This is a genomic window from Herpetosiphon sp. NSE202 (assembly GCF_042688385.1).
GTDB lineage: Bacteria > Chloroflexota > Chloroflexia > Chloroflexales > Herpetosiphonaceae > Herpetosiphon.
In genome coordinates, this window is the sequence record NZ_JBHUPY010000001.1 from 979,764 (window position 1) to 1,032,136 (window position 52,373).

Consider the following 52,373-nt stretch of genomic DNA (forward strand, 5'->3'; position numbering starts at 1 on the left):
GGCGCGCCCAATTTGGCTTCGATGGCTTTTTTGATAAAGGGCAATTTGGCATCGAAGGCGCTGTTGATGCGGGTATACATGGCACGGCTAATAATTTCGCGCAGTGCAGTATCTGCTGCCGAGGCATTTTGGGCCGCCACGATGGCACTCAGTTGCTTCACCACCGACCAATTGGTTGCGCCGCTGGTGGCAATTGGCGTATATAGCGTGTCGAGCGAGAAAATTTGGGCAGCGTAGGCCGCTCCATCACTTGCTTGCAAGCGATTGCTATTGCTCAAAGGCACGCCAACCGCTTTGCGCGGAATCTGGCTAATAAATTGATAAAAGGCTTGATCAGGCCGATAATCCACGCCCAACGCACCATAAGTATATTGCATCAACGAATTGTAGACATCTTGGTCGGTCAATTCGTTGGCACGGAGCACAATATCCCATTGATTGTAAGGGCTGATAATCACATCACGGCCATAAACCTCGCCTGTATAGCGAATGCCTTTGACGCTAAAATCCATGCCAACTCGAATTGGCGAACCAAGTTTGTGTTTGACGGCATATTGGTGAAAGACCCAATCTGGTCGATATTCGCCCTTGGCCAATGTATAAACTTCGTTGCGCAGTTGCGCGCCCAAGGTATTGGGCCGTGGTCCAGTGCTGGGGCTACTTTCATCCAATAATTTCAAGGTATATTCAACGCTATACCCGCGTGGATCATCTTTGTAGCCAGGTGCAACCGCGCTATGGGCGAAAAAATAATCACGGCTAATTGGAATCGCATAGGTATCACGAAAATAGCGAATTAATTCAACTAAGGATTTGGTTTGAGCAGTGGTAATTGGCGTGCCATCGTTTGGCCCCTCGACTTCGACCCCAATTGCATGCACATTGATTTCGCCGCCGCTATAGCCGCGTGCCCAACTGCGCACGCCTGCATGCCAAGCAACATAGGCTTTTTCGTTGACATAGTGGTAGGTTTTGCCATCGCGGGCAATCAAATAGTTATAACTTGAGCGAACTTCTGGGCGCAAATTCCATTCCAGCGAGCCATAGCCAGCAGTTTCGTGCAAAACGACAAATTCGGGCTTGAAACTCGTGGTGTTACGCGCGGTTTTGTTGGGGGTTTTGTTGAGATACGAGGTATCAAATTGCATACAAGCTCCTTGCATGATGCTAAACATGGCATCATTACTACCGCCTCTAATAGTCTCGTTGTTAATGTACTACAGAAAAGGGTTCAGGGGCGAGGGATTAGGGGCCAGATTTACCGCAGAGAACGAAAGGATGAAGGATGAAGGATGAGGGATGAGGGATGAAATGCCAAGGCAAAAGTCAGAAGGCAAAAATCAAAAGTCAGAAATCAAAAGTCAAAAGTCAAAACATAGAACAAAGAGCGTAGAACAGAGATAGAATCGATGGCAAAAGGCAAAAGCCAATAGCCCATCGCCTATAGCCTTCGTGCAATTCGTGCAATTCGTGGCTAAAAAACGTTCTTCGTGCTCTTCGTGTTCTTCGTGATTAACAACGCTACACAAATCTTAAGGCCAACATCGTAATATCATCGTGTTGCTCGGTGTGGTCGGCAAAGCGCTGTACATCGTTGAGCACAGCATCAAGCAATGTTTGGGCATGAATATCTGCTGGCAACGAACGCACCAAATCTTCCAAGCGCTCAAAGCCATACATTTCAGCCTCGCCGTTCATGGCCTCGACAATCCCATCGGTAAAGAACAACAGCATATCGCCTTGGTTGCACTGAATCGGGCTATCTTCGTATTGAATCAAGGGTGTAATGCCCAACGGCAGCGATTGCCCACGCCCAGTCAAATATTCGGGAAATTCTGGCTGGTTGCGCTGGCTGTGAATCAAAAATGGATACACTTGGCCTGCATTGGCCCAAACCAACGTCCGATCAAGCGCATCGATGCGGGCATAGCTGACCGCCGCAAACATGCTGCGTGGAATATTTTGCACCAAACTGGTATTGGTTTGATCAAGAATGGTTGCTGGAGTGGCTTGGGTGCCAGCCAAGGCGCGTAGGGTGCTGTAGGTTGCCACCATCACCAATGCAGCAGGCACACTTTTGCCCGAAACGTCGCCAATCATCAAATCGAGCGTGCTATTGCCTTGAGCGATAACCCCATAGAAATCACCAGATGTTTCGCGTTGCGGCAGACAAATTGCGGCAACTTCGAGGCCTGCAACGCTTGGCAAGCGCTTGGGCAATAAGGCTTGTTGCACATTGCGGGCAATTTCTAGCTCGCGTTGCAAGCGTTCATGTTCGCTTTGCTCGGTGTAGAGTTCGGCAATTCGTTGCGACATCAAGTTAAACGTGTGGGTCAGATCGGTTAATTCATCAGCAACCCGCTGCTCGTTGGGCAAGGTATGTCCGAGATGCCCATCGGCAAGTTGCAACGCGCCTTGTTTTAAGCGCTGAAGGGGCCGATTGACCACGACGACCGTTGCCAGCCAAGCACAGGCAATAGCCACCACGCTGCCGCCAATAATCAATGGCAACAATTGATTGATCAACGATTGCTGAGTTAGATCGCGCGCCTCGACCGAAAGCGAAGCCTCGACAATTGCAATCACATACGGCTGGCCTTGGGCATCGTTGACGACAATCGGCGCAACCAAGCCATAGTACGAACCAAATTCATCGGCGTAGCGTACTGCATGGCGTTGGCCATCTTCAAATGCGGCCCAATGTTCAGGCGTATCGTAAAAGAAGGGATAATTGATCCCAGTATTATCAACATCAACCCAATAATACAGGCGATGTTGTTTAATATCGCGCCGTAAAATGCCAATAAAGCCCACATTCGCCGCAGTTTGGGCTTGAGCCAATTGCTTTTGCAGGGTTGTATATTCTTCGGTATATAAATCGGCTGGCGTATTAATTTGGTTCAACAACGCCGGATCAAGCTCGCGAGCAATTAATTCAACTACCCGTGCCAAACGCGTATCCATTTCGCGCTGCCAGCGTTGATTGGTTTCGCGGTAAAAGCTCAGCCCAGCAAAGACCAACGTCGCAATAATAATTAATTGGAGCGGCAATAAAACCTTGATAATCAGCGGAATACGCAATTTCATTGCTCGCTCTCCAATAGGCGTTGTGGATTGCTGCCATCGGCGTTGAAGCGCCAGATCGTGTTGTTGTAGGCATCGGCGGCATAGACATGATTGTTGTGAAACGCCAAACCAAAGACTTGCCAACGCTCAATCTCGGGCGCAAAAGCAGCGATTGGCTGGCCATCGTGGGTCAGGCGTTGGATGCGCTGATTGCCCATATCGCCAACATAAATATCGCCAGTTGCTTGATCGAGCGCAATATTCAGCGGGTAGGCAAACTCGCCAAGGTTGTTGCCATAGCGGCCAATCACCCGCAAAAATTGCAACGAGATTGTATCGCCATCCTCGTGCAGCGAAAATTCTTGAATTCGGCCATTGAATGAATCGACCACATACACGTGTTTGCGTTCGCGATCAACGACTAAATCGCTGAGGCCACTAAATTCTTCGTTGCCATTGCCAAACTCGCCAAAAAACTCGGCCAGTTGGCGGCCATCGCGCTGATACACGACGACGCGATTCGCCTTGTAGTTGGCGACCCAAATTCGGTCAGCGCTATCAACCGTCACGCCATATGGCTCGTTGGTTGGCTCATCCAGCGCCGGATCATAATCGTTGCCGCCAAACTCGCGGCCAAAACTGCCATCAGGCTCGAAGCTGCGCACGCCGTCGTGCACCAAGGTTGCTTCATCGTTGTAGATAAAATTGCCAATATAGAGCGTGCCTTGGCTGTCGCGACCAAGATCCCAGCCGGAGTGAATGTTGCTTGGGCCAACCCCAAAAACCCCAATGCTGGCCGCGATTTGGCCATTGGATTCAAGCTGGGCAATGCGATAATTGCCACGATCAGTCACATACAAATGATGATCATCGACAACCGCAACCCCATTTGGTCGCAGCAAGTGTTGGGGTTGCTGACTACAGCCAGCCAACAACCCCACAAGCAAAAATGAAAGACAACGGCGCATGCGTGCTCCAGCAAGGGTTTTTAGAGCCCAAAACGGCCTAGTTTGAGTAACGCGCCGAGAATGCCGGTTAATCCGGTTAGGCCATAGAGGGCAATAATGGCAATTGTTTGAGGCTCAAGGCGCAAGCTACTGTTGCGGCTTTGGGTTGGCTTGATCTCAATCCGCTGGCCACGCCAGTATTGAACCTGTGAGCTATTGCTAAAGCGCGTTGAACCTTGGCGATTCTGCCAGATTTGCCAAGCAACCCAGAGCAAAAAGCCACAGCCCACAAAAACCAAGCCTACGCGCGCCAGATTGGGCATCGTCCAAACCTGATTGCGAATCACAAACAGGCCCACAACTGCCAAGATTGCTGGAATCCAAGAACGATCAAATCTCATAGTTCGCTGGTTTCTTGTAAGTCAAAGTAGGGTGGAGCGTTGGGATCAAGCTCTTTGCTAAGCGCAGGTTGTGCTAAACGCCCATAGATTTCAGCTAATCCATACAGCGAATGGGCTAAATCGTAGGATAACTGATCGGGCTTGATCCGCCATGCCCAGTTCCCGCCAGTTAACCCTGGCCGATTCATACGGGCTTCGGTGCCAAGATCAAGCGCATCTTGCATCGGGATAATCACCGTGTCAGCAACCGAAGCATACAGGGTGCGAATCATCGTCCACACAATTGCTTCTTCGCCACAATACAAATAGCTGCGGGCGCGATGCTGTTCTTCTGGGCCTGCACTATTGTACCAGCCGCGCGAGGTATCGTTATCGTGCGAGCCAGTGTAGGCAACCGTATTTTGCACGTAGGTATGCGGCAAGAAGTTCGATTGGAACGCGCCTGAGGTGAAGGCAAATTGCAAAATCCGCATGCCAGGCAGGGCAAATTGGTCGCGTAATTGATAGACATCGGGCGTGATCATGCCCAAATCTTCGGCAATTAACGGTAAGCTGCCAAATGCCTGGGCAATTGCTTGGAAGAAATCAGCGCCTGGGCCACGTCGCCATTCGCCATTGACCGCTGTTTCTTCAGTGCCCGGCACGGCCCAATAGCCTGCAAAGCCACGGAAGTGATCGATCCGCACAATATCGACAGTGCGCAAACTGGCGCTAATCCGTTGTTGCCACCATTGATAACCATCTTGGGCCATTACATCCCAACGATAGAGCGGGTTGCCCCAGCGTTGGCCAGTGGCTGAGAAATAATCTGGTGGAACGCCAGCAATATCAACCGGATTGCCATCGGGATGCAACAAGAACAGGCTGCGATTGCCCCAAACATCGGCGCTATCGTGGGCCACAAAAATTGGAATATCGCCAACAATCTTGATGTCGCGTTCGTTGGCATAGCGCTTCAGATCATCCCATTGGTTGAAGAAGGCCCATTGCAAAAACTTATGGAACTGCACATCATCGGCGAGTTTTTGGCTCCATTCGGCCACAGCCTCAGGCTCATGCAAGGCAATTGCGCTTTCCCAGGTTGTCCACGAAGCGCCATCGTGAGCGGCTTTGCATGCCATGAATAAGGCATAATCGTCGAGCCAAGCTTGTTCGGCAGCGCAAAATGCGTTAAAACCACGATCGTCAGCTTGGGCTTTGAAATTTTCAAAGGCTGTGCGCAGCAGCTGCAATTTGGCCGGAATCACCGCGCCAAAATCGACGCTTTCGCTGGGCAAATGAGTTAATTGCGCCAAATCCCATTCAGCTAGCAAATTGATGCGGGCCAAATAATCGGGGCTAATCAACATATGGTTGCCAGCAAAGGCCGAAAAACATTGATACGGCGAATCGCCATAGCCCGTTGGCCCAAGCGGCAAAATTTGCCAGAGCCGAGCGCCAGCGGCTTGTAGCCAATCAACAAATTGATAGGCTTCGCTGCCAAGGTCGCCAATTCCATAGCGACCAGGCAACGACGTGGGGTGCAGAAGAATCCCCGCAGCTCGTTCGAATGTCATCGAACTACCTCCAACTATCAGTGAGTATCAAGCAAGTTCTAAAGTATGTCCTTGGTATGATAGCATAGAGCTGGATTAGGAAAGGATGAAGGCTGAATTATAAAAGGCAGAAGTCAGAAGGCAAAAGGCAAAAAGGCTATGGGCTGATGGCTATAGGCGATAAGTGTGATTGTTCATTGCGTTAACCATGGCATGATCCCCTCACCCCAACCCCTCTCCCACGTGGCGGGCGAGGGGCTTTAATCCCGTGGTTCCGCATTGCGTGGTGAAAACGGGTGCTCCCCTCGCCCGCGTTCAGTGGAAGCGGGCTTTAACTCAGTGGTTCTGGCGCAATGGCTGATAAATAATGGTCGGCTCCCCTCGCCCGCGTTCAGTGGGAGAGGGGTTGGGGTGAGGGCATGCTCCCAAACCCAATAGCCCATAACCCAAAACCCTACAACAAACCGAACTCGTGGGCCAAGGCTTGGTCGAATTGAGCCTCGCCAAAGGCTGGCACATACAAGGTTGCATAGGCCGAAACCTGCTGCTCGGCCAACTTGTTAAGCCTCACATGGCGAATTGTTGGCTCTTCGATTGGCAAAATTGCTGCTTGATAGATCGTTACTTGGTGCTGTTCAGGATAAAAGCTTTGTAAATGAGCCACCAAGCGGGCTAGCCCAGCGCGTGGATCAAGCCCGGCATGCACAACCTTGAAATAGCCAATCACCCCAATTTGCCATAAAACCAACGGTGTCGTTGGGTCAAAACGCCGTGGCCGCACTAAAAAATCGCTAGCTTCGTAACTTTGATAGCCATGCAAGCCAGGATCGAGCGCCAAATCGGCAAATAGACATGCTTCTGCTGAAATGCCGGGCAGCAGATTCACCCGCACTCCTTCACGCTGCCCGCGCTGCACTAAATTGCTGGTTGGAGTCACAAACACGCTTGGATGGCCATAAAACGCAACACACACCCGCTTGCCTGCCTCAACCGCTGCCCAAATATGCGCAACCATTGCTTGATACACCTGTTCGCGCGGCAAATCTGCTTGGTAAAAATGGGCCAACGATTCAGCATGCGGGTTCAACTTGTGAATCCATTCATCGGCTAGCGGGTGCATGACCAAATAAAAGGTCTGATCGGCTTTGCTAATCCAGGCATGAGCTTCATTGGTTAGATGCGCAATCATCGTAATGCCAGTGCCGACCAGCGTCAACGAGCCTTGTTTACGTTGGTTTGGCATCTTATTGCGGCTGCTCGTCAAAGCCAATTTCAAATAATGGCGGCTGATCGTCTTTTTGGCGATGATAGACAAAATTGGTTAATTGGGTATGCACTGGTCGCGTTCGACCAACCAAAATATAATTATTGGCCGGAATCGTTAATTGAATTGGAATATTGGCGCAATTGTAAGTTGGATTTTCGATTTGCTCTTTGCTACGAATATACAACACTTGCGGCATGTCAGCGGGATCATTGGGGTCGACATAACACACATGTAAATCAAAATAGGGATTTCCGCTAGAATCTTCGATCATATAACTATGATTGAGCAACCAGCACGTAACTGTATAATCTTTGGATTTATCAAGCGCTTCAATAAAGACATTCATATACGATGAAACGATAACATCGATATTGGTATAGGTTCTGGTTTCTGGCGCGATTTGGCCAAGACTGCGCAAGGTCATCACGGTCGTAATTTCTTGCACCGGATCTTGTTTGGGTAATGTTTGGCCAAGGCCTGCTTGCTGTAAAAATGCTTGAGGATCGTGCTTGAATGAAGCAAGGCGGCTGGGATCATCGACGAGGGTTTGGACGAAATCGACCATATCCATGAATCTGTTCCTCCTACTAAACCGCAAGTTTTTGGCTTTGCTCAATTTGGCTTAAACAAAGCGCAACGTAGGCTTCAATTCCTGACAGTTCGCCTGTGATGTGGCTGTTGCGACTGACACTATGCTGCTGTGGTTGTAAACGATTAAGCAAGTTTTTGGTTTCGGCGCTACAGGCTGGATGCTGCAATACGCGCTGCCAAAGTTCGAGCCAATGGCTTGGCTGGTCGGTGCAAACCTCCTGCCAAAGCTGAAGCACGGTCGCATAGCATTCTAATAACAAAGGAATTTCTTGGCGTTGCTGGGCGATTGCAATGGCGCGGGCCAACCATGGTTGCACATGCTGCAACTGACGCTGGGCCAATTCGAGTTGGGCGATGTGCAAGGCTGCCCGCCCAATCATCGCCTCTACACCCAACTCTTGGAAGATGGCAAAGGCTTTGTGCAAATAGCCAGCGCTTTGTTGATATTGCTCACGGCGCAGCGCCAACATGCCCATTTGATCGCGAATTAATGCCTCACCAAGCGGTGTTTTGAGTTGATAGGCCAAATCGAGGCTGGTTTCAAAATAGTGTTCAGCCTGATCATACTTGGCTTGAGCCAAGGCCACAACCCCTAAAAAGCGCTGACTATGGCACAAGCCCCAGTCATGTTTTTGGGCTTGATACTGCGTGCTACAGGTCAAAAACGCCTCTTCGGCGGCGCGCCAATTGCCTTGCGCCAAGCGCACTGCCCCAATCGACAACCAAGTATCGCTGATTTTAATCTGGTCGTTGATTGATTCTGCTTGGGCCAAACAGCGCTGCAATAAATCCAAGGCACGGGTGTATTCGCCACGCCGCTGAGTAATTACGCCAAGCTGCTTGTAAATAAATAATAATTCATTAGCATTTTGTAATTGCAGCTGTTCAAGCAGACCAATACATTGTTGTAATAATTGCTCAGAGTGACTTAATTCGCCCAGAATATACTGAAATTCAGCATAGCACGCCACAATTCGCACAATAATTAATCCGCTTGCCTCGTTATGCAATGCTTGCTCAGGTATATTTTCTATTAATCCAGCGGCTGGCTCGAAAAGCTGTTTGCCTTCAATTTCGCGGTTGCGGATCGCAAAAAAGTCATGTAATGCAATACAATACGCGCCAAGAATTTGAATCTGCTCGGTTTGGACTGCCCACAGCCAGCCAGCGCGCAGATTATCAAGCTCTTTTTCCAACACAAACAAGGCTTGTTGACTGGAATTGCCATGAATCAACGACTCTTGTTGCTGGCTCAAGTGGCCAAAATAGCTGGCGTGATGCTGATAGAGGCTGTGTTGGTCGGCCATAGTTTGTTCGAGCTTGGATTGGGCAAATTGATGGAGTAACGGGTGCAAGCCATAGCGGGTTTGCTGTTGCTGCACTTCAAGCATTAACAGCGATTTGGCGTGTAAATTGGCCAAAACTGGCAGATCGACTGCGGCAATCGCTGCTGCTGCTTGGGCATCGAAGCTGCTGGGAAATACCGCCAAGCGCGCTAAACAAGCCTGTTCATGCTGGTCGAGTAATTGCCACGAATAATCGAAGGCTGCTTGAATACTGCGGTGGCGAGTTGGAATATCAACCACATCGCTGTGAAATAGCTGCATATCTTGGCGTAGTGCCTGCACAATTTCGTCGCCGCTGCGAATCGTCATCCACGGGGCGATTAATTCGATTGCTAGCGGCAAGCCATGAACCATTTGGCAAATTTGGCCAATTGCTTGGCGCTCGGCGGGCGCATAATCAGCTAAATTGGCCGATTTTCCTTGGCGTTGCAAGCAATTCATAAATAGATCAAGCGCTGCAAAATGCTGGAATTGTTCAGCCAGCAAGGGCGAATATTCTGCATCAAGCTCGATTTTGGGATAAGCCAAACCTGCTACTTCCAACACATATTCGTTTTGCAGCCGCATGCGTTCGCGCGAACCGATAATCAAGCGCAATTGGGGAAGTTGCTGGATCAAGTTGCTCAAGGCTCGGCGAGCGCTGGTGGCCAGCAATTCGCCATTATCGATAATGATCAGCAACTCTTGGGTTTGAATTTGGTGAATGATATGCTCGACAAAATCGCTGTTGCGGGGCGGTGCGAGGCTGAGGGTTTGGATTAACGTCAAGAGCACTGGCTCGGCCTCTAAAAGCTGGGGCTGTTGGTCGGGGCTGAACAACGAACAATAAAAAACGCCATTGCTGGCTGGCCCGAGATAATCATTGACGACCTTCCAGCCAAAGGTCAGGGCTAGCTGGGTTTTGCCACTGCCACCAGCGCCCATAATCGTCAGGAGTTGATGTTGTTCGGCTGCAAGCCACTGGGTTAGACGTTCTAGCTCGGTTTGGCGGCCATACAACAGCGGAGTTGCCCGAATCAGGCGCTGTGGGCGTTGGGCTGGCGTGGCCAAAATTTGGCGTTGCAAGGCTGCGCTGGCAGGTTCGGGTTGTAATCCATATTCACGCTCGAGCACCTGTTCGAGCAAGCGATATTGGCGCAACGCTGTATGGCGCTGGCCGGTGCGCATCAACAACACCATTAACTGGCGTTGGGCAACCTCATCGCACGCATCGAGCGTGACCAAGCGTTGGAGCCAACGAATGGCCTCATTGTAGTTGCTGACGAGGCTATAGCGTTCGATCAGGCGGCGCAGCGCGACGAATGTTTGTTGTCGCCAATATTCTGCCTGCTGAAGCTGCCATTTTCCAAAGCCTTCTGCATCACGCAAATAAAAGCCGTTTAAGAAATCGCCCTGATAGTGCTCAATTGCGCTGGCCAACTCCTCGGTTGAGCTGGCTGGATTTGCATAGATCTTGGCGCAATAGTGCAGATCAAGCCAATAGTTTGCTTGCGGATGCAGCCCAATTGTATGCCGCGTGACTTCAATAAACGGATTGAGCGCTTTGCGTAATTGATTGAGCGTTAGGCGCAGATTGCCCGCCGTGCGCTCCGCCGATAAATCATCCCACAACAATTGGGCCAACACCTCGCGTTCGTGAGGATAGGGATTGACCACAAGATAGGTTAGGAGGGCTTCGACTTTGCGGGTTGCCAGATCGCTGATCCGTTGATTGTCGATAAAGATCCGCAAACCACCAAAAACGTGAATCCGTAAACTTTGCACCGATTGAGCCGAATCATCAGGCTGAGGCGTGACATTCACGGAGCTACATCTCCCATAAAACGATTTTGAAACGCTGCGCTGCTATGCTTTGAATTGTAGCAGACCTGCTAACGGATATTCAATAGCTAGTGAAGGATGCGCTATGAACAGCGAAGTTCGCAATCAAAATCAACCCAGCGAAGCAGTGGCCATACAACTCGTCGAACAAATTTGTCGCGGCGAACAGGCTGCAATTTGGGAGTTGTATAGTTTGTATCAAGCTGAACTTTCGCATCAATGCTTGGTTTGGATGCATGGCAATGCTCACGATGCTGATGAAGCATTGAGCCGTTTGGTGCTCAAAGCGTGGGAATCGTTGCCACGCCATGCGCATAAAATTACCAATGCCAAGGCTTGGCTGATGCGCATGGCCTACAATCTGTGCATTGATCTTCATCGCCAACAGCAACGCGAACTCAAGCGTTTGCAACCGCTCGATAGCTTGTTGGCCAATGATGAACGTATGCCGCAGAGCGCCACGCCCTCGCCAGAAACTGCCTTGCTCAAGCGCGAAGTCTACGAAACGATCAATCAAGCGTTGCAAGGGTTATCGCCACGCCTCAACAGCACCTTTTCCTTGTGGTTCTACAACGATATGTCGTGCGATGCGATTGCCCAGCACCAAGGAATTTCGCTGGCCAATGTGTATAAGCGTTTGCAACAAGCCCGCGATATGCTTCAACCCCAATTACGCCCAACCACCGTCGAAGGATGAATTATGAGGGATGAGGGATGAAATTTAACCGCGAAGAACGCGAAGTTTTGTTGGGATCAAGCTTCGTGTTCTTCGTGCTCTTCGTGGTTTCGTCCATCGTGCTCTTCGTGGTTTCGTTAGCCTTACGCGCTGGCCTCAACCTCGACAACGATGCCGTTTAATGCAGCGTTGCCACTGATGGGATCGATCGCTTGATCATCGGTTAGGTCGTTGATGCTGCTGCCAGGGTGGGCTTGGGCGATCTGCAATTTCGTATCGGGGTAGCGATGGCCCCAACCATGCGGCAAGCTGACCACACCAGGCATCATGGCTTGATTAATTTCTAAGCCTGCTTCGATGCTGCCAACGTGCGAGCTGATTTTAACGGTTTGACCATGCTGCAAGTGGCGTTGCGCTGCATCGTCTGGATGCATTTGCAAGGTACAACGATCATCGCCCTTGACCAAGCGTTGGCTATTGTGCATCCATGAATTGTTGCTGCGCAGTTGCCGCCGACTAATCAAACGCAGTTGCTTGCTTGGCGCTTGCTGCAACAAATCAGCCAAGCGCTCCAAATCATTGGCAAGCACTGGCGGAATCAGCTGAATCTGTTTATCGTCGGTAAATAAGCGCTCTGGGAGCCGTGGTTGCAATGGCCCAAGGTCGATGCCATGCGGTTGCTGAGCCAACTCGCTGAGCTGAATTGCATATGGCCCTGAGCGCAATCCACGCTCAAGCATCGCTTTTGGTGGAAAGATGCGGCTCTCTTTTTCGCTCATGCGTTGGGTCAATTCGCCAAAAATTTGCCAATCGTGGCGCGCATGCTCATCGATTTCAAACAGGGCAGGACTGTATTTGGCGGTGTTGCGAATCGCCAAATTATGAAACAGCACATCATAATGATCGTGCTCCAAGGGCGAGCTGGGCGGCAAAATCAGGTGCGCATGGCGAGTGGTTTCGTTCAAATAAAAATCAATCGAGAGCATAAACTCAAGCCCAGCCAAGGCCCGATCCAGTTGCTGACCGTTAGGCGTTGATAGCACTGGGTTGCCCGCCGAGGTGATTAAGCCACGAATTTGGCCTTCGCCCGGGGTCAAAATTTCTTCGGCCATTGCTGCCGAGGGCAGTTCGCCAGCAAATTCTGGCAAGTTGCGCACGCGAGTATGCCAGCGGCCCACATTGCCTTTGCTGCCAAGCGGCAACGTATCGAAGGCAGGCGTGGTAAACATCGAGCCGCCTTCGCGATCCAGATTACCAGTGATGATGTTGAGCAGCTGAATCAGCCACTGGCTCAGGGTGCCAAACTTCTGCACCGAAACCCCAATTCGGCCATAGCAGACAGCGCTGCTGGCGTGGGCAAAATCGTGGGCCAGTTGCAGAATTGTGCTAGCGGCGACTCCTGAAATGGCAGCGACCGCATCCGGGCTAAACCGCTCGAACAAGCTTTCCAGTTCATCAAGGCCATGGGTAAAACCAGCTAAACGCGCAGGATTAGCCCAACCTTCTTTGAGAATCGTGTGAATCAGCGCCGCCAACACTAAGCCATCGCTGCCTGGCTGAATAAAATAATGTTGATCGGCTAATTGCGCAGTTTCAGTTTGGCGTGGATCGAAGACCACAATTTGGCCGCCGCGCTGCTGAATAGCCTTCAAACGGCGTTTGATGTCGGGAGCGCTCATAATGCTGCCATTTGAAACCGCCGGATTCGCCCCAAACATGAGCAAAAACTGGGTTCGATCAAGGTCGGGAATTGGTAGCATCAGTTGATGACCATACATATGATAAACCACCAATTGATGAGGCAATTGATCGACTGAGCTGGCCGAGAAGCGATTTTTGGTGCGTAGGCTGCGCACAAAGGCCCCAGCACCCAAGGCCGTGCCAAGATTGTGCACCGAAGGATTGCCTTGATAAATCGCGATGCTATCGGGGCCATAGCGTTCCTGAAGCTGCTTTAATTGGCTAGCAGCATAGTCAAACGCTTCGTCCCAACCAATTGTATGCCAGCCATCGGCGCGGCGTTGCAACGGCTGACGCAACCGATCAGGGTCGTGGTGAATATCGCCCAGCGCGCTACCTTTGGGGCAGATATGACCGCGACTGAGCGGATCAGCCTGATCGCCGCGAATCTGCTTAACTGCGCCATCGGCCACCGTAATCGCCAAGCCACACATCGCCTCGCAGAGTGGGCAGGTTCGATAATGGATCTGTTCAGTCATCGCTACGCCTCCTTGCGTCACACAATTAATGCCATTATCGCATAGCAAAATCAGTCGTGCGAGGGATGAGCCATGGCCAAAATTATGCTACAGTATCAGCAAAGAGCAACCACAGCACATCCTTGGTGAAAGGCGGAACCCAAATGATCAAGTTATGGTAAAAGAACAATGTTATCGTTTTTGCAGTTAATCACGCTGTGGGCAGAAAATGTTAAGGAGTTGTATGAGTAATACCGTTCGCGAAAAAATGCATGTCACCGCCAAACCCAAGGAACGCGCCCTATTAGTCGGGGGCGATGTTTATAATAACCGCGAAGCTTGGCACATCGACGATTCACTCGATGAATTGGCCTTGTTGGCCGATACTGCTGGCCTTGAAGTGGTTGGCACAGTTTCGCAAAAGCTTGATCATCCCAATCCCAAAACCTATATCGGGCCAGGCAAAGTGCGCGAAGTGGCCGATTTGCGTTCGGAAACGCCCTATGATGTGGTGATTTTCGACGAGGAGCTTTCGCCTTCGCAAGCTCGTAACCTCGAAGAAGCAATCAAGGTAAAGGTCATCGATCGTACCACTTTGATTTTGGATATTTTTGCCCAACATGCGCGTACCCGCGAAGGTAGTTTGCAGGTTGAGCTGGCTCAATACGATTATTTGCTGCCCCGTTTGCGCCGCGCTTGGACGCACCTTGAGCGCCAATCTGGCGGTGGTGGCGGCGGTTCGGGGGTCGGGGTTGGTTTGCGCGGGCCTGGTGAAACCCAGCTCGAAAGCGACCAACGGATTATTGGCAAACGAATTGCGCTGTTAAAAGAGCAATTGGCTGATGTCCATCGCCACCGCGAGCTGTATCGCCAAAATCGCCAAGAATCGGGCTTGCCGATCATTTCAGTCGTTGGCTATACCAACGCTGGCAAATCGACCTTGCTCAATCGCTTGGCCCAAGCAGATGTGCTGGCCGCCGATATGTTGTTTGCCACCCTTGACCCAACCACGCGCAAGGTTGCCTTGCCCGGTGGCCGCGCAGTGTTGATGACCGATACCGTCGGTTTTATTCAACGCTTGCCAACCGCCTTGGTTGCAGCATTTCGCGCCACCTTGGAAGAAATCGCTGAAGCCGATGTGTTGTTGCACGTTTTGGATCTGACCCATCCGAATGTCGAAGAACAATTCAAAACCGTCATGGATACGCTCAGCGAGCTAAAAGTCCAAGACAAGCCGATTCTGACGGTGTTCAACAAAATCGATAAAATCGATGTACCGAGCGACACAGAAATTGTGCGCATGATTACCGAGTTGGGCTTGCCAATCGACCGCTGGGTGGCGATTTCGGCCCAACAAAACATCGGAATTGATCGCTTGCAAGCAGCAATTGAGCAAATGCTGATGGAGCGTATGGTCAAATTCGAGGTCATGATTCCCTACAAAGCCAACGAGCTTGTGGCGCTTTGGCACGAACGTGGCATGATCGAAAGCGAAGAATTTGGCGAGGAAGGCACGACGCTTAAGGGTGCTGTGCCACGCCAATTTGCTCATCGCTACGAGCAATATCGCCTGAAATAACTTGATTTTGCTAAAGCTGCGTTTGATTGCTGGTCGATCGAACGCAGCTTTTTTGATCCACGAAGGAACACGAAGGGCACGAAGGGCTGTAACCGCGAAGGCCACGAAGAACACGAAGTAGATGTGGCTATTGGCCCTAAACTATTGGCTATAAGGACATATTGTTGCCATTGCAAGAAATCTCCGATAGCCCATAGCTGTACTGGTACATCAGGCTAACCACCGCCTGATCCCCTCACCCCAGCCCCTCGCCCGTCGGACGGGCGAGGGGCTGGGGTGGTTCTTGCACAATGCGTCGGTAAAAACCAGCGCTCCCCTCGCCCGCGTACAGTGGGAGAGGGGCTGGGGGTGAGGGAATGAACCATGGTTACCAACCTAATGAACCATTACAACTAGCCTATAGCCCTCATTGCTCAGCGCTATTTTTTTGACATCCTACTTAATCCTCGCTAGCCTATAGCGCATAGCCTTCGTGTAATCGCTAGCGAGGATTGGGCAATGCGAACAGTTAAAGTGCTCATTGGGCTTTTGGTTATGGCTGGGTTGGGTGTGGTTTGGTATGTGCTGCGGCCTCAACCTAATACAGATTGGCAAACATTCACCCCAACGATTATCCCAATTGAGCAGGCAGAGCTAGCCAATCCTGGGCGCGGGCTATATCAATGGCGTGGCCAAACCATGATCTGCCCAGCAAATTTAATTTCCAATCGCGAGCGCTATGATCGCTGGACATGGGCGGCGCTTGAGCCAAGCGAAAATCAATACAATTGGCAGCCGATCCACCAATTGTTGGATAACGCTGAAGTGCAAGGCCAGCGAGTTTGGCTTGGTTTGGGCGCAAGTGCTGGCCCCAGTAGCAATGGCCCGTTTATGCCTGAATATCTTCAACAGGCTGAATTTGGCGCAAGCTTTGAGGGCGATTGGTATCCAAATTACAATCATCACTATGTGCAGACGCGGCTCGAAGCCTTGCTCGATGAGTTTGTGGCCGAATTTGCTGGCGATCAGCGGATTTTGGGCGTGCAGATGCGCAGTTATGGCCGCTATGGCGAGGGCTATTTGCCGTGGAATGCTGATAAAAGCCATGGAATGTGGGCGAGTGACACTACAGCTCGTTGGTTGGTTGATGCCTGGCACACGCGGCTCAGCCAACATTTTCTCATTTCAATTCCGCTCAGCAATAATCCAGTTTTTTACTATGCGATGACCAAGCAGCCCTATTGGAGCATCACCCGCGATGCTTTGGGCATGCCTGAGCAAATGCGCAATATCGATCAATTGATCCAAAGTGACATCACAGTTGATGGCATGGCAATTGGCCCGTTGGTGGCTGAGCGCTGGAAAGTAGCGCCAATTTTTAGCGAGATGATCGGCGAATATGGCGAGCACGATTATAGCGGCCAGTTTTTGGCAGCCCAAACTCAGGTTATTTCCTATCACATTTCGTATGTGAGCAATGGCAATTTTGCCCAGCCCTACCGCGAAGGCCCATGGGATTTTTGGCGTGATCCAGTGAATTGCCCTGAACAAGCAAGTAATTGGACGCAGGCTGATATTCACAATTTTGGGCTGGCTGGCAAATTAGCTGGCTATCGCTATGCGCCAAGCAGCATCAAACTAGCAGTTCGCGATCAGCAACTGCATATCGAAAGCACGTGGCAAAACGCTGGCGTTGCCCCAATTTATGAGCGCTGGCCGTTGGTATGGCAAGTGCGCGATCACGCTCAGACGCTGGTGTGGCAAGCAGAAGCGAGCCTTGATTTGCGGCAGGTGTTGCCGAATCAAGCCTTTGTGCATACGCAACAATTTGCCCAATTTTCGTTGCCAGCAGGCGACTACGAATTGAGCATCGTTGCGCCTGCAATTAATCGTTACGTCCAGCCACTCCAGTTGGCGATTGACGGCAAGCAGGATGATGGCCGCTATCGGATTGGAATTCTGAGCATTCGTTAATATCTGATTTTGGGCCGAATCAGAAAAACGTGGCACAATACAAGCAAGGCTTTTTTGGCTACAAACTTGGCTCAATTGGCTTGAAATCTCGCTTGCGACGGTTGCGATGGCCTGATTCCTAGGCTATAATGCTGCGACTTTTGCTATTAACGACGTAAAGGCTATAGGGTTATGGAACGAAATCGCTATTTTGTATGGACAGTTGGCTGTCAAATGAACGTCTCTGATTCAGAGCGTCTCGAATCGGCGCTGCAAGGGGTAGGCTATACTCCTGCTGAGCAAGCCGAAGATGCCGATTTTATTGTATTAAATTCGTGCTCAGTGCGCGCCAATGCTGAAGAAAAGATTATCGGCAAAATTACCGATATTCAACGCATCAAGCGCGAGCGGCCTGATACCAAAATTGTGCTGTGGGGCTGTATGGTCGGCCCAAATAATCAATCGATCTTCAAGAAAAAATTACCAATGGTTGATCACTTTGTCTCGCCATCGGCAGTTGACGAAGTGTTGGCCTTAGCGCCAAACCCAATCTACCAGCTTGACGAACCTGCCTTGCCAGTCGCCGATTGGGAAGTGCCGCCAGTTAATGTGCATGTGCCAATTAATTATGGCTGCAATATGTCGTGTGCCTATTGTGTGATTCCGTTGCGCCGTGGCAAAGAGCGCTCGCGCCCAATGGCAGAAATTGCCGATGAAGTGCGCCGAATTTGTGCCCGTGGAGCCAAGGAAATTACCTTGCTGGGCCAAATTGTCGATTCATATGGCCACGATTTGCCCGGGCGGCCCGACCTTGCCGATTTGCTCGAATATATTCACGATACCCCGGGCTTGGTGCGTTTGCGCTTTTTGACCTCGCACCCAGCCTTTATGAGCGAAAAATTATTACACGCGATTGCTCGCTTGCCCAAAGTGATGCCCGACATCAACTTGCCAATTCAGGCTGGCGATGATCAACTGCTCAAGGTGATGAAGCGCGGCTATACCGTGGCCAAATATACCAAATTGATCGAACGCATTCGCGAGATTATCCCGAATGTCTCGTTGAGCACCGATATTATTGTTGGCCATCCTGGCGAAACCCGCGAGATGTTTGAGCGCACGCTGGAAATGGTCGAAAATTTGCGCTTTGATAAAGTGCATATTGCGGCCTATTCCTCGCGGCCTGGCACCAAAGCTGGCGAGATGGAGCTTGACCCAACCTTGGCAGTCGAACATGGCGAAAAGCAATATCGGCGGATTGCGCTTGAGCGTTTGCAAGAGCGGATTATTACCGAGCGCAACGAAGAGCTTTTGGGCCATGATGTTGAAGTGTTGGTCGAAGAATTTACCAAAGGCAAATGGCGCGGTCGCGATCGCAACAACAAATTGGTCTTTTTTGAGGCCGAAGGCAATTGGTACGGTAAAGTGGTCAACATTCATGTGACCGAAACCCGACCATGGTGGCTGGGCGGTGATCTGGTTGGCGAAGCGCTGGCAGTGGGTGCAGTATGAGCTACGGCAACGACGACCAACAGCGCGAACGCAACGACGCAGTATTAAAAGCCTTGGGCGGCGTAGCGCAACCACCAATTGCTCCACCGCAAACCTTGCCGCAACAGCAAATGCAGCAAGCTGGTTGGTATCCTGCCAATCCAGCCGATCAAGGCTATCAAGTGCCGCAGGTGCTCGTAACCGAAGAAGGCCAAAGCAGCACGCCAATGGCCTATTGGGTGCTGCCCGATTTGATTATTGGCTTTTTGATTGCGGTTATTTTGCAAGTGGTAATTATGGTTGGCTATATGCTGGCCAAAGGTTTGAGCAGCATTGATGAGATTCAAGGCTTGCTGACCGACCCAACTTTTATGTTGCTGAATGCGCCAACCTTGGGCTTAGGCTTTACCATGGCAAGCATCTTGCGGGTCAATTTGCTGCGCAAATTGCCTTTGGCATGGTTTGGGCTAAACAGCAAAAAACTGGGCCTTGCCTTGGGGCTTGGGTTTGTGGCTGGCATCAGCTTTTTAGTGACCAACTTTATCTCTGGCTTGATTGGCACGGCTTTGGGCAGCAATCCTGATCAGCAAGATCAAATGATTGGCCCATTTCGCGATGCAAGCAACTTGCAAATTGGCCTCTTTGGCCTGTTTGTGGTGATTATCGGGCCATTTTTAGAGGAAGTCTTTTTTCGCGGCTACGCCTTTCGGGCCTTACGCCAGAAGCTTGGTGTAACTTGGGGCGTGGTGTTGAGCGCAGTGATGTTCGCCCTACCGCACGTTTTTGGCGTGACGACGGGCTATATTGCCTTGTTGATTCCTATTTTCTTGGGCGGGGTCATCTTAGCCATTGTCTACCATTACACCAATAACTTGTGGAGCGCTGTTTTAGCCCACTCGATGAACAACTTCGTTGGCTTTCTTGGCCTGCTTGCGGCCTTGAAACTCGATATTTAAGCAAATAGCTGTTTTCGGATTAGTTTAAAGCGGATGCGGCGCGAGCTGCATCCGTTCTGTGTGATTAAAATCTGGAGGAAACCAGTGTCCAAGCAAGATGATAAGATGCGTATTCGCAATCGTTTAATTGATCAGGCGATTACTGAGGCTGCTAATAATCAGTGGGAATCGGCAATTGAACTTAACCGCAAAGCAATTGAAATGGCCGAAGATCCAGAAACCTATAATCGTTTAGGCAAAGCTTTGCAAGAAGTAAATCGCTATAGCGAAGCACTCGAAACCTATCAAAAAACTCTGAAGCTGGCTCCAAGCAATATCATTGCCCGCCGTAACATCGATAAGCTAACGCCGTTGTTGAGCAGCGAAGGCAAAACCAACCAACGCAGCCGCGAGTTGGTCGATTTGCGCTTGTTTGTAAGCGAAACTGGCAAAACTGGGATTACAACCCTGACCAATCTTGCTAACCCAGGGCTGGTGAGCCAATTGGGCAGCGGCGAAAGCGTCGAGTTACGCCACGAAGGCCGCTTGCTGAATGTATATACCAGCGATGGCATTTTGATTGGGCGGATCGAGCCAAAATTGGCCCAACGCTTGGCCGAATTGATCGATGGCGGCAATAAATATGCCGCAGCAATTGCCCACATCGAAAATGGCCAAGTGCGGATTGTGATTCGCGAAACCTTCCAACACCCATCGCAACGCACCAAAATTTCGTTCCCTGGCAAGCTCAGCGGCGATATGGGTTCGTTCCGGCCATACGTTCGTGATTACTCGTTGCGCTACGATTTCGATGGCGATGACGACGATGAAGTTGACGAAATGGGCGAGGAAGAAGAAGAAGATCTCGATGAAATGAGCCTCGATGACGTTGATAACGACGACGGCGACGACGACGACGAATTAGGCAGCTAGTTTGGCTCACTCCCGCCCCTCATCTGCTATTGATGAGGGGTTTTTTTGATTAACCGAGGTTGCAACGATGGACGAGGTTAACCAGCTTTCAACCCTTGTGCTTTCACCGCGCTATACGCCAGATTCACAGGCCTTGTGGCGGGCGGCAATTCAACGTGGCTGGCATGTTCAGCGGCTTACTCATTGGACAGAGCCGCCACCAGTGCCGATTAATGCTCCCGTTGTGCTCTACCTAGAGGGTGGATTTGCCCACACGATCGCAGAATCGTTGGGTCTGAAGCTCCCAGAACCGCCAGATAACTGGCTACCACAACTTCCTATGCAGTATCGCCAGCGCCAGATTCAATTAACGACCATGGAAGCTGCTCAGGCTCTGCTACCAGCCTTTGTAAAACCGCCAAACGATAAACGTTTTCCAGCCAAGGTGTATATGCCAAATGACGAACTGCCTACTGGCGCGGTTGATCTTCCAGTGTTGGTAGCGGAAGTGGTGGTTTGGGAGAAGGAATTTCGCTGCTTTGTGCTTGATCGTCAATTACGTACTGCTTCGCTCTATGCGCGCTATGCTGCGCCCCAAGATGAAGCTGATTTTGCATGCACTGCCGAGGAATATGCTGAGCTTGAGCACTTTTTGCAGCGGCTTTTTGCCGATGAGTTGGTTGAACTTCCGCGTGCTGTGGTCATCGACGTTGGCGTAATTGCAGGACGCGGCTGGGCAGTGGTTAAACTTAACGCAGCCTGGGGAGCAGGCATCTATGGCTGCGATCCTGCGCAAGTGCTTGAGGTTGTGCGCTATGCAACTGAACCCTTGTGATATATGGAGCTTTACTGAAATATGGTTGGCATGAATTATACTCGATGGATTGAAGCGAATGGATTAAGGTGGTTGTGCGCCAAGCATCAGCCAATTGCGCAATTGATTCCTATCAGCGATGATTTTCCATGGCGCTATTTTCAGCTCCAGCGCTTACCAGCCTACGCCAGCTATAGTTCCATGTTTGCGCTCGAATGGGCCTTGTGCCAAGCAGATACCAATCGATCTCAGGCTTCGATTGCCCTCAAGCTGCAGGACTATATGCGCCAGTATACCTACGTTGTGTATGGTCAGCCAGGCGATTTTATTCTGTGGCGAGGATATTATGCCCACTGTGATGGCCAAACTATCTGGTTTAAGCGTGGAACTCACACGCCAATCCAAGCCTAAGCTCATTGGAAGCGTCCGCAAGATCGATGTTGCCATCGCCCGAATTGACGAGGGCCATTCATCCAGATTAACCCTGTGGTTTAGCGCTGGCTTGGCTATAGTTGGGCTATAACTTTTGATTTAAGGAATAGCCTGTGAATACACAACCAAAACGTTCGCTGTTACGGCGGATTGGGCGCTGGATGCGTTGGATTGGCCTCTTGCTTGTTGGTTTGCTGATTGGGGGCTGGTTTTTCCAACGTTGGGCCAGCCAGCGTGATCGCCAACGCTTTTTGCCTGCCGAGCAGCAAATCATGGTCAATGGCCATGCGATGCGTCTCGTTTGCTTGGGGAGTGGCAGCCCAACCATCGTGCTCGAAGCAGGTTTAGGCGATAACGCCGATGTTTGGGGCTTGGTTCAATCTGCATTGGCCGAAAGCTATCGGGTTTGTGCCTATGATCGGGTTGGCATGGGTTGGAGCGAAGCGGTCGCAGGCAAGGCCGATAGTGGCTCGGTTGCCCAAACTTTGCACGAGCTACTCAACCAAGCCAAGCTTGCAGGGCCATATGTGTTGGTTGGCCATTCTGCTGGCGGCTTGTATATCCGCGACTATGCCCAGCGCTACCCTGACGATGTGGCTGGTTTGGTGCTGGTCGATTCATCGCACGAGCAGCAGCAACAACGCCAACCAAAGCTGGCTGAAGATCCCTTTACTGTGATGAGTCAAGCAATGCAGGTGTGTGATGTGATTGCCCCCTTTGGCATTATTCGCCTACTTGGGATTTTTGACCAATCGCAAGCGACCTATGCCAAGCTGCCAGCGGCAAATCAAGCCTCGATTAGCGCCAGTTACTATCAAAATGCTACCTGTGAATCGCTCGCAGCAGCGTTGCAAGCAGTGCAGCAGGATCTGAATCAGGCCCAAGCGCCGCAATCGCTTAACGACCTGCCATTGGTTGTGCTCACCCGTGGTATGGCAGAGCCAGCAATGACCGAGGAATTTGAAAAGGTTTGGGATGAATTGCAACGCGAATTGACCCAACTTTCGAGCAATAGCCAGCAGCAAATTGCTGAACACAGCGGCCATTACATTCATCTTGATCAGCCAGAGCTTGTGATTGATGCGGTGAAATGGGTGGTGGGCCAACAAGCCAAATAGCGAGCGGCCTAGTGAGTGTGTTATGATGCAGCGCAGAATGGCCACCACAGGAGGCGCTATGCAAACGATTGGCGTTTTATACAATCCCCTTGTGCCTGCAACAGCCCAAGCAGGGGAACGAATCGCGGCTTGGTTAGGCGAACGGGGGTTAAGTGTGTGGCTAGGCACATCGCAAAGTGCCCGCGATGAGCCAGAGTTGGTCGCACCCTGCGAATTGTTGTTGGCGTTGGGCGGCGATGGCACAGTGTTAAGGGCAGCCCGAGTAGGTATCACCCACAATATGCCAATTTTGGGCGTGGCGATGGGCCACCTGAGCTTTATGGCCGAAGTAACCGAAGAATCAGTTTTTGAAGGGCTTGAAGTGTTGCTCAACGGTGGCGGTTGGTACGATCAGCGGACATTGGTACGAGCACGGGTTTTGCGCCAAGGCCAAGAAATCTACAACGATTTGGCCTTAAACGAGGTGTTGCTTTCGCGCCGTGATGTAGCGCGCGTCGTCCATGTTTCGGTTGCGATCGACGACATGCCACTGACCAGCTATCGGGCTGATGGGGTCTTGGTTTCAACCGCAACTGGTTCGACTGCCTATGCCTTAGCGGCAGGCGGGCCGGTGCTCGACCCGCGTTCCGATTCGTTGTTGTTGGTGACGGTGGCTGGCCACTTAACCAGTTTGCCAGCGCTGGTGTTGCCGCCAGCAACCAAAATTACATGGACATTGGCCCGTCATCATCCGACGATTATTAGCCTTGATGGCCAGTGGTCGTTTCCGATCGAGCCTGAGGACCAGATTGAGGTGACGCGCGCAGAAGAAATTTGCCGCTTCGCCCATGTCTATCCGCAAGCCCATTTCTATCAGACGCTTACTCAGCGTTTACGTCGTCAGTAGCCTGTTCGCTGGCGAGCCATGTTTGATAGCGCTGCAAGAGCAAGCCGCTGGTCTGGCGATAATCAGCCCACTGTTTATCCAGCGGCGTAAAGGCTTGCTCAAGCGCTTGCCATAAATTATCTGGTAATGCTGAGGTTGGTTGGAGGCGCAAACTGCCTGCAACCGCCTCGACCACTTTCATACAGCGCCGCGCAGGATGCTGCATCAACACCTCGGATAAGCGCCAACCGCGCAAGGCACTCAACAAGGTCAAGGCTGTATAGATGCCACTCGAACGCCCCATCGCATCTAACAACGAGCTAGCTGCTGGCTCGCTTTGCTGGCTTTGCCAAGTGTAGCGCCAGGCCAAACCATCGAGCGTATGCCCAATCGCCACACTCACCAACATCAAATCGCCGCTGCTGAAGGCTGGTAAGCGCGGCAAATTGCCCACAAAATCGCTTAAGGCTTGGCCAAGCACTGATGTGCCCGCCGAACGGTTTTCGGCTACTGCCCGTAATCCTCGCCAATAGCGCTGCGCTTGCTCAATATTCAAATCAAGGTACGTTAATGTGTGATGTTCAAGCATCAAAAGCCATGTAAACCAACGCCCAATCACCGCTGCCTCGCTTAGGCTGCGAAATGGCGCTAAATGGTGTAAAAGCTGGGTCGCACGGGTCACATGCTCTAAATCGGCGTGGGTATAACTGCCCATCCACGTGAGCAGCATTGGGTCAGGCAAGGCATGTTCATTCATAAGGGTGCTCCATCAATTGGCATGACTTTAGGTTGGATTATTCTTATTCCCTCACCCCCCAGCCCCCTCTCCCGTGGCGCGGGCGAGGGGGAGCAACCGTGTTTCCACCGATGAATTGCGAAAGAACCATCGGTTTAAAGCCCCTCGCCCGCGCCACGGGAGAGGGGGCTGGGGGTGAGGGGCTACATCCAATTCATGATGATAAGCATTGTGCTTGTTCCAATCAGCAGCGAAAGTTAGCATTCCATTAATCTCCTCGGCGCTAGACCTGCTATATACTACGTATAGCTTAGTTAAGGAGCCGTTATGGCAAATCGTTTAATTCATGAAACTAGCCCCTACTTGTTGCAACACGCCGAAAACCCCGTCGATTGGTATGCGTGGGGCGAAGAAGCCTTGCAACGCGCCAAACAAGATGATAAGCCAATTTTATTAAGCGTGGGTTATAGCGCCTGCCATTGGTGCCATGTGATGGCCCATGAATCGTTTGAAGACCCAGCAACCGCCGCTGTGATGAATGAATTGTTTGTCAATATCAAGGTTGATCGCGAGGAGCGGCCTGATATTGATTCGTTATATATGGCCGCTGTGCAAGCCATGACCCGCCACGGCGGCTGGCCGATGACGGTCTTTTTAACGCCCGATGGCGCGCCGTTTTATGGCGGAACCTACTTCCCGCCAGAACCACGCCACAATATGCCATCGTTTCAACAGGTCTTGCATGGCGTGGCCGAAGCCTATCGCGACCGCCGCGAAGAGGTGTTTCATAGCGCCGAGCAGATGCGCGAGCATTTGCAAGATATTTTGAGCTTTGATCTCGAAAAAGTTAAGCTCAGCAAAAGCCAGTTGAATGTTGCTGCTCAACGTCAAATGAGCCAATTCGATAGCCGTTTTGGTGGCTATGGCGGCGCGCCCAAATTTCCCCAAGCCTTGATTTTTGGCATGGTCTTGCGCACTTGGCTACGCAGCGAGGATCAAGATGCACTTAATCAAGTGACCCAAACCTTGCAAGCGATGGCCAATGGTGGCATGTACGATCAGCTTGGCGGCGGTTTTGCCCGCTATTCGGTCGATGCCCAGTGGTTGGTACCGCACTTCGAGAAGATGCTCTACGACAATGCGTTGCTCACTCAGCTGTATCTCGAAACCTACCAAGCTACCCACGAGCCGTTCTATCGCCGCATAGCCGAGGAAAGCATCGGCTATATTTTGCGCGATATGACCAGCCCTGACGGCGGTTTTTATGCAGCAGAAGATGCTGATAGCGAAGGCGAAGAAGGCAAGTTCTACGTTTGGAGCTTGGCCGAGATTCAGCAATTGCTTAGCCCTGAAGATGCAGCGCTCGCCCAATTGTATTGGAATATTCAGCCAGAAGGCAATTTCGAAGGCCATTCGATTTTGTATGTGCCGCAAGAGCCTAGCGTGGTTGCCAAAGAGCTGAGCATTAGCGAAGAAGATTTGGCTCAGCGCATCGCCGCGATTCGTGCCACGCTCTTGGCCCAGCGCAATACCCGCATTCGCCCAGGCCGCGATGAGAAAATGTTGGCTTCGTGGAATGGCATGATGTTGCGTAGTTTGGCCTTTGCGGCGAATGTTCTCGACAACGAGGAATATCGCGCGGCGGCAATTCGCAATGCAGAATTTATCACCAGCAAGCTCTATCAAGATGGCCAGCTGTATCGCTCCTACAAAGATGGCCAAGCTAAATTCAAAGGCTACCTCGAAGATTATGCGTGTGTCGCCGATGGCATGATTGCATTGTATGAGGCAACTTTTGATCTGCGCTGGTTGCAGGTGGCGATTGAATTGGCCGAAAGTATGACCGAGCGCTTCTGGGATGAAGAGCAACGCAGCTTCTTCGACACAGCCAGCGATCACGAACAATTGATTACGCGGCCTCGCGACCTCTACGACAACGCCACGCCAGCAGGCAATTCGGTGGCGGTTGATGTGTTGCTGCGGTTGGCAACCCTGCTTGATCGCTATGAATATCGCCAATATGCTGGAACTGTGTTGTCTAATTTGAGCGGCGCGTTGATTCAGTTGCCTGGTGCGTTTGGGCGCTTGCTGGCTGCCGCCGATTTTGCCTTGGCCGAGCCACGCGAGGTTGCGTTAATTGGCGATCCAGCTGATCCGCAGTTCAAGGCTTTGTTGCAAGCAACCTACCGCAATTACCAGCCCAACAAAGTTGTCGCGGCCTGCAAGCCTGATGATCACGCGGCCCAAAGCCTGATTCCGTTGTTAGCTGAGCGACCCTTGCTTAACCAACAGGCCACGGCCTATGTTTGTGTGCGGCGGGCTTGTAAATTGCCAACCAACGATCCGAATGAATTAATCAAGCAATTAGGCTAAATCGTGAGCGCAGTTTGAACTAAAACCTCGAACTGCGCTATTTTTTGAGGATGTATGCGAGACTACATTTTTCGGCTGATCGAACAATTTGGCCTGATTTGGCGCAAGATTGTGCGGTTGCGCGAGGCTGGCTCGGTCGAAGAAGCCCAAGCAACAATTAATACCGCCTATCGTGATTTATTCGATACCAATAGCCATTTCATCGATTTGCTACCCGATGAAGATTTGCTCAAGCTGATTCAATATGAAGATACGATCGATATTGATCGTTGTGCGGTGCTGGCTGCCTTGCATGTTGCCGAAGGCCAATGCTTCCAAGAACAAGCCATGATCGATGAAGCCTATCGGCGTTTTGATCGGGCTTTGCTGCTCTATGGTGCTTTGGTGCGTTCGGGCCAGAAGATTCCGCCCGAAGTGCGCGAAGCAGCCAGCGCTGGGCTTGCCGAATTGAGCAATTACGAGTTAGAGCCTGCAACTCTTGATGATGCTTGGCGCGTCTATGCAGCAGTTGGTGATTATCCCAACGCCGATGATCATCTCTGGCAGTGGCTTGAGGCCACCGAATTTGCCGAAGCCGCATGTAGCGATGCTCAGGCGTGGTATCATCAATTGCTCACCAGCAGCGATGCAAGCCTTGAGCAATTGGGCTTGCCGCGTCAGGAAATCGAGCAAAGTCTCGCCCAACTCGACGCACGCTAGCCTTGCACTCCAAGGGAGGTTTATTTCGATGAAGATTGCAATTATTGGCACCGGTTGGGGTGCTCGCGTTCAGGTGCCAGCCTTTCGTTCGGCTGGGCTGAAAATCGTGGGTATCGCCGCCCAGAATTATGAAAAAACGCAGCGCGAAGCTGCCACTTTGGATGTTGAAGCCTTTGAAAACTGGCGTGATCTGCTGAGCAGCGATGCCGATTTGATTTCGATTGTGACTCCGCCTGGAACGCACTGCGAAATGAGTGTGGCCGCGTTGCAGGCTGGCAAGCATGTGTTGTGCGAAAAACCAACCGCGCTCAACCAGCTTGAGGCTCAAACCATGCTCGAAGCAGCCCAAGCCCATCCTGAGCAATTAAGTTTGATCGATCATGAACTGCGCTTTTTGCCGATTTTTCAAATGGCGCGGGCGTTGATTAATGATAATGCGATTGGCCAAATTCGCCATGTTAATAGCAGCGTGATCTTCTCATCACGCGCCGACCCACAACGGCCTTGGAATTGGTGGAGCGATAAAGAGCAAGCTGGTGGCGCGTGGGGCGCAATTGGCTCACATCAAATTGATATGCTGCGCTGGCTGTGTGGCGATTTTAGCTCGATTCGGGCCAGTTTACACACCTTTGTTGGCGAGCGCCCGCTTGATGATCAGCTCTTGCCAGTTACCAGCGATGATTTTGCCACCGCCCAAGTGCGCTTGGTCAATGGTGGTTTTGCTTCAGTGATGATTAGCGGCGTGGCAGCTTTGAACGAAAACGACCGCATGATCATCCATGGCGAACATGGCGCGATCAAAATTGAAGGTGCGCGTTTGTGGCACGCCGAGCGCGATGGCGAATGGCAAGAGCGCACGCCCGCCCACACCGTGGCAATTCCAAGTGAGATCAGCGGCAACTTTCCGGTGGGAACGGTCTATCTTGGCCATGCCTTGAAGGCCTACAGCCGTGGGCAGCACGATGCTTTAGCGCAAGCAGCAACCTTTGCTGATGGCTTGCTGACCCAAACTTTGCTCGATGCTGCCCATCGCTCCGACGAAAACGATGGCGGCTGGATTTCGATTTAGGTTATTCCCTCACCCCCCAACCCCCTCTCCTACTGCACGCGGGCGAGGGGGAGCACCCGTTTTCACCACGCAATGCGGCAGAACCACGGGATTAAAGCCCCTCGCCCGCCACGTGGGAGAGGGGTTGGGGTGAGGGGATCTAAACCTACCCTTGAAAGCCAGCCCCCTCTTCTCACGGAAATGTGGGCGAGACTACTTCTCTAAGACCTAGAAATCATTGCAGAACCACCAACCAAAAAGCCCCTCGCCCGCGCCACGTGAGAGGGGTTGGGGTGAGGTGATCTTCAGCTTACTAAGCTTTTGTCCAATGCAGGCTGGGCAAATCGCGCAGGCGTTGGGCGGCGGTTTCCGCGGTCAAATCGCGCTGGGCTTGGGCCAACATCTCGTAGCCAACCATAAATTTGCGCACCGTGGCTGAGCGCAACAATGGCGGATAGATATGCGCATGGACTACGTGATGAGCATAATCCTCGCCATCGCAGGGCGCATTGTGCCAGCCAAATGTATAGGGAAACGAGGTCTGAAAGAGGTTATCGTAGCGAATTAATGTATGGCTGAGCAAATCGGCAAGACTATCGCGTTCAGCGTCGCTTAATTCGGCCAAGGTGCTGACAGCGCGGCGGGGCAAGAGCATGGTCTCATAGGGCCAAACTGCCCAAAATGGCACAACTGCCGCCCAATGCTCGTTGGCATACACCACCCGTTCATTCCGTTCTAATTCATGCTCGACATAATCAAGAAGGAGTGGTTGTTGATGTTGGGCGAAGTAGGCTTTTTGGCTGCGCTGCTCGCTGGCCACAATCGTTGGAATACTTTCGTTGGCCCAAATTTGGCCGTGCGGGTGCGGATTGCTCGCGCCCATGGCTGCGCCACGATTTTCGAAAATCTCGACATGCTTGATCCAATCAATCGCTGCTAATTCGCTAAATTGGCTGGCCCATAAATCGACGACCAAGCGAATATCGGGAATCTCCATTTCGGCCAAGGTTAAATCGTGGCGGGGCGAGAAGCAGATAACCCGACAAATGCCGCGCTCGCTGTGGGCTTGAAACAATCCATCATCAAGCGTTGCGCTAGGACTATCGGGTAGCAAAGCTGCAAAATCGTTGGGGAAAACGAACGTGCTGGCATAGGTTGGGTTGATCTCGCCATTGGCGCGGGTTACGCCAGGGCACAAATAACATGCCGGATCAAAGGCTGGGCGCTGATCAGGAATGACTTTTTCAACTTGACCCTGCCATGGGCGGGCGGTGCGATGCGGCGAAACTAAGACCCATTCATCAGTAAGTGGGTTGTAACGACGATGTGGGGTATCACTGAGACTCATTGGGTTGCTCCTAAATGACTAAGGGTAATGCTCGGCGTAGCCCTGCATATTCCACACTTGGCCAAGCAGGATCAACCGAGATCACTTCGACCCCAGTGGCAGTTCGCAGAATGGTATCTTCGATTTTTACTCCAGCCAAACTTGGGTTCCATGCCATTGCCGTGTTGGCTTCGATAATTGTTGGCTCACCTAGGCGGGCTACAACTTCGCGCGATTGATAGCCAGTTGTGCCGCCTTGATGCAAACGCTGCATTTGTTCAACCACGCCACGTTGGCTGTAGGCCGCAACTGCTGCTTCGTAAACTGCGCCAACCGTGCTGCCAACTTGGGCCGCCGCGATGATATCCGCTTCGATGGCAATCACCTGTTCGTAGCTTGCGCGCTCGGCAGCGCTTTCTGGCCGAAAGTGCACATAGCGGCTGAGGTTGGCATACAAGCCAGCTTGGCGCGCGCATACCACTAGCATTGCGCGTTGGCCTAATGGCTCGTGGGTTGCAGGCAAGTGGCCATACAAGGGCAAGCGCCGTTCGCCACCAACCAAGGTCAAGGCTGGATGAATGCCATGGCTCCAAAGCTCAGCAGCGGCGGCTCCTGCCAATTGAAATTCAGTCCAATCGGGCTTGGCGGCGCTGAGCACCTTGGTCATAATTTGGGCGGTGGTGCGGCCAAGCGCCTGATAGCGCGCAATTTCCTCGGGCACTAAGCGCAATTTGGCGGCGATTAACTCGGGCGGTAGCGCAACCTCGCCTTGAGCCGGCCGATCTGAGGCCACCAAAGTAGCCTTGCTCCACTCGCGCACTGCCTGGTTGCGTTGCTGCGGCGTGGCCCAGTTACTGGCCCAAAGTTGATATTCAGCTGGGATGCCTTGGTCGCGCAAGCGATCAACTTCAACTGAATCGGTGACGATAAATGCCTGATCGGCAGTAATCACGACCTCAGCAATTCCCGTTTCAGCGGTCAAAATAACCACGTTATCGAGTCCAGCAGTGGCCCAAGCAAACCAATCTACGCCACGCAAACGCACAGCGCCATATTTATAGCGGGCAATTGCTGCCCGAACATATGCCAGTTTATTCGCTATTTCGCTCATCGCCCAATATCCTTGTCTAGTTGCGATTATTGATACCGTATAGCATACACGAGGCACAGGGCGCGCATGTGCAAAATTTGTAACGGGATTATGCGCTTTGCAACACGTCGGCAATAATGCTGGCGGCCTCGGCACATTGATCGCGATTAACATCAACGTGGGTCACTGCGCGCAATCGGCCTTTGAATGGCACGATCAATACCCCAGCTTGCCGTAAGCGTTCGGTCAATTGTTCTGGCGTAAAGCTGCTATCGCGTAAGCCAAACACAATAATGTTGGTTTGCACCGAAGCCAAATCCAGCTCGATTTGGGGCAATTGGCTCAGCGCTTCGGCCAACATTTTGGCATTCACATGGTCATCAATCAAGCGTTCGCGGCCCTCGTTAAGCGCAATCAATCCAGCTGCGGCAACCACGCCGACTTGGCGCATTCCCCCGCCCAGCATTTTGCGCCAGCGATGCACCTTTTTGATAAACTCCGCCGAACCAGCCACCAGCGAGCCAATTGGTGCACCCAAGCCCTTCGATAAGCAGAATTGTACGCTATCGACATGCTGGGTAATTGTGCTTGCTGGCACGCCGAGCGCTACCGCCGCATTGAACACCCGTGCGCCATCCATATGCACTGGCAAGCCTTGGCTGCTCGCCCATTGACGCACGTTGGCCAAATACTCTAATGAGAGCACCGTGCCTCCACAGCGATTGTGGCTATTTTCCAAACAGACCACGCCTGCCTGAGCAGCGTGGGCATCGTAGGCAGGTCGCACTGCCAGATTCAGCGCCGCCAAATCGAGCTCGCCTTGGGCATTAGTTGGAATCGGATGAAACACCAAGCCACCCAAGGCCGACGCACCGCCCGCCTCATAATGATAAATATGCGATTCATCGCCAAGCAACAGCTCTTGCCCACGCCCAGCATGGGCCAAAAGCGCCGCCAAATTACCCATCGTGCCGCTTGGCACAAAGATCGCCGCCTCTTTGCCCACCACCTCGGCGGCATAGCGCTGCAATTGATTGACCGTTGGATCATCGCCAAACACGTCGTCGCCAACTTCTGCATGATGCATGGCCTCACGCATGGCCAAACTGGGCTTGGTTACGGTATCGCTGCGCAAATCGATCATTATCAACTCCTTAGAATGCTCGCGCGGGTTGCGGCAAAATCACCAAATAATTATATCAAAAGCTTGCGGGAACAAATTGCAAGCCGCTGGCGTTGAGTATACAGAAACCAAATAAGCACAGCGTAGCCCAAGCCGGAATGGTGCTGAACTCTGCTTATAGCGTTTACTTAATTCACTTGCTACTATGAGGAATGGATAATGAACACGCGAAATTCAATCATCGGTTGGTCATTGGCACTGTTGTTGATTGTTGGGTTTGGGATTGCCTCATTGGTGATTTTGCCCCGTGGCAGTGCTGCCCAAACCGATACTTCAAACCGCAAACGGATTTCAGTTACTGGCCGTGGCGAAGTTAAAGTTACTCCCGATATTGCCTATGTGACGATTGGTGTGAACACCAACGCAGCAGATGCCAAAAGCGCTTTGAACGATAACAATGCCAAAATGAATGCCTTGATCGAACAATTGAAGGCCGCAGGCATTGCCGAAGCCGATATTCAAACCACCAACCTGAACATCTCACCAAGCTATGATTACTCTGGCAACACGCCGGTGTTGAAGGGCTACGATGTTAACAACAGCGTGCGGGTCAAAGTTTCGGTTAGTGATGCTGGCGGCTTGTTGGATAAAGTGGTGGAAGTTGGCGCAAACAACATTTCAGGCTTGAGCTTCGACGTTGCTGACCCAGCTAAATCATTGGAAGCAGCTCGCCAAGCAGCAATCAAAGATGCTCAATTGCGCGCCGAACAATACGCTGCTGTGAGCAACGCCCAAGTTGGCGAAGTGTTGGTCATTAGCGAAACCGTTACCCCAGTAACCTATCCTGTTGCCTTTGAGCAATCACGCGATATGGCCGCTGGCAGTGGCGCACCAATCCAACCTGGCCAACAAAGCCAAGTTATCGAAGTTCAGGTTATCTTCGAACTCAAATAACCTAGTTTCAACGCTAGCTTGAAGGCTGGGCTTGCTCAAGGATTATGCTTGAGCAAGCTCTTTTTTGTGTTGTACATTAGTTGTTTATTCCCTCACCCCCAACCCCCTCTCCCACTGAACGCGGGCGAGGGGGAGCACCCGTTTTTACCAACAAATTGCGCAAGAATCACCGTGTTAAAGCCCCTCGCCCGCGCCACGGGAGAGGGGTTGGGGTGAGGGAATCTAAACTTGGCGAATCTCGATGACTGGTGGATGCTCCAAGGTGGCGTGAACTGTGCAATGTTGTGCCGCTCGTAGCACTGCCGCTTGGCGGGCTTCGGTTAATGCTGCTGGCAAGCTGACCTCAATTGCATAGCGATCGATGCGGCGTGGCTCGCTGCCAAAACTCCAACGAATAATCAAACTCGTGCCAGTTAAATCAAGCTCAGCGGTTTCTGCATAGCGCTCCATCACGGCGGCAGTGCAGCCAACCAACGCCGCAGCCTGCAATTGCACAGGGTTTAAATCGGCGGGATAGCCAAACGCTTGACCATCGAAGATTAAATCGAGTTGATTGGGTTGTGTAACAAAAATGCGCATAACGTACCTTTGATCAAAATGGATTCAGACGTGTATGAGGGATGTATGTCACGTATTCGTAGCTTAGCATTAATTGGGTTAATTGCCAGCTTGGCTGGTTGTGCGAACACAGCCACCGAGCCAACCACTGCGCCAACCAATCAACCAACCAGCCAGCCGACCGCCACCCTTGCCGCCGTCGCGACACCGACAATCGGCGAGGTTGAGCCACGTTTGGTATTTGTGACCAATCAGCCGAATCAAATGACAATAATGCTGGCAGCGATTGATGGTAGCGAAGCGAAACCACTCAATTCTGATTTTCCACGGGCAATGGACCCAGCGTTCTCGCCTGCTGGCAACGAATTGGCGTTTGCGGTGCAAGATAGCGATGGCTTCAACATTTATATTAGTTCCGTTGATGGCAGCAATTTGGTGCAAGTCACCAGCGAAGCTGGCGACGATCAAAGCCCAAGTTGGTCGCCTGACGGCCAGCAGTTGGTCTTTCAATCCAATCGTTCGGGCAACGATGAGATTTATCGGGTCAATCGCGATGGCAGTAATTTGGTGCAACTCACCAATGATCCAGCCCAAGATGGCATGCCAAGTTGGGCTCCTGATGGCAGCGTGATTGCATTTAGCTCAGCGCGTGGGTTTAGCAATGAAGAATCATCAGGCCGCGAATTGTATTTGATTCAGCCTGATGGCCAAGCCTTGCAACAATTGACCAAAGCACGGGGCCGTGCCCAAAACCCAAGTTGGTCGCCTGATAGTCAACAACTGGTGTATGTGTTTTTTGAGAGTGCAATTGTGGGCGGCGATATTGCTGGCAACACGATTTATACGATCAAGCGGGATGGCAGTGAAGCCAAGTTACTCCAATCCAATGCCTTCGATCCGCAATGGCTTGATCAGCAAATTGCCTTTACAACCTACGATGAGCAAACTTTTCATACTGCGCTGCGTATATTGGATTTGAATACCATGCAAGTCAGTGTACCGCTGACAATGCCAGAAATTGATCTGATGCAGCCAGTTTTCAATCGCTAAATCGGATTAGTTATGGCTACTGAGTTGTACGAAAGGATCGAGCGGATGCACATATCACACTGCCCAATCTGCCAATCGGATAACATTATTCCGAATGCAACCTTTCATGAGGGGGCTAGCCGCAATGCGCGCTCATTGGTGACAGTCTATGAGAATCCCAAGGCTTTTTTCGCGCAGGGCATAGTTACGAAATCGGTGAATTGCTTCGTTTGTGGCAATTGTGGTTATATTATGCTGCACGCTGAAGATCCACAAGTGCTGTGGAAAGCCTATCAGGTTCAGCAAAACAGTTAATTCCGATCCACGAAGGGCACGAAGAGCACGAAGCAAGCAAACGTTCGTATAGCTTCGTGCTCTTCGTGGATCAATTTTCAAGTGCTAAATCAAAATTAGTTATCGCTGTTGAGTTGCAAGAAAGGATCGAGAAGATGGCCAGATCACACTGCCCAAGCTGCCAATCGGATAACATTATTCCGAATGCGATTATCCATGAGCTAGACAGTGATCTTAAACGACTGATGGTGACGGTTTACAGCAAACCTGAAGCCTTATTGCTGAAAAAACCAGTTGATGCTTGGGTGAAATGTGCAGTGTGTGGCAATTGTGGCCATATTATACTGCGCGTGGAAGATCCGCAAGCGCTGTGGGAAGCATATCAAGCGCAGAAAAACAGTTAATTCCGATCCACGAAGAGCACGAAGCAAGGACGCTTTGGTGCTCTTCGTAGATCAATGGTTAAATAATCAGCATGGCATCGCCAAACGAGAAGAAGCGATATTCGTGTTGAACCGCCTCTGCATAGGCATGCATAATCTGTTCGCGGCTGGCTAAGGCACTCACCAAGAGCAATAAGGTTGATTTGGGCAGGTGGAAATTGGTAATTAAACTATTCACCACCCGATACTCATATGGCGGGTAGATGTAGATATTGCTCCAGCCAGAAGCTGGCTGAATTTCGCCAGCATGCAAGCTTAACCCTTGGGCTTGCGCTACGGTTTCGACCACTCGCGTGCTGGTTGTGCCAACCGTGATAATTCGCCCACCTGCGGCGCGGGTTGCATTGATTGCTTGAGCGGTTTCTGCAGAAAGCTCATACCACTCGCTATGAATTTGATGATCCAGCGCATTTTCAGTTTGTACAGGCCGAAAGGTATCTAAGCCAACGTGCAGGGTAACGCTCGCCCAGCCAACACCTTGGGCTTTAACCTGCTCGATCAGCGCTGGTGTCCAGTGTAAGCCAGCGGTTGGCGCAGCAGCCGAGCCTGCTTGAGCGCTATACACCGTTTGATAACGCTCTGGATCACTCAGCGGGGCCGTGATGTAGGGCGGGGTTGGCATTGAGCCAAGTTCTGGCAAGCGCTGATTAATTGGCTGCTCAAAGCAGACAATGCGGCTGCCACTTTCGAGCAACGCTTCGACTGTTGCTTCGGCCTGTGCGCCGCTATGGCCAGTGATGAGCAAACGGCTGCCAATTGCAACTTTGCCTTTGATCAGCGTTTCCCAACGTTGGGGATCGCGTTGTTTAAGCAGTAGCAACTCGGTTTTGCCACCGCTAGCTTTTTGGCCATACAAACGGGCTGGCAAGACGCGGCTATCGTTGGCAACCAACAGATCTCCATGCCGCAAATAGCGCCCAATCTCATAAAAATGGCGATGCTCAAGCTGGCCAGTGGCGCGATCGAGCACCAACAAGCGCGAGTGGTCGCGTGGCTCAACCGGGGTTTGGGCGATCCGTTCTGGTGGTAAGTGATAATCAAAATCGGCAATTGGTAGCATGATCGTAGGCTATAGGCTATGGGCAATAGGCTATAGATAAAGGGTTATCGTTACAGAATCCATAGCTTACCATAGAAAAAGGATGAAGGATGAAGTATGAGGGATGAAGTTAAGAAATAGAGCAAAGAACATAAGAAAAGGATGAAGGATGAAGTATGAGGGATGAAACAAAAGGCAAAAAGCAAAAGTCAAAAGTCAGAAGTCAGAAGTCAGAAGGCAGAAGGCAGAAGCCTAATCCTAAACATCTGTGTCAATCTGTGGCTAAAAACGTCCTTCGCGGATCAATGTTAACGCAGAGGCGCAGAGAACCAATGGCTGTTGGCTTTTGGCTATGGGAACATACTCTGTGGAATCTGGGGCTAAAAGTAGCCTTTGTGATATTCGCGATCTTCGCGGTTTCAATCCTTTGTGTTTTTTGTGCCCTTCGTGGCTCAATCGCTACTATGTTCTATGCTCTATGTTCTATGCTCTTTATTAAAAGCAGTATGCTATAATGACGCAGATACACCACCAAGATAAGGAATATCCATACAACTATGGAACCAGAAATTTTAGCTCGTCTCGCTCGTGTCGAGGCGCGATATATCGAACTCAATGATGAAATGACGCAGCCAGATGTGCTCAGCGACCATGTACGTCTAACCACTTTGGCTCGCGAACAAACCGAACTCGGCGAGTTGGTTGGTCGCTATCGTGAGTTTCTGCAGGCGGAAAAAGCGCTCGAAGAATCCAAAGCCATGCTGCGCGAGGAGAATGATCCTGAGTTACGCGAAATGGCCCAAATGGACATCGAAGAACTTTCAGCCCGCATGGAAGCAATTGGAGCCGAAGTTCGGATTTTGTTGTTGCCGCGCGACCCTAACGACGAAAAGAACGTGATCATCGAAATTCGCCAAGGCGAAGGTGGCGATGAAGCAGCCTTGTTTAGCGCCGATGTGTACCGCATGTATCAACGCTACGCTGAAACTCGGGGCTGGAAAACCGAACTTATGTCGTTGAGTGAAAACGGCATTGGTGGCTTCAAAGAAGTTATTTTTGAAGTACAAGGCCAAGGCGCTTGGAGCCGCCTCAAATACGAGGGTGGTGTGCATCGCGTTCAGCGCGTGCCTGCAACCGAAGCTCGCGGTCGCATTCACACCAGCACCATCACCGTGGCCGTTTTGCCAGAGGTCGAAGAAACTGCGGTTGAAATTAAGCAAGAAGATTATCGTATCGACGTATATCGCTCAGGCGGTCACGGCGGCCAAGGCGTGAACACCACCGACTCGGCAGTGCGGATCGTCTACAAAGCCGGCACGCCAGATGAAATTGTGGTTGTTTGTCAAGATACTCGTTCGCAGATTAAGAATCGCGAAAGTGCCTTGAACGTGTTGCGCGCCCGCTTATATGCCCGTGAACAAGAAAAACGCCAAAAAGAGCTTGGCGAATCACGCTTGGCCCAAGTTGGCAGCGGCGAACGGGCCGAAAAAATGCGCACCTACAACTACCCGCAAGACCGAATTACCGATCATCGGATTGGCCAAAACATCTCTAACCTGCCTGTTGTGCTTGATGGAGCGCTAGATCGGTTGATCGACGCACTGGTTACTTACGACAACGCCGAACGGCTTAAGGCATTGGGTATGGGAGCCTAGGAGTTTGTTGCATGCACTCGCCGCTTGCTGAATTTATTCGACGCATGCCCAAATGTGAGCTTCACGTTCACCTCGAAGGCTCAATTACCCCTAAAACGTTGTTGGAGCTAGCGACGAAAAATGCTATTAGCCTGCCTGCTAATGATTTGGCGGGCGTTGAGCGCATGTTTCAATATGAACATTTCTTGGGCTTTTTAGATGTCTATCGCACCTGTGCCCGTTGTTTGATCCATGGTGAGGATTTTGAACGGGTTGCCTATGAGTTGGCCATCGATTTGGCCCAGCAACAGGTGCGTTATGCAGAAGTAATGCTATCGCCTGCTCAGCACATGCAGCGCAACATGGATTTCGATGAGATTCTTGGTGGTGTTGCTGCTGGTTTTGCCCGTGCTGAGCGCGAGACAGGTATTATTTGTCGGCCTGCCTTCGATTTTGGCCGTCAGTTTAGCCTTGATCAAGCGCTGCGAGCGGTCGAGTTGGCCCAAGCTGGCATGAAGTATGGCGTGGTTGCCTTTTCGATTGGCGGCGATGAGGCCAATTATCCACCTGAGCCATTTGTCGAAGTTTTTGCCTTAGCCAAAGCGGTGGGCCTGCACGTCATGGCCCATGCTGGCGAGGTTGCCGGAGCCAATAGTGTGCGCGGTGCGGTCGAAATGCTCGGCGTGGATCGGATTGGCCATGGCTTTCGCGTGCTTGAAGATGCAGAATTGACCGAATTTTTGGCGCGCCGTGGCGATATAACCTTCGATGTCTGCCCAACCAGTAATATTCGCACTGGCGTGGTTGCCTCGTTTGAGCAACACCCCCTGCGTCAGATGCTCGATGCTGGTTTGCCAATAACCCTCAACTCCGATGATCCGGTGTTGTTCAATACCAGCGTGACAGGCGAGTATTTGCTGGCCGCCGAACGCTTTGATTTTGCGCTTACTGATATTTGCAAAGTTGCGCTCCAAAGCGCCAAAGCCTCGTTTTTGCCCGCCGAACAGCGCCAGCAATTGCTGATCGAGTTTGAGCAGCAGCAAGCAACCTTGCGCCGTGAATTAGGTCTCTAGCAGAACAGAGAACAGAGAACATAGAACATAGGGATTAGGCTATAGGCTGATGGCTTTTGGCTATGGGAACATAAGCCTCCGAATATGTGGTAAACAATAATTATTCGTGGAATTCGTGGCGAAAAATAATTTTTGTGCGCTCTATGCTTTATGTTCTATGTTCTATGCTCTATGTGTACTGGTAAATTGGATTAGCAACACGTAGCATTCCCTCACCCCCCAACCCCCTCTCCCACGAAAACGCGGGCGAGGGGGAGCCGTCGTTTTGACGAAGAATCGGGGCACAACCATGGAATCAAAGCCCCTCGCCCGCCGCGTGGGAGAGGGGTGGGGGTGAGGGGATCAAGCCGTGGTAAATCCAATGAACCAGTACATCTATGCTTTATGTTCTATGTTCTATGCTCTATGTTCTGCGTGTGCTTCGTGGATCAAAACAAATGGGGCTGGACGGACGAACCGATCCCCAGCCCCTGAACCCCGACCCCTCCTCCCCAACCCCTCGCCTAGAAAGTCGCCAAGCGTTCGCGTAAGGTTGTGGCGGCTAGCTCTTGGGCAGCCAAGGCTTCACGCTCTTTTTGCACAACTTCGGGCTTAGCTTTGGCTACAAAGTTCTCGTTAGAAAGCTTGCTGCGGCGGCGCTCGACATCGGCCTCGACCCGTTCAAGCTCCTTGTTGAGCCGTTCGCGTTCGGCGGCCAAATCGACCATTCCCGCCAAAGGCAAAACCACTTCTGCTGGCGAAATAACCAAACTGGTGGCTTTTTCTGGGCGCTCACTCAAGCTTTCGCTAATGATTAATTTATCGGGAGCGATCCGCGCCAAACGGCTGATGATCGCAGCTTGTTCGTTGAGCATGGCGCTTGCAGAGCCACCAGCAATCAAGGCTTCGATCCATTTGACTGCTTCCACGCCGGTTTCGGTACGCACGTTGCGCACGCCACGAATGATATTTTGCACTAATTCCCAATCACGTTCTGCTTGCTCGTTGAGCATTGCTGAATCGATCAACGGATATTCGGCGATGATCAAGGCGGCTGGGGTTGGCGTAGTTTGCTCGCTGTTATGCAGTTTTTGCCAAGCGGCCTCGCTGACAAACGGCATAAATGGGTGCAGCAAGCGCAAGGTGCCTTCTAACACACTATAAAGCGTTTGGCGGGTACGCAATTGCTGCTGCTCGTCGCCAGTGTCAATTTGAATTTTGGCAGTTTCAATGTACCAATCGGCAAATTCATCCCAGAAAAAGGTTTGGATTTGGCGACCAGCTTCGCCCAAATTGAAACTATTCATCAAGCGCTCAACATCGCCCGCCAAGCGATTGAACCGCGAGAGAATCCAGCGATCTGCCACGGTGTAGGCTTCAGCGTTCAAGCTTTCGGCGTTAATTTTGCTCTCGGCAGTGCGTGGCAAATCGCCTAATTTTGAAATCACAAAGCGGGTTGCATTCCAAATTTTGTTAGCAAACGAACGCGCCGAATCCAAACGAGTTGGTTGCAAGGCAAAATCTTGGCCTGGCGTTGATGAGGTGGCGAAGGTAAAACGCAGCGCATCAGTGCCATATTGATCAATCAAATCGAGTGGATCGACCTGATTGCCCAACGATTTGGACATCTTGCGGCCATGTTCATCGCGCACTAGCCCATGCAAGTAGACCCATTCAAATGGCTCTTTGCCAGTAAGATACATGCCCAACATCATCATGCGCGCGACCCAGAAAAACAGAATGTCGTAGCCCGTTTCGAGCAACGTGTTTGGGTAAAATTGCTTGAAATCGGGATTTTCAACGTCGGGCCAGCCCAAAATGCTAAATGGCCACAAGCCCGATGAGAACCACGTATCAAGCACATCTTCGTCTTGGCGTAGCTCAACAACTTGACCATAATGTTCGGTTGCGGCAGCCATGGCATCGGCAGCGTTCAACTCGACAAACATCTGGTTGTCGGGGCCGTACCAAACTGGAATCCGATGGCCCCACCAGAGTTGGCGGCTAATACACCAATCTTGAATGTTTTCCATCCAGTGGAAATAGATTTTGTTGAAGCGTTCGGGCACGATTTTGGTGCGGCCTTCGCGCACGGCAGCCATGGCAGGCTCAGCCAAGGGTTGCGTTTTAACAAACCATTGAGTGCTGATCAACGGCTCGACGATGGTATCGCAGCGCTCGCAGCGCCCAATCTTCATCAAGTGGGGCTTGGTTTCGACCAGATTGCCAGTTTCGGTCAAATCGGCGACCAAGCGCTTGCGGGCCTCAAAACGGTCGAGGCCAGCATAGCTGCCACCTTCAGCATTGATCGTTGCATCAAGATTCAGCATATTGAGAATTGGCAAGCTATGGCGTTGGCCAACGATATAGTCGTTTGGATCGTGGCCTGGCGTAATTTTGAGCGCCCCAGTGCCAAACTCGCGCTCAACATAGGTATCGGCGATAATGGGAATTTGGCGACCCAAGGCTGGCAGCACCACAAATTTGCCCACCAAATCGGCGTAGCGCTCATCGTCGGGATGCACGGCTACCGCCACGTCGGCGAGTAAGGTTTCTGGGCGGGTTGTGGCGATTGTAATTGATTGATCGCCTTCGCTAATGCGCCATTCGGTATCGTTCAAATCGCTGGCAACTTTATAGCGAATATGCCACAAATTGCCTTGCTCTTGCTCATCGCGATAGACCACTTCAAGATCGGAGATTGCAGAGAGACAGCGGGGACACCAGTTGACCAAGCGCGTGCCGCGATAGATCAAGCCATCGTCGTACAAACGCTTGAAGGCTACGACGACCGCTTGCGACAAGCCTTCATCGAGCGTGAAGCGTTCGCGCTGCCAATCGACCGATGAACCAAGGCGGCGAATTTGGCTGGTGATTGTTGAGTGCGAACGGCCCTTCCATTCCCAGACTGCATCGAGAAAATCCTCGCGGCCAAGGTCGTGACGGGTTTTGCCGACCTTCGCCAGTTGTTTTTCAACCACGTTTTGGGTGGCGATGCCAGCGTGGTCGGTGCCAGGAACCCACAAAGTTGGTTGGCCGAGCATCCGATGCCAGCGGGTCAAAATATCCTCGATGGTGTTGGTCAAGCCGTGGCCAGTGTGCAGCACGCCAGTCACGTTGGGCGGCGGAATCGCAATCACAAACGGATCTTTGCCATTGGTCTCGGTTGGCTTGAAATAGCCCGCCGATTCCCACCATTTGTATAGATGTTCCTCGACCTTAGCGGCTTCGTAGGCTTGGCCGAGATCGGCTCCAGCTAAAGCCCGTGCTAAATGCTCATTTAACGTCATGGTTCAAACCTCAAACTAGAAATTAATTAGGACAGCGTAAGTTTACGCATTCTGGGCCACGAGCGATATGCTCGCTGAAAAATGTATTAACTGCATCGAGATTCGCATTATCGCGCAGCATCAAGCGATATTCCCACGCGGTCACTGCCACTGTTGCATCCATATTCATTCGCAAGCGGAAAATAGTATGATCATTGCGCTGGTAGAGCGTATTGAACGTTGCTTCTAATTGAATAAGCTCTGAAGGCGTAATTAGTTGCGGATTATAAAAAATAATCACGCCGCCGTGTTCGAGATTATGCACAAGTGCTTCATCCTGAACATCATAAAAATGATAGCCCCAATCAGCAGGATACGCTGCATGATAGCCAGATGTTGGCGGCAAACTTTTATAGTTGACACTTTCACTAGTATGGTATGGCGGATCAACTGCCGGAATATATTCACCCAACCACATTTGATCGAATTCGGGCTTTGCTGTTTTAATGGGTGGCTGTTGATTAAATGTTGCCAAGCTAAATGCTGGTATAACTTCAACTCTAGCCACTTCTGTATCTTTCCAAATGCTAGGATAGACTAATGTTTTATTATTACGATTTGTTTCTAAATCAGATTCACCAATAATATCGATAAAATCGGAGCCAGCACCAATAATGGTGTTATCTTTGTCATAAAGCAATATTGATACAAATGTTGATGTAATAAGGTCTGTGCTAGCAGTTGCAACAATATTATAGACAACGTACGTATTACCTCGTGCTTCTAAATTATCAGGAGGATAATTTATGCCATTTGTAGTCATAATATCGAGCTTTGGCTTTGGAATAGCTTGCTCAAAGATTATTGGATAGCCCTTGCCTAGGCTAATTTCGACGCTTTTGGCACGAAATTTCATTCCGGTAAATACGCCATCGGTCACGACAATTTTTTGCTTGGGCAGCAATAATTCAATTGTATTGGTATTTTTTAGCACTTTATTCGATTGACTGGTTAATGTCATCGTATAGGGAACGTTGTATAAGGCTTGATCGCTGGGATTTTCAATTTCAAAATAGACCATTGCCTGATCGGTCATTGGCATTTGGCCAACGCCAGAACGCACGATATTTAGGGCAACCTCAACTTGCTGCGGCTCTGCATTGGCAGCAGATTTGTCGCTAGCCTGCAATAAAGGCCAAAGTTGCAGGCCAAGCAGAATCAACAGCCCAATGCCACACAAACTTGCCCCAAGCAGCATCAGCGTTTTAGGCAACGAACGCGGCTGTTTAGCCGTTGTTGGCGGACTCAAGCGCAGGGTTGGCAGATCCGCGTTATCAGTATTTGGCACAAGCTCGGTCGTTGGTTGTGATGAATAAAGCGGCGTTGTTTTAATCTCGCTTGCTACGAGCTGCGGCCTGGGCTGCGCATCGGCAAGCGGGATGGTTTTTTTGCTATTGGCATGCATTGCTTGGCTTGCACTTGGCACTGGTTGAGGCATTGCTTCAGCATCGGCCAGCGGGATGGTCTTTTTGGCGATCGACAAGATGCGGCGCTCGGGATTTGGCGTTGGCTCGGCGCTTGGTTGGCTTGCCAAGGGCGTAATTGCTGGCGCTGTTGCATCAATGGCTGCAATCCGGCGCATACATTCAGCCTGTTGCGCCGGATCGGTCACGATTGTGGCTAAAATGCGCCAAGCCTCGCGCTCGTGAGGATTTTGGCGAATAACCCCAGCCAGCAGCTGTTTGGCGCGCTGATGATCGTTTTGAGTTAAAGCTTGGGCAACTGAATGCTGCCAATTGGGTGCTTCCATCACATTCCCTCGTTGAATGGTTGCCGCTAAAAACAAAAACCCCACGCCCAACAAGGACGAGAGGAAACTCGTGGTACCACCTTGATTATGTTGCCGCAGCAACATCACTCATGAGCGCGATAACGGGCGCACCCGAACCAACTTACTGAAATTCAGTTGATCGACTTCCAAGCCACGTTCAATTATTGCTCAACCGAGGGTGCTTTCAGCCGCCGACACCCAATCTCTGGCGGGAACCAATAATTTACTCATCTTGTTCAACGTCATTTGCGATTGCTCAAATAATAGCCACGCTTGCGCGTTGTGTCAAGCGCGAGCTTTGCGACAATTTTGCGACAGGTTCGTGATACTCCGGTAACACTTGCGAGCTATGCTAAAGCCAATCTCAAGGAGGCTTTATGCAACACTTAACTATTGCCACAATCAGCATCGCTAGTCGTCGCGCACTGCTGCATAGCTTAATTTCAGCCAACCCAGCCTATGAATTAGTTGCCGATATTACCCATGCTGAGGCCTTGCACTTGTTGCCGAACCTTCAGCCCGATGTCGTGATTATTGATGCAGCTATGTTGAATATTAATCCTTTGGCAGCGCTCAAAAGCTTAAATCAATGGCTAACCTGCCCTGCCAGCTTGGTTTTGAGCAATGGCTCACGCAACGAACAACAACTTTGGCTCGATCTAGGGGCGCATGCGCTTGCCCGCCTCGAACAGCCAGAAACGATTGCTCAAGCCTTGGCTGAATTAGCTCGCCAAGCTCAGCTCCAAGCAGCGTAATACCGAGGGATCGGGCATCAGGGATGAGGGACTAGGGGCGGGGATCAGGGAGTAAAAAGGCTATAGGCTATTGGCCCCTAGCGACATGCCCTCACCCCCCAACCCCCTCTCCCACGAAAACGCGGGCGAGGGGGAGCCGACTATTTTTCGTCAAGGAATTGCGGGAGAACCAGCGCGTTAAAGCCCCTCGCCCGCGCCACGGGAGAGGGGTTGGGGTGAGGGGATCAGGCTGTGGTTAACGTGCTGAACTATTCCATATAGCCATCAGCCTTACTTGCTCTGCGCCTCTGCGTTAAAGCCCGATCCCCAATGTCTATGTTCTATGTTTTATGTTCTTTGCTCTATGTTCTTTTTAAGGAATTTTCATGCTTGCAACACCTGCGGCTACTGCACCTGTAGCCTTAATGCGCGATGTTTCGCATACCGTCCAACTCGGTACAACCAACTTGACAATTTTGAATGGCATTTCGTTGGAAATTGCCCGTGGCTCGTGGGTCGCATTAACTGGCCCTTCAGGCTCTGGTAAATCGACCTTGCTCGGCATTTTGGCGGGCCTTGATACGCCGAGCCATGGTCATGTGCGCTTGAATGATGTCGATATTACCAAAATGGGCGAGCCACAATTGGCCCGTTTGCGCAATCAAACTATCGGCGTTGTCTTTCAAGCATTTAATTTGATTCCCACCATGACCGCCCAAGAGAATGTTGAAGCACCCTTGTTTGTGCATCGCAATCGCAGCGATATTAGCCAACGCGCCAAAGCCATGCTCGAATTGGTGGGCCTTGGCGATCGGCGTGATCATCGGCCTGCGCAGCTTTCTGGCGGCCAGCAACAACGGGTTGCAATTGCTCGCGCTTTGGTTACAACGCCACAGTTGCTGATTGCCGATGAGCCAACTGGCAACTTGGATAGCGCCACCAGCAAGCAAATTCTGGAATTATTTGCCGATTTGCGCCGCCAATTGAATATTACGATTGTGATGGTGACCCACGATCCCGATGTGGCAGCGCGGGCTGATCGCCAACTCTACCTCGTCGATGGCCAGATTCGCCACGATAGCGCGAGGGCCGAATAATGGGGTTGCGATTTGCGTTTAATTATGCTTGGCGCTCGTTGCGCCTAGGTGGCCAGCGCACAGTGCTGGCAATTATTTGTATCGCTTTTGGCGTGATGTCGCTTGGCGCGATGCAAAGTTTATCCACGGCGATCAATCGAAGCTTTGTTGAAAATCGAGTCAGCGCTGGCGGCGATGCCGCGCTCAATTGGCCTAATGGCCCAATTGGTCCTGAGCAACAAGCCCAACTTGAGCAGCTGAAGCAAACTGGCGTGATTGGGGATTATGTGGTCTATTCGGCGATTCTGCCGAGTATGCTCAAACCTGCTGGCGGCGATCATGTGATTTTTAGTGGCATGGGCTATGGAATCGATCCCGCAACCTATCCATTATTGGGCGAGTTGCATGTAAGCGAGCCGGCCAACGCTAGCATGGTCGAGCTATTCAAACAGCCCGATGCAGTTGTGCTGAGTGAGGTTTTGGCCAAGCAGCACGATTTACAGCTTGGCCAAGAGTTGGTGATGCTGATTGAACAAGGGACAATTCCCAAACGGCTCAAATTGGTCGGCTTCGTGGATCGAGTGCCGAATATGAACGCCGATAGTTTATTTTTCAGCCTTGAAACTGCGAATAGCCTGGATGGCAAAGCTGCTTTGAATTCGGTGCGGGTGGTTTGGGGTCAGCAAGGCCCGCAAGTTGCTGCCTTAGAGCAAGCAGGCTGGCTGGTTTCAGTCGTAAGCAACGAGCCATCGAATACAGCTGCCTTTTTTAACATGACCTTGCGTGGTGCTGGCGTGTTGGGCTTGATCGTCAGCGGGATTGGGGTGGCAAACACGATGCAAGTGGTGTTGGCTCGTCGCCGCAACGAAATCGCCATCCTCAAAACCTTGGGCTACCGTGGCCCACAACTCTTGCTGTTATTTGGCTTGGAAACCGCCTTGCTTGGCTTAATTGGCAGTATTTTTGGGGCTCTTGCCGCCGTGTTGATTGGCGATCAATTAACTGGTTTGTTTGAACGCACCAGTGCCTTTATGTTGCCAACGGTGGTTGATTGGCAAATTTTGGCGGCGGCAGTGGGCTTGGGCATCGCGACAACCTTGATTTTTGGCATGGTGGCGATTGTTAAGGCCAATGCTGTGCGGCCTGGTTCGTTGTTGCGCACTGGCCCAATTGAGGTGAACCCAACCACTCGCCGCGCTATGCTTGGTTTGTATGCTGGTTTGGGTGCAATGTTTGCCTTGGTTGCCAGCATCAGCATGGGTTCATTTGGGGCTGGAATGATCGTGTTTGTTGGCGCGCTGGTTGGCTTGGCCTTGCTTAATTGGCTGTTTCAGGGCATTTTGTGGTTGGTTGCCAAAATACCATTGCCTGGTTATTGGCTGCGTTTGGCCAGCCGCAATATGCAGCGCAACGGCCAACGAGCAACGTTTGCAATTATCGCTTTAGCAATTGGCGTATTTACGATTGGCTTTTCGGCAACGGCCTTGCTAACGGTCAAAAAACAGCTTGATCTGCGGGCCGACCCCAACACTGATCTTACGCGGGCCTTGTGGATGATTACTGCCCCAAGCGACGAGCCGCAGGTGACGGCAATGTTACAGCAACTGCAACAACCAGCGCTTGAGCCAATTCGCATGCTCGATGTTACCATTGCCTTGCCTGACAGCGAAGATGGGCCGATTCAGGCTGCTGCTCGCAGTCGCGATCAACTTGCTGATGTGCAATTGACTGAGGGCGAATGGCAAGCTGGCGTTGATGAGATGATGTTTGAAACGTGGTTTTTCAGTGATATTCCACTTGGCAGCGAATTTGCAGTTATTGGCTCAAATCAGAAGCTGCGTTTGGTTGGCCGCTATGATGCCACCGGTAGCCAAGCATCAAGCCCAATCGTGATCAGTCCGGCAGCTCTGCAGCAACTTCCAGTCAAGCGCGGTAGTTCAATCTATATCCTGAATTTGCCGATTAATCAATTGAGTACGGTAACCAGCACGGTTAATCAAGCGCTGCCCCAAGCCTTTGTCTATAACGAAGTTGACTTGTATAACGCGACGCAAATGCTCTATAAATCGCTGGGCATGTTTGCGATCGCAGTGGCTAGCTTGGCCTTTGTAGCAGGCGTGGTGCTGATTGCGAATGCGGTTGGTTTGGCCTTATTTGAGCGCCGCCGCGAAATGGGCATTTTCAAGGCGGTTGGCTATAGCACCAGCAATTTACTGCGCAGCATTAGCATGGAATATAGTTTGATTGGCTTAATTGCTGGCAGCTTTGGGATGCTGGCGGTGTGGATTGCAATTGTTGTGCTCAACACGCTCCAGCCAAAAGCCAAAATGGGGCTTGATTTCATTCCTGGCTTGCTGATTTTTGGTTGTTCGATTGGTCTTGCCTTGTTGACCGCATTGGCGGTTGCTTGGCGACCTGCTCATCGACGACCATTGCATGTGCTACGTGAGGAGTAAGCTGGCTTTTATGCTACACTGGAAATTGTGCAGCATACACGTGATTATCCACAACTGAATGACGATTTGATCGAACGCCCACGCCTTCAAGCCCAATTGGAGGCGTGTTGGACATGCCGCTTAACTGTGGTTGTGGCGGCGGCTGGCTATGGCAAAACTACAATTCTGGCCCAGTGGATGCAGCAAACGCTTGGCGGCGATAGTTTGTGGTATGGCTTGAATAGCTCAACCGAGGCCGAGCAGCTTCAGCGCCTGCTGATTGGCTTAACGAAAAGCCGTTTTCCGCTGATTAAGCCAATCAACAGTTTGGCCGATTTGTTTGATTGCTGGGCAACCTTGGCTCCACGCCGCATTGCCTTGGTGCTTGATGATTGCCAGCAGTTGCAGGCCAGCGCTTGGAAGTTGTTGCAAGAAGTGCTGCGTTTTGCGCCAACTAATGTGCATCTAGTTGTGAGTAGCCGCCAATTGCCGCAGCTTGATTGGGCTAGTTTGGCGGCGCGTGGCCAATATCGCCAACTCAACGCCACTGAATTGCGATTTAGCGCGGCGGAAGTTGCCCAACTGTTGCCAAGCCAAAATTCTAGCCAACGTGAGGCTGCGTGGCAAGCAACCAATGGCTGGCCTGCTGGTTTACGTTTATGGCGAGCGTTGCCACATAGCTATCAAGGCACGATTGGCGCTTTTTTGGCGCAAGATGTTTTAGCCCAATTGCCCGCTCCTGTGCGCCGAACTGCCCAATTTGCTGCCCAGTTGCCATTTTTCAATCAAGCAGTGTTAACGGCAATGGCCGCGCCTGATCCGGCGAGTATCTGGCAATATAACTTGTTTGTTGTGCCCGATCATGCTGATTGGTGGCGCTTTGAGCCGTTTTGGCTGGAGGTTGTGCGCCAAGAGCCGTTGGCCGAAGCCGAGCAATTGCTGGCTCAAGCGGCAACTTGGTTTGATCAACAGGGGCATTATGAAGCGGCGCTCGATCTCTGGTGTCGCTTGGGCCAATGGTCAAAGGTAGTCGCGCGGCTCAAACAGGCTGGCTTAGCCTTGTTGGCCCAGCAGCAGCCAGTTTTGCAATGGTTGCAACAATTGCCAGCCAACGAGCGCCAAAGCGGCGAATTATTGCATGTGCATGGCTTGGCCTTGCGTGAACACGATCCGGTGTTGGCGGCCCAAACGTTGGCCTTGGCCGCCCAAGCCTACCGGGCTGAGCAACGCTACGCCGAGGCTTTTCAGGTGGTTGGCGAACAATGTTTAATCTATTTTTGGCAAGGCGACGAGCAAGCCTTGTTTGCTGCTGCCCGCGAAAGTTTTAGCCTCAAAAGTTTTGTTTGGTATCGCCAACGCCGCGATTTATTGAAATTTCCTTTATTGCTGTTTCAGATCAAGCGTGGGCGCTATCTCAAGGCCTTGGCAACGGCTCAAAGTTTGGCCCATAGCGAATTGCCCTTCTTTTGGCGGTGGGTTGCGGCTTGTGTTGTCGGCGGCTTGTATACCATTTTGACCTTGCCGAATGAAGGCATTCAATGGCTCGAAGCGTGGTTGCAACATCCACAAGTGCAAGCCGAGCCAGCCATGCGCATGAGCTTGTTGGATCTCTTGGCAACCTGCTTGATGAGCCGCTCGACTCCTGAAGATCGCTTGCTTGCCCAAGATTTGGCTGAGCAGGCCAGTCGGCTGAGCGAGCGTTATGGCGTGCGTTTGACCCGTTTGCAAACGCGCGGAACCAAGCTTGGGCTGGCCTTGCTTGAGGCTGATCGGCCAACGACCGAGCGTTTGATTAAACAATTGTTACAGCCAAGCGATGAGCCATTGCCCTCAATTATGCGTAATCGCTTGCTGGCATTACGGGCGTTTGCCTGGGCCAGTTTAGGCGAAATTAAATTGGCTCAGCACGATGCAACCAGCAGCGAGCGCGGCCTGATTCGCGATGATGCGTTATATGGCGCTGATCCGCGCATGTGGTTGATGTTGGCCCAAGCATGGTTTTGCTGTGGCGAATATCGCCGTGCGTTGGCAGCCTTGGAGCGCGCCAAGCCCATGATTGAAGCGGCGCAATCGCCAATTTTGCGCTTACGTGCTGGCCTGGTGCAGCTTGCTAGCCGTTGGCAATTGCAGCCAAGCACCCAGTTAATTGGCGAAGCCACCGCAATTTGGCGCGATTATTTGACTGATGGCGATCGCCATATGAATGCCACGCCATTAATCTTGACGACGTTGCTGGTTGAATTGGGCTTGCGCACGGGGATTGCGCCCCAACGAATTGCTCAATTTCTAGCCGAGCGTGATCGTGTAGCCCTCGAAGCGATGTGCTGGAAATTGTATGCCGAGTTGCCCGAGCAACAAAGCACGATGTTGCAACTTTTGGGTTTGTATGGCTCGGCGGCAAGCATTGAACGCTTGTTGGAGGTGGTCAAACAAGCTTCGACCCAACAGCGCAAAATTGCCCAACAAAGCTTGGCCAGTATTCGCCAACGCCCAGCCTATGCGCTTAAGATTCAGCTTTTTGGTAGTTTACAGCTGTGGCGTGGTTCGGAGTTGGTTGATGCTCATGAGTGGGCACGCGAAAAGGCGCGTCAATTATTGGCCTTGTTGTTGCTGCAACGCCCGCGAATTATTAGCCGCGAAGCGGTGATCGAGCAGCTTTGGCCCGAACTTGCGCCTCAAGCAGCAGATGGTGCATTGCGCGTAACGCTCAACGCCTTGCTGCATGTGCTGGAGCCAGAACGCAGCGGCGGCGCTAATTCGGCCTTTATTTTGAGCGAAGCTGCTGGTTTGCGCTTGAATCCGCAGGCCACAATTACCACCGATTATGCGCAATTTCAGAGCTTGCTGCAAACTGCGGCCCAGCATCGCCAGCAAGGAGCCATGCCCGCCGCGTTGCAGGCATATCAAAGCGCCTTGGCGATCTATCAGGACGATTTGCTCAGCGATCTTGCCTATGCAGAATGGGTGCTTGATTGGCGCGAGCAAGCCTTAACTCAATTTGTCAACGCAACCAGCGAATATCTGGAATTATTGTTGGCCTATGGCCCAACCGCCGAGGCCATCCCCTACGCCGAACGCTTATTAAGCTATGACCCATATCACGAGCCAACCTACCAACGCTTAATCGACATCTACCTCATGTTGGGCAATATTAGCGCTGCCGAGCGCATCCGCAAACGCCTCGAACGTATTTCTTTGTAACATTTTTATTCAAGTAAGTAGAATTTAATATTTTTTTATGATGAGCGATAGCCGATATATCGCTCTTATATCGGTTTAACTATCGTTGGCCAGATAGTTTGGGCCATGGCGTTGTGGTGTAATAGCCCTGTCAACAACGAGGTGCGCACCCAACGCTGACAAACACTGATAAACAGAACTTAGCCCACTAGGAGCACCACCCAATGGCAGATGTAAAAAATTTGATCGACGCTGAAGTGACCGCCGACGAAGCCGAATTGTTTGCTGATGAACTGGAAGAGCATGTAACCAACGTCGCCGCTGCTTGTATCTCATCGCTGGGTTCAATCAGCACCTCGGGTTCGCTCTGTACCGTCAGCACCTTCTGCACCGCCGCCGCCGAAGTTCAATAATTTTGATCTTGCATTAGATAGTGAGGAATACCGCAATGGCAGATGTAAAAAATTTGATCGACGCTGAAGTGACCGCCGACGAAGCCGAATTGTTTGCTGATGAACTGGAA

40 protein-coding genes and 1 other annotated feature (1 of these 41 only partly in view) are annotated in these 52,373 nt (G+C 51.4%); of the genes, 23 read left to right on the forward strand and 17 right to left on the reverse strand.

The genetic code is table 11. From position 1 onward, the window contains the following. The 8 genes from ACFMKP_RS04250 to ACFMKP_RS04285 form a co-directional block, all read right to left on the reverse strand. Window positions 1-1,148, reverse strand: the 5' portion of a protein-coding gene (locus ACFMKP_RS04250; RefSeq protein ID WP_382289354.1) for an N-acetylmuramoyl-L-alanine amidase. The gene continues 130 nt to the left of window position 1, outside the view; only the first 1,148 of its 1,278 coding nucleotides appear in the window; its start codon is at window positions 1,146-1,148; its stop codon lies beyond the left edge, outside the window. A 373-nt stretch (window positions 1,149-1,521) separates the two neighbouring features. Beyond that, the gene (locus ACFMKP_RS04255; protein ID WP_382289356.1) at window positions 1,522-3,087 is read right to left on the reverse strand and encodes a PP2C family protein-serine/threonine phosphatase; all 1,566 of its coding nucleotides are present in this window, start codon (window positions 3,085-3,087) and stop codon (window positions 1,522-1,524) included. Continuing rightward, window positions 3,084-4,034, reverse strand: coding sequence for an NHL repeat-containing protein (locus ACFMKP_RS04260; RefSeq protein ID WP_382289358.1), 951 nt, complete (start codon window positions 4,032-4,034; stop codon window positions 3,084-3,086). Before ACFMKP_RS04260 ends, ACFMKP_RS04255 begins: the two co-directional genes overlap by 4 nt. Window positions 4,035-4,054: 20 nt before the next feature. Continuing rightward, window positions 4,055-4,414, reverse strand: coding sequence for a hypothetical protein (locus ACFMKP_RS04265; protein ID WP_382289360.1), 360 nt, complete (start codon window positions 4,412-4,414; stop codon window positions 4,055-4,057). Further along, a complete protein-coding gene (gene malQ, locus ACFMKP_RS04270) occupies window positions 4,411-5,970 on the reverse strand; it encodes a 4-alpha-glucanotransferase (protein ID WP_382289362.1) in 1,560 nt (519 codons plus the stop codon). The genes ACFMKP_RS04265 and malQ overlap by 4 nt, the downstream gene beginning before the upstream one ends. Window positions 5,971-6,403: 433 nt before the next feature. Beyond that, window positions 6,404-7,192, reverse strand: a complete 789-nt coding sequence (locus ACFMKP_RS04275) for an SAM-dependent methyltransferase (RefSeq protein ID WP_382289364.1) — start codon at window positions 7,190-7,192, stop codon at window positions 6,404-6,406. A gap of 1 nt (window position 7,193) precedes the next feature. Next, window positions 7,194-7,787, reverse strand: a complete 594-nt coding sequence (locus ACFMKP_RS04280; RefSeq protein ID WP_382289366.1) for a hypothetical protein — start codon at window positions 7,785-7,787, stop codon at window positions 7,194-7,196. 16 nt (window positions 7,788-7,803) lie between these two features. Continuing rightward, window positions 7,804-10,956 (reverse strand): ATP-binding protein, encoded by a 3,153-nt coding sequence (locus tag ACFMKP_RS04285; protein WP_382289368.1) that lies wholly within the window; start codon window positions 10,954-10,956, stop codon window positions 7,804-7,806. A 103-nt stretch (window positions 10,957-11,059) separates the two neighbouring features. Between ACFMKP_RS04285 and ACFMKP_RS04290 the strand changes: the two genes are divergently transcribed. Continuing rightward, window positions 11,060-11,671: an RNA polymerase sigma factor gene (locus ACFMKP_RS04290; RefSeq protein ID WP_382289369.1), complete on the forward strand. Its 612-nt coding sequence runs from the start codon at window positions 11,060-11,062 to the stop codon at window positions 11,669-11,671. A gap of 122 nt (window positions 11,672-11,793) precedes the next feature. Here ACFMKP_RS04290 and ACFMKP_RS04295 read toward each other — a convergent pair whose 3' ends face one another. After that, window positions 11,794-13,869, reverse strand: a complete 2,076-nt coding sequence (locus ACFMKP_RS04295; protein WP_382289371.1) for a molybdopterin oxidoreductase family protein — start codon at window positions 13,867-13,869, stop codon at window positions 11,794-11,796. Window positions 13,870-14,092: 223 nt separating this feature from the next. Between ACFMKP_RS04295 and hflX the strand changes: the two genes are divergently transcribed. From hflX to ACFMKP_RS04340, 9 genes are all read left to right on the forward strand, one after another. After that, entirely contained in the window at window positions 14,093-15,427 is a 1,335-nt protein-coding gene (gene hflX / locus ACFMKP_RS04300; RefSeq protein WP_382289373.1) for a GTPase HflX, read from the forward strand. Between the two features lie 498 nt (window positions 15,428-15,925). Continuing rightward, window positions 15,926-17,380: a DUF4832 domain-containing protein gene (locus ACFMKP_RS04305; protein ID WP_382289375.1), complete on the forward strand. Its 1,455-nt coding sequence runs from the start codon at window positions 15,926-15,928 to the stop codon at window positions 17,378-17,380. A gap of 171 nt (window positions 17,381-17,551) precedes the next feature. Beyond that, on the forward strand, window positions 17,552-18,871 hold the full coding sequence (locus ACFMKP_RS04310) for a MiaB/RimO family radical SAM methylthiotransferase (protein ID WP_382289377.1): 1,320 nt from the start codon (window positions 17,552-17,554) through the stop codon (window positions 18,869-18,871). Continuing rightward, on the forward strand, window positions 18,868-19,806 hold the full coding sequence (locus ACFMKP_RS04315) for a CPBP family intramembrane glutamic endopeptidase (protein WP_382289379.1): 939 nt from the start codon (window positions 18,868-18,870) through the stop codon (window positions 19,804-19,806). The genes ACFMKP_RS04310 and ACFMKP_RS04315 overlap by 4 nt, the downstream gene beginning before the upstream one ends. An 84-nt stretch (window positions 19,807-19,890) precedes the next feature. Beyond that, window positions 19,891-20,718, forward strand: coding sequence for a tetratricopeptide repeat protein (locus ACFMKP_RS04320; protein WP_382289381.1), 828 nt, complete (start codon window positions 19,891-19,893; stop codon window positions 20,716-20,718). Between the two features lie 67 nt (window positions 20,719-20,785). Next, on the forward strand, window positions 20,786-21,532 hold the full coding sequence (locus ACFMKP_RS04325) for an ATP-grasp domain-containing protein (protein ID WP_382289383.1): 747 nt from the start codon (window positions 20,786-20,788) through the stop codon (window positions 21,530-21,532). Between the two features lie 30 nt (window positions 21,533-21,562). Further along, entirely contained in the window at window positions 21,563-21,922 is a 360-nt protein-coding gene (locus ACFMKP_RS04330; RefSeq protein WP_382289385.1) for a hypothetical protein, read from the forward strand. 134 nt (window positions 21,923-22,056) lie between these two features. Then, entirely contained in the window at window positions 22,057-23,061 is a 1,005-nt protein-coding gene (locus tag ACFMKP_RS04335) for an alpha/beta fold hydrolase (protein ID WP_382289387.1), read from the forward strand. A gap of 58 nt (window positions 23,062-23,119) precedes the next feature. Next, complete coding sequence (locus ACFMKP_RS04340) at window positions 23,120-23,947, forward strand: NAD(+)/NADH kinase (RefSeq protein ID WP_382289389.1); 828 nt, start codon at window positions 23,120-23,122, stop codon at window positions 23,945-23,947. Here the strand turns inward: ACFMKP_RS04340 and ACFMKP_RS04345 are convergent. Beyond that, the gene (locus ACFMKP_RS04345) at window positions 23,922-24,683 is read right to left on the reverse strand and encodes a hypothetical protein (RefSeq protein WP_382289391.1); all 762 of its coding nucleotides are present in this window, start codon (window positions 24,681-24,683) and stop codon (window positions 23,922-23,924) included. The two genes, ACFMKP_RS04340 and ACFMKP_RS04345, sit on opposite strands and share 26 nt — an antisense overlap. 306 nt (window positions 24,684-24,989) lie before the next feature. On the opposite strand from ACFMKP_RS04345, the gene ACFMKP_RS04350 reads away from it, so the two are divergent. From ACFMKP_RS04350 to ACFMKP_RS04360, 3 genes are read left to right on the forward strand one after another with little or no spacing between them, the layout of a single operon-like run. Continuing rightward, window positions 24,990-27,035: a thioredoxin domain-containing protein gene (locus ACFMKP_RS04350; RefSeq protein WP_382289393.1), complete on the forward strand. Its 2,046-nt coding sequence runs from the start codon at window positions 24,990-24,992 to the stop codon at window positions 27,033-27,035. Between the two features lie 54 nt (window positions 27,036-27,089). Further along, window positions 27,090-27,734, forward strand: a complete 645-nt coding sequence (locus ACFMKP_RS04355) for a DUF6483 family protein (protein ID WP_382289395.1) — start codon at window positions 27,090-27,092, stop codon at window positions 27,732-27,734. A gap of 28 nt (window positions 27,735-27,762) precedes the next feature. Continuing rightward, a complete protein-coding gene (locus ACFMKP_RS04360) occupies window positions 27,763-28,803 on the forward strand; it encodes a Gfo/Idh/MocA family protein (protein ID WP_110515361.1) in 1,041 nt (346 codons plus the stop codon). A gap of 292 nt (window positions 28,804-29,095) precedes the next feature. On the opposite strand, the gene ACFMKP_RS04365 is transcribed toward ACFMKP_RS04360, so the two are convergent. The 3 genes from ACFMKP_RS04365 to ltaE form a co-directional block, all read right to left on the reverse strand. Next, window positions 29,096-30,130, reverse strand: coding sequence for a UDP-glucose--hexose-1-phosphate uridylyltransferase (locus tag ACFMKP_RS04365; protein ID WP_382289398.1), 1,035 nt, complete (start codon window positions 30,128-30,130; stop codon window positions 29,096-29,098). 10 nt (window positions 30,131-30,140) lie between these two features. Continuing rightward, complete coding sequence (locus ACFMKP_RS04370) at window positions 30,141-31,220, reverse strand: M24 family metallopeptidase (protein ID WP_382289400.1); 1,080 nt, start codon at window positions 31,218-31,220, stop codon at window positions 30,141-30,143. Window positions 31,221-31,308: 88 nt separating this feature from the next. Continuing rightward, window positions 31,309-32,343, reverse strand: a complete 1,035-nt coding sequence (gene ltaE, locus ACFMKP_RS04375; RefSeq protein WP_382289402.1) for a low-specificity L-threonine aldolase — start codon at window positions 32,341-32,343, stop codon at window positions 31,309-31,311. Window positions 32,344-32,541: 198 nt separating this feature from the next. Here ltaE and ACFMKP_RS04380 point away from each other — a divergent pair, with 198 nt between their 5' ends. Beyond that, window positions 32,542-33,276, forward strand: coding sequence for an SIMPL domain-containing protein (locus tag ACFMKP_RS04380; protein WP_382289404.1), 735 nt, complete (start codon window positions 32,542-32,544; stop codon window positions 33,274-33,276). Window positions 33,277-33,498: 222 nt separating this feature from the next. On the opposite strand, the gene ACFMKP_RS04385 is transcribed toward ACFMKP_RS04380, so the two are convergent. Then, a complete protein-coding gene (locus ACFMKP_RS04385; protein ID WP_382289406.1) occupies window positions 33,499-33,855 on the reverse strand; it encodes an OsmC family protein in 357 nt (118 codons plus the stop codon). A 45-nt stretch (window positions 33,856-33,900) separates the two neighbouring features. On the opposite strand from ACFMKP_RS04385, the gene ACFMKP_RS04390 reads away from it, so the two are divergent. After that, window positions 33,901-34,884: a TolB family protein gene (locus tag ACFMKP_RS04390; protein ID WP_382289408.1), complete on the forward strand. Its 984-nt coding sequence runs from the start codon at window positions 33,901-33,903 to the stop codon at window positions 34,882-34,884. A 260-nt stretch (window positions 34,885-35,144) separates the two neighbouring features. After that, on the forward strand, window positions 35,145-35,561 hold the full coding sequence (locus tag ACFMKP_RS04395) for a hypothetical protein (protein ID WP_382289410.1): 417 nt from the start codon (window positions 35,145-35,147) through the stop codon (window positions 35,559-35,561). A gap of 58 nt (window positions 35,562-35,619) precedes the next feature. Here ACFMKP_RS04395 and queA read toward each other — a convergent pair whose 3' ends face one another. Next, window positions 35,620-36,660 carry a tRNA preQ1(34) S-adenosylmethionine ribosyltransferase-isomerase QueA gene (gene queA / locus ACFMKP_RS04400; protein ID WP_382289412.1) on the reverse strand — a complete coding sequence of 347 codons (1,041 nt, stop codon included), beginning with the start codon at window positions 36,658-36,660 and terminating at the stop codon, window positions 35,620-35,622. A gap of 548 nt (window positions 36,661-37,208) precedes the next feature. Here queA and prfA point away from each other — a divergent pair. Both prfA and add read left to right on the forward strand, forming a co-directional pair. After that, window positions 37,209-38,294 (forward strand): peptide chain release factor 1, encoded by a 1,086-nt coding sequence (gene prfA / locus ACFMKP_RS04405; protein WP_382289435.1) that lies wholly within the window; start codon window positions 37,209-37,211, stop codon window positions 38,292-38,294. Window positions 38,295-38,305: 11 nt separating this feature from the next. Beyond that, entirely contained in the window at window positions 38,306-39,346 is a 1,041-nt protein-coding gene (gene add, locus ACFMKP_RS04410) for an adenosine deaminase (protein ID WP_382289414.1), read from the forward strand. Between the two features lie 503 nt (window positions 39,347-39,849). Here add and ACFMKP_RS04415 read toward each other — a convergent pair. Together ACFMKP_RS04415 and ACFMKP_RS04420 are read right to left on the reverse strand one after the other, a co-directional pair. After that, a complete protein-coding gene (locus ACFMKP_RS04415) occupies window positions 39,850-42,615 on the reverse strand; it encodes a valine--tRNA ligase (RefSeq protein WP_382289416.1) in 2,766 nt (921 codons plus the stop codon). Between the two features lie 22 nt (window positions 42,616-42,637). Next, the gene (locus ACFMKP_RS04420) at window positions 42,638-44,404 is read right to left on the reverse strand and encodes a DUF3105 domain-containing protein (protein ID WP_382289418.1); all 1,767 of its coding nucleotides are present in this window, start codon (window positions 44,402-44,404) and stop codon (window positions 42,638-42,640) included. A 49-nt stretch (window positions 44,405-44,453) separates the two neighbouring features. Further along, window positions 44,454-44,674 (reverse strand) — a binding site (T-box leader). 128 nt (window positions 44,675-44,802) lie between these two features. Here ACFMKP_RS04420 and ACFMKP_RS04425 point away from each other — a divergent pair. From ACFMKP_RS04425 to ACFMKP_RS04445, 5 genes are all read left to right on the forward strand, one after another. Continuing rightward, window positions 44,803-45,180, forward strand: a complete 378-nt coding sequence (locus tag ACFMKP_RS04425; protein ID WP_382289420.1) for a hypothetical protein — start codon at window positions 44,803-44,805, stop codon at window positions 45,178-45,180. A 365-nt stretch (window positions 45,181-45,545) separates the two neighbouring features. After that, window positions 45,546-46,256, forward strand: a complete 711-nt coding sequence (locus ACFMKP_RS04430; RefSeq protein ID WP_382289422.1) for an ABC transporter ATP-binding protein — start codon at window positions 45,546-45,548, stop codon at window positions 46,254-46,256. After that, window positions 46,256-48,691 carry an ABC transporter permease gene (locus ACFMKP_RS04435; RefSeq protein ID WP_382289424.1) on the forward strand — a complete coding sequence of 812 codons (2,436 nt, stop codon included), beginning with the start codon at window positions 46,256-46,258 and terminating at the stop codon, window positions 48,689-48,691. Before ACFMKP_RS04430 ends, ACFMKP_RS04435 begins: the two co-directional genes overlap by 1 nt. 27 nt (window positions 48,692-48,718) lie before the next feature. After that, complete coding sequence (locus tag ACFMKP_RS04440) at window positions 48,719-51,871, forward strand: BTAD domain-containing putative transcriptional regulator (RefSeq protein WP_382289426.1); 3,153 nt, start codon at window positions 48,719-48,721, stop codon at window positions 51,869-51,871. A 203-nt stretch (window positions 51,872-52,074) separates the two neighbouring features. Next, complete coding sequence (locus tag ACFMKP_RS04445; protein WP_204756769.1) at window positions 52,075-52,263, forward strand: thiocillin family RiPP; 189 nt, start codon at window positions 52,075-52,077, stop codon at window positions 52,261-52,263. Window positions 52,264-52,373 lie beyond the last annotated feature (110 nt).

Coding starts and splice junctions, on each gene's coding strand:
- ACFMKP_RS04255 (WP_382289356.1), bottom strand. CDS start 3,087: ATGAAATTGCGTATTCCGCTGATTATCAAGGTTTTATTGCCGCTCCAA.
- ACFMKP_RS04260 (WP_382289358.1), bottom strand. CDS start 4,034: ATGCGCCGTTGTCTTTCATTTTTGCTTGTGGGGTTGTTGGCTGGCTGT.
- ACFMKP_RS04265 (WP_382289360.1), bottom strand. CDS start 4,414: ATGAGATTTGATCGTTCTTGGATTCCAGCAATCTTGGCAGTTGTGGGC.
- malQ (WP_382289362.1), bottom strand. CDS start 5,970: ATGACATTCGAACGAGCTGCGGGGATTCTTCTGCACCCCACGTCGTTG.
- ACFMKP_RS04275 (WP_382289364.1), bottom strand. CDS start 7,192: ATGCCAAACCAACGTAAACAAGGCTCGTTGACGCTGGTCGGCACTGGC.
- ACFMKP_RS04280 (WP_382289366.1), bottom strand. CDS start 7,787: ATGGATATGGTCGATTTCGTCCAAACCCTCGTCGATGATCCCAGCCGC.
- ACFMKP_RS04290 (WP_382289369.1), top strand. CDS start 11,060: ATGAACAGCGAAGTTCGCAATCAAAATCAACCCAGCGAAGCAGTGGCC.
- ACFMKP_RS04295 (WP_382289371.1), bottom strand. CDS start 13,869: ATGACTGAACAGATCCATTATCGAACCTGCCCACTCTGCGAGGCGATG.
- hflX (WP_382289373.1), top strand. CDS start 14,093: ATGAGTAATACCGTTCGCGAAAAAATGCATGTCACCGCCAAACCCAAG.
- ACFMKP_RS04305 (WP_382289375.1), top strand. CDS start 15,926: ATGCGAACAGTTAAAGTGCTCATTGGGCTTTTGGTTATGGCTGGGTTG.
- ACFMKP_RS04310 (WP_382289377.1), top strand. CDS start 17,552: ATGGAACGAAATCGCTATTTTGTATGGACAGTTGGCTGTCAAATGAAC.
- ACFMKP_RS04315 (WP_382289379.1), top strand. CDS start 18,868: ATGAGCTACGGCAACGACGACCAACAGCGCGAACGCAACGACGCAGTA.
- ACFMKP_RS04325 (WP_382289383.1), top strand. CDS start 20,786: ATGGACGAGGTTAACCAGCTTTCAACCCTTGTGCTTTCACCGCGCTAT.
- ACFMKP_RS04330 (WP_382289385.1), top strand. CDS start 21,563: ATGAATTATACTCGATGGATTGAAGCGAATGGATTAAGGTGGTTGTGC.
- ACFMKP_RS04340 (WP_382289389.1), top strand. CDS start 23,120: ATGCAAACGATTGGCGTTTTATACAATCCCCTTGTGCCTGCAACAGCC.
- ACFMKP_RS04345 (WP_382289391.1), bottom strand. CDS start 24,683: ATGAATGAACATGCCTTGCCTGACCCAATGCTGCTCACGTGGATGGGC.
- ACFMKP_RS04350 (WP_382289393.1), top strand. CDS start 24,990: ATGGCAAATCGTTTAATTCATGAAACTAGCCCCTACTTGTTGCAACAC.
- ACFMKP_RS04355 (WP_382289395.1), top strand. CDS start 27,090: ATGCGAGACTACATTTTTCGGCTGATCGAACAATTTGGCCTGATTTGG.
- ACFMKP_RS04360 (WP_110515361.1), top strand. CDS start 27,763: ATGAAGATTGCAATTATTGGCACCGGTTGGGGTGCTCGCGTTCAGGTG.
- ACFMKP_RS04365 (WP_382289398.1), bottom strand. CDS start 30,130: ATGAGTCTCAGTGATACCCCACATCGTCGTTACAACCCACTTACTGAT.
- ACFMKP_RS04370 (WP_382289400.1), bottom strand. CDS start 31,220: ATGAGCGAAATAGCGAATAAACTGGCATATGTTCGGGCAGCAATTGCC.
- ltaE (WP_382289402.1), bottom strand. CDS start 32,343: ATGATCGATTTGCGCAGCGATACCGTAACCAAGCCCAGTTTGGCCATG.
- ACFMKP_RS04380 (WP_382289404.1), top strand. CDS start 32,542: ATGAACACGCGAAATTCAATCATCGGTTGGTCATTGGCACTGTTGTTG.
- ACFMKP_RS04385 (WP_382289406.1), bottom strand. CDS start 33,855: ATGCGCATTTTTGTTACACAACCCAATCAACTCGATTTAATCTTCGAT.
- ACFMKP_RS04390 (WP_382289408.1), top strand. CDS start 33,901: ATGTCACGTATTCGTAGCTTAGCATTAATTGGGTTAATTGCCAGCTTG.
- queA (WP_382289412.1), bottom strand. CDS start 36,660: ATGCTACCAATTGCCGATTTTGATTATCACTTACCACCAGAACGGATC.
- add (WP_382289414.1), top strand. CDS start 38,306: ATGCACTCGCCGCTTGCTGAATTTATTCGACGCATGCCCAAATGTGAG.
- ACFMKP_RS04415 (WP_382289416.1), bottom strand. CDS start 42,615: ATGACGTTAAATGAGCATTTAGCACGGGCTTTAGCTGGAGCCGATCTC.
- ACFMKP_RS04420 (WP_382289418.1), bottom strand. CDS start 44,404: ATGGAAGCACCCAATTGGCAGCATTCAGTTGCCCAAGCTTTAACTCAA.
- ACFMKP_RS04425 (WP_382289420.1), top strand. CDS start 44,803: ATGCAACACTTAACTATTGCCACAATCAGCATCGCTAGTCGTCGCGCA.
- ACFMKP_RS04430 (WP_382289422.1), top strand. CDS start 45,546: ATGCTTGCAACACCTGCGGCTACTGCACCTGTAGCCTTAATGCGCGAT.
- ACFMKP_RS04435 (WP_382289424.1), top strand. CDS start 46,256: ATGGGGTTGCGATTTGCGTTTAATTATGCTTGGCGCTCGTTGCGCCTA.
- ACFMKP_RS04445 (WP_204756769.1), top strand. CDS start 52,075: ATGGCAGATGTAAAAAATTTGATCGACGCTGAAGTGACCGCCGACGAA.